We start from the raw sequence: 53,259 nt of genomic DNA, 5'->3' as shown, positions 1-53,259 counted from the left end.
ATCATCCGACAACACCAACTCGGCCTTCGGCCGACCCGTCCGCGCCACAAGCCAAGTCTACAGATATGAACAAAACTCCTGACTCAGAAGACTAGAAGGGCCTGAACATGTCCTCGGGCCAGCCCTCCGGGAGCTTGTTCGCGAAGACCGCGTAGAGCGGGCCGTACTCGCTCTGGGTCACGAGGAGTTCCCACTGGTCCAAGTCGTGGCACAGGTAGCGCCGGAGCATGCTGAGGAACTGACGGAACTCCTCGTCCGACAGGCGGCCAGTGGGTTCCTGGCTCGGGTCCATGCCGGCAGCGTATCCGTGCGATGACCGGCACGTCAGGGTTTCCTCCTTGTCCTCGTAGTCCTTGAACTCCACGACGGTGGGCGGCAACCATGCCTGGCAGGCGCGGTCCGCCCGCCACGCCTCCTCCACTTTGGCCTTGGCTGCTGGGTGCTCGCACTCAGGTGTGTGTGCGGGGATCACCATGTCGTCCGGCATGGGTTCGAGTCCGCTGACCCGAACTGCGATCAGGGCGACGGGGTGGACCGAGTGTCGAGCGGGCAGTGTCACCAATCGCCACCGGTAGCGCCGCGGTACTTCCTTGGCCCGCACGGGGGCTGTCGAGAGGTTCACCCATCGGTCGTAGTTGGTGCGCATCGTGCGCACCTCCATGCCGCACTTTGGGCATCCCTCGGGCTCGATCCACTCGACGTCGTCCGGATCCGGTTCGGGCGACGGGGCCGCTGTGGCGTCGTCTATCTCCGCCAGCTCGTTGGCCAACCGGTTCCAACACCGCTGGCATAGAACGACGTCGAGCGGCATGGTCCCCCGCCCGCATGCCGGCCGGTCTGGGTCGCGGCACTCCTCGCACACAAGGTCCTGGTTGGTGCGGTCTCTCCCCATACGTTCGAGTGTGTGTGCCCGTGAGCGGAGAGTAATAGGGCGAGATTGAGCCCACGTTGCCAGCCGTCCACCTGGGGAGGATCAGCGCCGGCGGTGAAGTTCCCGCCAGGCGTCGGTGAAAGAGAGCGTGATCGCACCGAGCCAGCTTGAGTCGTGGGGCTCGTCCCAGGTCGCTGGATCCTCAAGAACTGAGGGAATCTCGGCGCGAGGGATCGGTGGGCCGTAGTCGGCTCCTCTGCGCCCGTCCGGTGCAGTCCAGGGTTCGATGCGGTGCACATGCACCCACCCGCGATCGACCAGGCTGAGTACACCGCTCACTAGGTCGACTGGCTCGTAGTCCTCGCCATCATCTATGTCGGCCTCGACGTAAGCGAGAATGCCGGACGCCTCTTGCGCGCAGATCAACAGCGCATGCTCTACCGGGGTAACTGTCTCCCACACATCGTTCATGCGGAGAGACTGACAGGACGCAGTGCGATGCGCTGCACCGGCCCTAGCCTGGCCTTTCTCCCATCCCGTCTGCCGTCGGCCCGCACGTATGTGGAGCGGGCGTGGCTCAGGGCGTCAAGGTGGAGCGCCCTGCTGGACGAACGACCTTGACGCCCTGGGCCGCGACTGCTCGGCTTGCCCAGGTCGATGGCAGGTGGGATGGGAGCACCCCCACTCACCACGATGAACCTGCAGACGCCGGCGAGTTGGGGCCACCTCGGAGCCGGAGCGCCCCCGCCGGAGGCATCGTCTTGGCCTCGGCTGTGCGGGATCACCTCGTGCCGCCGGCCTCCCCCTCGCGGGCGCGCGCGGCGCGGGCCGTGCCGAGCGGGGCGGAGACAGGAGCGACGGCGCGGCCGAGCGCCGGACGCGCGCCCGGCGGAGCGATAGCGGTGTAGGTGCCGGATATTGCATCCGTGCTGGCACAGCCCTGGTGTCCGGGGTCAGCGGTGCCCGGTGGCAGTTGAGTGTCCGATGCAGGGAAGGCTGCCCGTGGAGCCGACTCAGCCGGCTGCGAGGATGCTCGACTGTGGTGCTGCGACTGCCGTACGTCACCCTGTCGACCGCCGTCAGCTTCATACGACTGCTGCCAATGAGCAGCCGCGAGAAAGACCTCGAGATCCTGGTCCTGCGCCACCAACTGGTGGTACTGCAGCGCCAGATAGGCAAGCCCCAACTCACCTGGTCCGACAGGGCACTCCTCGCGGCCCTGCTCCACCGCCTTTCCAGGGAGCGGCTTCGTCGCCTACATCTGATCGTCTCCCCGGACACCCTGCCTCGCTGACACCGCGAGTTGCTCCGACGCCGCCACGCGAAAGCCTCCCGCCCCAAGCACCCGGGCCGGCCCCGCACTGTGCGATCCATCCGCGTCCTGGTCCTGCGCCTCGTGCGAGAGAACCCCAGCTGGGGCTACAGGCGCATACACGGCGAGCTCGGCGCACTCGGCATCAAGGTAGCCGCCTCCACCGTGTGGACCATCCTCAAAGAACACGGCATCCCACCCGCACCCGACCGGCAGCACACCACCTGGGCAGCCTTCCTCCGCTCCCAAACCGAAGCCGTCCTCGCGGCCGACTTCTTCGAGACCAAGACCCTCACCGGCGCGACCCTGACCGTCCTTGCGGTGATCGAACACGCCACCCGACGCGTCCGCATCCTTGGCGTCACTACGCAGTCGACCGCCGCCTGGGTCACTCAGCTTGCACGCAACCTGGCCATGGACATCCAAGACTCCGGAGCGCGGATCACCTACCTGGTCCGCGACCGCGACGTGCGCTACCCGGCCCTCTTCGACACCGTGGTCGCCGATCAGGGTGTCGAGGTCGTCAAGACCGGGGTGAGAATGCCCCGAGTGAACGCGCTCATGGAACGCTGGATCCGCTCCTGCCGAGTCGAACTGCTCGACCGCACCCTCATCTGGGGCCAAACCCACCTCACGCACGCCCTGCGCGAGTACGAGCAGTTCCACAACGAACACAGACCCCACCGGACCCTCGCGGGGGCCGCCCCCCTACGCCCTCTCCCGGAACTCCTCACATCCGACCGGATCAACCACCTCGACGTCCGCAGACACGACCGCCTCAACGGCATCATCCACGAGTACCATCACGCCGCTTGACCTGCACGGACAGTATTCTCGGCACCTACAACCACGACCTGGACCTCATCGACCTCACCGTCGAAACAGCACCCGGCCACGCCACGATCTTGCACACCACGGCACAACATCCCTTCTGGGACGATACGTCCCACGCATGGGTGCTCGCCGGCCAACTGATCCCCGGCCATGCCCTCGAAACCGTGCACAACACCCACGTGCGCGTCACCGCAGTCCGAATCGCCCCGGGCGAAGCGGACATGTACAACCTCACCGTCGACCAGCTCCACACGTACTATGTACTGGCAGGCGAGACGCCAATACTCGTCCACAACGCCGCTGCTGGTGAGTGCTTCCGTGGCGGCCAGGCCGGGGGTGCCGCCGACTTTCGTTCCGAGGCCCAACGACTATAAGACTGACGCTGAAACTGGGTTCGTGCGTGAAACGCATGGAGTTTCAGTATTTGATAACTCTGAGAGCGTGTCATCGAAGGGGTTCATTCCGCATCAGATCGATGAGTCGAGTTTCCCGAGTACGCTCCGCGTGATTCAGCGCGGGAAAGACCCCTCGACATTTCGAAATCGTTCCAGCTCCAGGGGCGAATCTCACTCCTGGAGAATATGCGAAGGAACTGGCGAAAATAGAAACACGGTGAGGTAAAGAGGGGTGGGTGATGTGGCGTGTATGACCTGCAGTTTCCCGCTTATCTTTCGGGGTATGAAGCTGAGTCGGAAGCGAAAGGGTACCTTGTAGGTGTGAAGGTGGTACTGCCTGGGGCTACCTACGAACTGACCGTCTATGACGTTGCACGCTTGGCGCAAGAGGTTGTCGAGGAAGTGCAGTCTGGATTCTTTGCTGTAGCCAATCTGCTAGTCGTTCCTCGAGTAACTCGTGTTGATATCGCTCAAGCCGTAGAGCGAATGTCTCGAAGCGATTTCGAGGAACTCGTACCTCGAACGGAGTCGTAGCTCAGTCGCGGCTCTGGTCCGCGACGACCTACTTTGGTAGGGTGTCGTACTAAAGAAGCCCAGTCAGAATCAGGATCCATGCCAGAAGCCCCGCTGAAGGGACATCAGCGGGGCTTCTGGCGTCCTGACGGCAGTAGTTGACGGCAACGTCGCCGTCGCTGAGCGCAGGCTCCAGGCGAATCTGTCCCAGGACGACTTCGTCCTGGCCGGACTTGCTCCTGTCGATAACCCCATCCGCCCTGGTGGGAGGGTGTGTGAGAGATGCGGCATGTCCGGGTAGGGCGGCCGCTCGAAGGCCCTGGCCCGCACGGTGATGACAGGGAATGATGATCAACTGTGCTGCTTCGACTGGCCTACCTGACCGTGACGAACGCATTCGCGATGCTGCGTCTGCTCCCCATGAGCGATCGTGAACGGGATACGGAGATCGTCGTGCTGCGACATCAGATCATGGCGCTTGAGCGCCAACTCGGAGACGAGCGAGTCCGGTTCACACCGAGCGACCGCGCGTTCCTGGCAGCCCTGCTGCACCGGTTGCCACGGGACGTGCTGCGCGGACTGCGGCTGCTGATACGCCCGGACACGCTCCTGCGCTGGCACCGCGACCTTGTCGCACGCCGCCACGCTGCCATGTCCCGGCCGAAGCGTCCCGGACGACCACGAACCGTGCGCTCCATCCGGATCCTGGTGCTGCGGCTCGCCCGAGAGAACCCCAACTGGGGATACCGTCGCATCCACGGCGAACTCCTCGTCTGGACGTGAAAGTCGCCGCATCCACCGTCTGGGAGATCCTCAAGGACGCCGGCATCGACCCCGCACCCGAACGGCCCTCCAGCACATGGGCAGACCCTCTGCGCTCCCAGGCCGACGCCCTACTGGCCTGCGACTTCTTCGAGACTGTCACCTTGTCCGGGGCGCGACTATATGTCTTCGCGGTGATCGAGCACGCCAGCCGCCGGATCCGGATCCTCGGCACCACCGCCCACCCCACCGCGGTATGGGTGACACAAGCAGCGAAGAACCTCGCCATGGACCTCCAGGACGCCGACTGCCAGGCGAGGTTCCTGATCCGCGACCGGGACGGGAAGTTCCCCGCTCTTTTCGACACCATCCTGAACGACGCGGGGATCCAGGTCGTACTCAGCGGCGTCCGGATGCCGCGCATGAACGCGCTCATGGAGCGGTGGGTGCAGACCTGCCGACGCGAACTCCTCGACCGCACCCTGGTCTGGAACCAGCACCACCTGCTCCACACCCTGCGGGAGTTCGAGGACCACTACAACGCCCACCGACCGCACCAGGGCATCGCGAACGCCCGTCCCCACCAACCATCGCCGATACCGGCCGCGAATACGAGGCAGATCAACCACCTCGACATCCGACGACGCAACCGACTCGGCGGCATCCTCCACGAATACCAACATGCCGCCTGACCTGACGGATGACATTTTCGGCGGGAGCAGCGTGAAAGACGTCGACCTGACCAACTGGATCTGGACCGTGCGCCGGCAGACCACCCGTACTGCTTCAAAATCCCTTCACAACTGCTGACCTGGTCTGATGCTCCCAACCGGACGACCATCCGGCATCATCGCAACGTGCTCGTACAGATGGTCTACCTACTCGCCACCCGGATCTTCGCCTGTCTTGTCCTGCTGTGCCGATCCTCCGCCGCCAAGAACGCCGAGATACTGGTCCTTCGACACGAGGTTGCAGTGCTGCGCCGGCAAGTCGACGCCCCGAAGCCGACCTGGCCCGACCGCGCACTGATCGCCGCTCTGTCCCGGCTACTGCCGCGGATCCTGCGCGGCCACCGGATCGTCTCTCCGCGTACCCTGCTGGCCTGGCACCAGCACCTGGTCAAACAGAAGTGGACCCAGCCCCGATCGCCAGGACGGCCACCGGTATCCGACGAGCTGCACAACCTGATCATCCGGCTCGGCGTCGAGAATCCCCGCTGGGGCGCCCGCCGCGTCCACGGCGAACTGCACCGCCTCGGCCACAAGGTCAGCGCATCCACCGTCCGCCGCATCCTGCGTCAAGCCGGCCTCGGACCCGCACCACGACACCAGCCGGCCCGAGGCGAGTGGGCGGTGTTCCTGAAAGCCCAGGCCAGCGGCCTGCTCGCCACGGACTTCTTTCACGCGGACACCATCGCAGTGCAGCGTCTGTACGCCTTGTTCGTCATGGAGGTCCGCACCCGCACCGTTCACATCCTCGGCGTGACCGCCCACCCCAGTGCCGCCTGGGCGACCCAGCAAGCCCGGCAACTCCTGTGGCACCTCGGCGACAGGGCTGCCGATTTCACCCACCTCATCCGTGACCGCGACACCAAGTTCACCGCCGCGTTCGATGCTGTCTTCGCCAGCGAAAACATCACCGTGACCAAGATTCCCCCGAGAAGCCCGAACTGCAAGGGGAGCCGCATGCTGCTGTCGCGGTCGTCGGGCCTGCCCTGTTCCGCGGTGGGTGATGGTGTCAGGTCGCGCCGAGGCCGTTCAGGAGGGTGGCGGCGACAAGATCGGCGGCCTGCGGGGGTTCCAGGTCGGGGAACCGGTGGGCGACGGTGTCGACGAGTTCGTCCAGGATTGTCCGTGCCCAGGCCGCGTCGACGCCGGCTCGCAGGTAGCCCTCGTCCAGCGCGCGGCGGATGAAGGCGTCGAGGCGCGCACTCTGCTCCTCCCGGCGGCCCCGGGCGGCGGGGTCTTTCTGCATCATCAGGCGCATGTCGACCGGCCATTCGCGACTGACGGGGATGATCCCCTCCAGGTAGCGGTGGAGGGCGACCGGCAGGGGGGACTCGAGCAGGCGGGCTTCGTCCAGAACGCGTTCGGCGGAGTCGAGCTTGGCCTGGAAAACGGCGCTGAGCAGGGCTTCACGGTTTGCGAAGCGGCGGTGGATGGTCGTCCGGTCCACTCCGGCGGCGCCGGCGATGGCCGCCATGGAGGTGCCCGGATCCTCCGCCAGGAGTCGAGCTCCGGCATGGAGGACGGCAGTCAGGTTACGCGCGGCGTCAGCTCTCATGATGCCGCCATTCTACGCATGGGCTCCACTTAGCTGACTAACATCCTCACATGAGATGTGGCACCAGAATTTAATGCATCATCGATGTTGCAATTAGGCAGATTTTGTCTACAGTGGAGTTGCTGTCCCGTTCGGGGCGGTGAAGCAGGTGACGAAACGAGGCACGCGTCATGGCACGGACCTGGCTGATCACGGGGGGCTCGCAGGGCCTGGGCAGGGCCCTGGTGCTCGCGGCCCTGGGGGCCGGCGACAACGTTGTGGTGACCTCCCGCAAGCCTGAGGCGCTGGCTTCCCTGAGGGCCGAGCACCCGGACCAGCTGGAGGCGGTTGCGCTGGACGTCACCTCGGCGTTCCAGTCCCGGGGCGTGGTGGCCGCGGCGGTGGAGCGGTTCGGATCGGTTGACGTCGTCGTCAACAACGCCGGCTACGCCACCAGCGGCTCGATCGAGGACTTCCCCGAGGACGAGTTCCGCGCGCAGGTCGATACCAACCTGTACGGCGTGGTCAACATGACCCGGGCGGTCCTTCCCGTCATGCGCCGCCAGCGGTCCGGGCACATCGTGCAGATCTCCTCAATCGGCGGACGTGTGGGTGGTACGCCTGGCCTGAGCGCCTACCAGACCGCGAAGTTCGCCGTCGAGGGGTTCTCCGAGGCATTGGCGAACGAGGTGGCACCGTTCGGTGTCCACGTCACCATCGTCGAGCCGGGCGGCATCCGCACCGGCTGGGCTGCGGGTGCGGCGGAGCCTTCCGGTCCCATAACCCCCGACTACGAGGAGACTGTGGGCCTGTGGCTGGCCCGGTTCGCGGACTACGCCGGCAACGAGCCCGGCGACCCGGACCGCATGGCCCGCGCGATCATCGGCGCCGTGGATGCCGAGGAGCCCCCGCGTCGGCTGCTGCTCGGCAGCGACGCCCTGGGGATCGCGATCAGCTCGGAGGAAGGCCGTCTGGCCGAGGCCAACAAGTGGGCCGAGGTCAGCCGTTCCACGGACTACCCCACCACCTGACGGCAGTGTGCGGGCGCGGCAGCGAGCCGGTCGAAGCACCGGATCCCCGGGCCGCCCGCGCCGACCGACCGCCCCGCCCCGCCGGCCACCGATTCCAGGAGGAGCGAGAAACAATGACCAAGACCTTTCTGATAGCCGGTGCCGCTGGGGGCCTGGGCGGCCGTGTCGTCACGGTGGCGCTCGCCGCCGGCCACAACGTGGTGGCGACCGACCTGGTGCCCGACGCGGTGCCCGTCCCCCAGGAGCACCGTGACCGGCTGCGCGTACGCGCCTTGGACGTGACCGACCCGGCCTCCGCGCGTGACGCGGTCGCCCACGCGGTCGCCGAGTTCGGAGCCGTCGACGTGCTCGTGAACAGCGCCGGCGCCCGAAGTGTCGGCTCGATCGAGGACATGCCCGAGGACGAGTTCCACCGCGATGTGAACGTCAATTTTTTCGGCGCGGTCAACACGGTCCGCGCCGTGCTTCCGGTGATGCGCCCGCGTCGTTCGGGCAGCATCATCAACCTCTCCACCATCGGAGGCCGGCGCAACCAGCCCGGTCTGGGCGCCTACCAGTCGTCGAAGTGGGCGCTGGGCGGGTTCACCGAGATCCTCGCGCGTGAGGTCGGCCCCATCGGGATCCGCGTCACGCTGGTGGAGCCGGGCGGCATCCGCACCCCCTGGGCAGCCGCCCCGATGCCGGTACCGGACATCCACGACGAGTACGAGGAAACAGTCGGGGCCTTCGCTCGAACCTACAACAACAACCCCGACGTGCAGCGTGGTGACCCGACCAAGATGGCCGCCGTGATCCTGCGTCTCACCGAGGAGCCGGCCCCGCCGACGCGGCTTCTTCTGGCTCCGACGCGGCCTGGCTCGCCCCGCAGATCGCCCGGGCACGCGCTGTGGAGGACGCGGAGTGGCATGAGCTCAGCGTGTCCACCGACCGCGACGGACTCGGTGATTTCGCCGACTCCGCGGTCGCCCAGATGGTCCGCCCGCCCAAGAAGGGCTGACCGGGAGCGATCCGCCTGCCAGCCCGATTCTGGGCCGCGTCAGCCCCTGCCCGGCTGCCAGCGACATCACCACGACGAACTTCCGCGAGCTGCCGGGCGCACGCCCCAGAGCGTGCGGCCACGGCCGACGGCAGCGTATTCCCCGGCCGCACCCGCAGCTCGTCTGCCGGCGCAGCACCGATCGGGGCGCGCACCTGCGGTTGCGCGCCTCCCCATCTCCCTCCCCCTTCCTCACCCGACACTGAACTTGAAGGAATGACAGACATGACTGTGCGTGACCGTCTGTATATCGGCGGTTCCTGGGTTGCTCCCAGCGCCCCGGAGCTGACGCTCGACATCTTCTCCCCGCATGACCAGTCGGTGCTCGGCCGCGTGGCGCAGGCCGCGCCGACCGACGTGGACAAGGCCGTCGCCGCGGCCCGCGCCGCCTTCGACCACGGTCCGTGGCCACACACCACGCCGGCAGAACGTCAGGAAGTCGTGCGCCGTTACGACGCGCTGCGTACCGCCCGCGCCGACGAGATCGCCGCGGCGATCTCCGCGGAGAACGGTTCAGCCGGCTGGTTCACCAAGGTCGGCCAGCCCTTCCTGACCCGCCAGGTGAACGCCTACCTCAAAGCGGCCGAGGAGTTCGGCTGGGAAGAGGTCGTCGCGCCGTCCGACCCGTCGGTGGCCTTCGACACCATCGTGCGCCGTGAGGCGATCGGTGTGGTCGCCGCGGTCATACCCTGGAACTCGCCGTTTTCCGCCGCCACCGCCAAGCTGGTCCCGGCCCTGCTGGCCGGTAACACCGTCGTGCTGAAGGTCTCCCCGGAGAACTCGCTGAGCATGGCCCTGCTGGCGGAGCTCTGGCACGAGGCCGGCCTGCCCGAGGGCGTGCTCAGCGTCATTCCGGCGGACCGTCGGACCAGCGAGTACCTCGTCTCGCATGCCGGGGTGGACAAGATCTCCTTCACCGGTTCGACGCGGGCCGGCCGCCGTATCGCCTCCATCGCCGGCGAGCAGCTGAAGCGGGTGGGCCTGGAGCTGGGCGGCAAGTCCGCCGCACTCATCCTGGACGACGCGGACCTTACGGCCGCGATGCAAGGTCTGCGGTTCGGCTCCCTGGGCAACAACGGCGAGGCGTGCATCCTGCAGACCCGCATCCTGGCACCCCGCAGCCGTTACGAGGAGGTCGTGGCCGCGGTGAAGGAGATGGTCGAGTCACTGAAGGTCGGCGACCCCTCCGCTCCCGACACCTTCATCGGCCCGATGATCCGCCGCGACCAGCAGCAGCGCGTCATCGACTACATCAACATCGGTATCGAGGACGGCGCGCGCCTGGTGACCGGCGGCCGGCACGTCCCCGAAGGCCTGGAGAAGGGCAACTACGTCACCCCCACCGTGTTCGCCGACGTCGACAACAGCATGCGCATCGCGCAGGAGGAGATCTTCGGCCCGGTCCTGGTCGTCATCGCCTACGACGACGATGACGACGCCGTCCGCATCGCCAACGACTCCCAGTACGGCCTGTCCGGCGGTATCTGGACCTCTGATCCCGACCGTGCCCTGGCCACCGCCCGACGGCTGCGCACCGGCACAGTCACGCTGAACGGATCGCCGATCAGCTTCGACGGCCCCTTCGGCGGCTACAAGGCCAGCGGCCTCGGCCGTGAGTACGGCAAGGCCGGTCTGACCGGCTACGTCGAGCACAAGTCCATCACCCGCACCCGGTAGTCACACCCCAGCGGGACGGACTGCCGGAGAACGAAGGGCCCGTCCCGCACGGCTCCCGATCCGCCCACGATCCAGGGGCCGCTCGAAGACCATGGGGGGATCCCCGCCGTCGCAGTCCGGACTGGACATTCGATCCACGCCCTGTAGCCCGGACGGTTCACCCGACCGAGCAGACCGATTGCACACGGTGCGAGCATGGAAATCAGCCTCGTGCGACGAACAGCCGTCCCGCCGCCCCGGCGAGCAGCAACCCCAGCGAGTGGGGAACCACCCTGACCCGCAGCCGAACCCTGAACGGCGCGTGGTGGCCAGGACCGCCGGCCCACCACCCCGCACCACCGACCGACAAGGAGCAGAGATGAGTACCGACGACGTCTACGAGCAGGCGCTGGACACCGCAAGCGAACTCCTGGGACAGCGCCTGGAACTCCCGATGAGCCCCGGTGAACCGGCCTCCGGAGCCGACTTCCGCAAGGTCGCGACGGTGCACACGTTCGGGGACTCATGGACCCGTACCGCACTGTCGACGCACGACCGATCCCTGGTCTCCGTCGCCATCGCCGCGACGCTGGGCGCCTTCGAACCGCTGCGCGGGCAGCTGCGCATCGCGCTCAACAACAACGTCACTCAAGACGAGATCGTCGACCTCTTCATCCACCTCGGCGTCTACGCAGGAGCGGCCCGCGCCTTCGAGACATACCAGGTCGCCTTGTCCGTCTTCGCCGAGAACGCTTCGTCCAACCCCGTCTGATTCTCCAGCATCCAGGCCTGTGCGGGCAGGAGCTGGTCCCAGCCGAGCCGTTGTGCTTGGACCCATGCGCCGAGGCCTTCGCCTTGGAGGGTGGCCTGGCCGGGTGGGGACGGGTGCGCCGACGGTGATCAGAGCGCGGCACCGGCAGTAGCAGCGCTGCCAGGCGACGGGCCAGGCGGGACACCACGACGGGTCGATGGCCTCCAGAGCGTCCCTGCGCTGTTCGGTGAGCGCACCCGTGGTGGAGCCGACCGGCAGGCCGACGTCGCGCCCCCGGATCCACCCACGACGCCCGCCTGCGCCTGATCACCCAAGCCTCCCACCAGAATACGCCGCACGCCTCATGGCAGCCCTGCTGCACCGACTGCCGACGGACGCGCTGGGGTGGCATGCCGCGCATCAGGCAACAGCGCCGAGGGGGCGTCCGCCCCAGCGGATGCCTTTCTCGCTGCGGCCACCGCCGACGGTCACCGCGTACTTGTCGAGGGCACGCAGGCCCGGTGCCGTCTTGCGGGTGTCCAGAATGCGGGTCCTGGTCGCGGCCACGGCCTTGACGTAGCGGTCGGTCAGTGTCGCGATGCCGCACAGGCGCTGCAGGAAGTTCAGCGCCGTGCGCTCGCCGGTGATCAGGCTGCGCGCCGGACCGGACAGGCGCAACAGGACGTCGCCGCCGGTCAGCCGGGCGCCATCGGCGACGCTCGCCTCGATCTCGACCTCGGGATCGACCTGCGCGAAGACCTCGGCGACCGTGGGGAGGCCGGCGGCAATGCCGCTCTGCCGGGTGCGGACTTCGGCCGTGGCCGCCAGGTCTTCGGGAACGCTCCACGCGGTGGTGATGTCGTTCCCCGAGGCGTCCTCGGCCAGGGCAGCGGCGACGGCGGTTCGTCCCCCAGCCGAGGGAAACTGTGTCGTAGTCATCTGGTCTCCAACTCCGAGTGGGCGTTGAGCCTGGCGGTCACCACCACTGACGCAGTTGCAGCGCAGGTAGTGCTCCCAGGCGGTGATCGTGGGGTTACGCAGCGCACGGTGCGGTGCGACACGGGTGGGCGGTTGCCACGACGGCCCCCTTCGTTTCGTTTTCCGAAGCGATCGCCGATGGTAGCGTTTCGGAATCCGAAGCATCAACCTTGGAGGCTGGACTCCACGCCATGCCAACCCCAAAACCCCGCAGGCCAGTTCGCGGTTCGACCACCGGTCGCCCCCTCATGGCCGCACTCGACCTGTTCGGACGGCGGTGGAGCCTGCGCATCCTTTGGGAGCTGCGCGGGGGCCCCCTTGGGTTCCGCCCACTGCAGAAGCAGTGCGACGACATGTCCTCCAGCGTGATGCGGCAGCGCCTGACCGAACTGCTGGATGCCCACGTAATTCACCAACTACCCGACAGCCGGTACGAGCTCACTCCACTGGGGCGGGATGCCTGCCTCGCACTCGGCCCCCTCGCCCAGTGGTCGGAGCGCTGGGCGGAGATGCTCGACCCGCAACCGGCGCACCGCAACAGCGAGCGGCCTGCCGACGGCACCTCGCGTCCCGACGCCGTGGGCGACGGGACGCCCGAGAGGGGTTCCGCCGGGTGACGCCCAGGCGGTCTGGGTTGACGGCACACTCGGAACCTCCGCCGGCAGTAGGTCCTCGCCGAGCTGGGCAAGGTGATGGGCGTCGCCGTGCAGAGTGAGCACGCGGGCGCCAGTCCGCTCGCCCAGCCGGGTACTGAGCACGCTCGATGACGTGCGTTCACAACGGCGCTGCAACTTTTCGAAACCTGCCGGGGCTTGGTTCCCACAGGATGCGCAGCGCCCAGCGCCGCCCGAGCGGCTCGAGTGCAGCCATGACCGGGCGCCCTGAATCGGACCTCGTGCCGGTGAACCCGGCCGAGGCGTTCTGGCTTCCACGCCCACTCCTTGCGCTTCGGGTTTCGAAGCACCATAGTGATTCGAAAACCGAAGCAGGAGGTGCCCATGCCGCGCATCGAACCGCTCACCCCGCCATATCCCACGCCCATCGACCAGGCACTGCGCCGATGGATGCCTCCCGGCGTGACACACGAGCCGCTCACGCTGTTCCGGGTACTGCACCACAACCCGGAACTGGCCTCACGCATGTTCGCCCTGGGGGCTGGCCTACTGAGCCGCGGTCTTCTTCCCGCCACCGACCGCGAGATCATCATCGCCCGAGTAACCGCACGCACCGGCTGCGCCTACGAATGGGGGGCACACGCCGCGACCCTCGCCCAGCAGGCCGGACTGAGCCAGGAACAGCTCCAGGCCACCACCGACATCGACGGCGCAGCCCACACCGCGTGGCTGCCTCGTCATGCGGCACTGTTCAACGCCGTCGACGAACTGCACGACACAGCACAACTCTCACAACCGGCCTGGGATTCCCTGAGCGCCCACTACGAAGACGCCCAACTCCTGGAGTTCCTCGTGCTGGCCGGCTGGTACCGAACCATCAGCTACCTGGCCAACGGGCTCCTCCTGGAGGAAGAGCCCTGGGGCGCCCCGTTCCCGGCGCAGTGAGCCCTTTCCCAACTTCACGCCGAGCTGGCCAGATGTAGAGCGAGGACGGCTTGAGCGGGACATCGTTCACGACTTCATCCAGACAAGGATGCCTGGTGAACTGAGCGATTGGTACGAGTTGTAGGCAGGGCTCCATCGCCAACTGAGACATCGTCCTATCTCGACCGCACACCACAATCAGCCAGTCCCTTGCGAACCTGTGGGGCTCAAAAGCACGAATCGCGCCTGGTTCTGTAGCCCGCCACCGTGAAGAACCCGGAGCCCAGGTCCCTCAGCTGCGACTCTTGCTCGCCTGGGACCATGCTTCGTGATCACGTCAACGGTGTACGCCGTAACCCGTCGTCTGCTCTCCCTGCCCGCGTTGCTGCTGCGGCGTGACATCTCCAAAGAGGCGGAGCTACTGGTGCTGCGGCACGAGAACGCGGTCCTGCGCCGACAAATCCCGCGCGTGCGCTACAAACCAGCCGATCGACTGTGGTTCGCCGCGCTCGCGCACCTGATATCGCGCCGCCGCTGGGCCCAGGCCTTCCCGATCACCCCCTCCACACTGCTCGCCTGGCACCGCAAACTCGTAGCCAAGAAATGGGGCTACAGCCGGCAACGCCCACCCGGACGCTCGCCCACGGCCACCGCCGTCAAAACCCTGATCCTGCGCATGGCTGCCGACAACCCAGGATGGGGCCACCAGCGCATCCACGGCGAACGAGCGCGTTCCCACCCCCTGGGGCGACGGAGGGCCGCTGTGACCGAAGCCCGCATCGACCTCGAACCCCGGCGTGCCGCCCAGGACCTGGCGTCCCTGGTCCTGACCGTGGTCGAGCTCCTGCGTCAGCTCATGGAACGCCAGGCGATCCGCCGGATCGACCAGGGCACCCTCACGGACGATCAGGAGGAGCGCATCGGTACCGCCCTCATGCTGCTCGACAGCCGCATGGACGAGCTCTGCGCCGCGCACGGCCTGCGCCGCGAGGACCTCCGACTGCACCTCGGTCCCCTCGGCCCACTCCTGTCGGAAGACGCCTGGTGACGACGGGGTCAATCTGGCCGCCGAACCTCACGCAAAGCGGCACTGACGTCCGCGCCCCCGCCGCTCACTCCTTGGGCTGGGCACCCGCGAGCACGACCTTGCCGAGGCCGCCACCTCCGATTGGGGCATCGGCCTCGGGCCGGGCGGCGGCAACGCGGGCGGGCGCGTCGTCGCGGCGGGCCCGCCGGCCAAGGTGGCGAAGGGCTGCCGCAGCGCCGCCGCGCCCTATCGCGCGGCCCGGTTCGCCCGCTCCTGACGACGGCGCGAGGAGCCGGGTACCGGGCAGGCAGTGGCAACGCAAGGGATCTGGCGGTCTCCTCGCCGGCCGGACAGCGTTTGCGGGCCAGGTGAGGCGTGGGGGTCGACGTGGTATACCGCTACCGTGATGGCTGAGGGTCGGCGGGCGCCGTGGCGGTGAGCCGGGGCAGGATGTCGTTCCTGTAGAAGTCGAAGAACTGCCGCTGGTCCGGGCCGATCTGGCCGACGTACACCTCGTCGAATCCGGCCCGGGTGTAGGCGGTGACCGCCTCGATGTGTTCGTCGGCGTTGTCACCGCAGACGACCGCCTCGGCGATCATGTCCTCGGTGACGAGGGCGTTCGCCTGCTGGAAGTGTTCCGGCGTCGGCAGGATCTGCGGCAGTTCGCCGGGGAGCTGCTCGTTCGGCCAGAGCCGGTGCACGGTCGTGACCGCGCGGTGCCGGTCGGTGTCCCAGCAGACCTTGAGGCCGCCGACGACCGGTTTCCCGGCGCCACCCGCTTTTCGGAAGGTTTCCACCAGGGAGGCGTCGGGCTGCATCGTCACGAACCCGTCGCCGATCCGCCCGGCCAGTTCCGCCGCGCGCGGGCCGAATCCGGAGATGTACAGCGGCGCCGGCTGGTCGGGGAGGGTGTAGAGGCGCGCGTTCCGCACCGCGTAGTGGGTGCCGCGGTGCGTGACCCGCTCACCGGTGGACAGCTTCCTGATCACCTCCACCGCTTCCTCCAGCATCTCCAGACGCACGTCGGCGTCGGGCCAGTCGTCATCGAGGATGTGTTCGTTCAGCGCCTCGCCGCTGCCCAGCCCGAAGCGGAAGCCTCCACCGGTGAGCACGGCGGCGGTGGCCGCGGCCTGCGCGTTGACCGCCGGGTGGATGCGGATCGTGGGGCAGGTCACCAGCGTGGTGATCGGCAGCGACGTCACCTGGGACAGGGCGCCGATCATCGACCAGACGAAGGCGCTCTCCCCCTGTTCGTCGTTCCACGGGTGGAAATGGTCCGAGATGGCGAGCCCCTGAAAACCGGCCTCCTGCGCCATGCGGGCCTGGTCGAGAAGCTCACCCGGGGTGAACTCCTCGGAGGAGAGAAAATATCCGTAGCGGGTCACGGCGGTACCTTTCCTTGCGCTGAAGGCGTTCAGGCCCTGTCCGGAGGGGCGGCGAGGACACTGTCGTCGAGGCGGGTGAGCAGTTCGGCCGGGGAGTCGTAGACGGTTTCCATCCCGGACTCGTGAAGCTCCTGCCGGGTCCAGCCGCCGGTGAGCACGCCCAGGCAGCGGACCCCTGCCCTGCGCGCGGCCTGCCCGTCCCAGGCGGCATCCCCGACGAAGACCGCGTGCTCGGCCGGAACACCGGCCTTGTCCAGCGCCTGCTCGACCAGGTCGGGGGCCGGCTTGCTGGACGAGACGTCGGAGGCGGTGGTGACCGCGGCGATCGCGTCGCCGGCGTCGAGCGCGCGGATCATCACCTCGGCCTCGTTCTTCTTGGCGGACGAGGCCAGCACGACCCGCCAGCCGCGGGCGGCACAAGCCCGCAGCAGGTCGTGCGCCCCGGGCAGCGGGGCCAGCCGGGACCAGTACTGCGCGTAAAGGGTGTCGTGGGCGGCGCTGAGCGCCGCGTCCCCGCCGTGGTCACGCTCCTCACCCAGGAGCGCGTCGAGCAGGTGGTCGCTGCCCATGCCGATGCTCCGGTGGATACGCGCCATGGCGACCTGCGCGCCCTGCTGTCTCAGCGCCTCGGACCAGGCAACCGTATGCAGGTAGACGGTGTCCATCAGCGTACCGTCGACGTCGAAGAGCACCGCTCCGACGGCGTCGGATGACGCCGGTCCGGCCGCGTCGTCGCCGGGTGACTCGGGCATGGTCATGCCTCATCCTCTCCGCGCTTCCGGGGGGTCGCGCCCCGCCAGGGCCGAACGGGTCCAAGTGCTTCTGACAGGTCGCCGCCAGGGGCCGCGGGCAGCGTCACTGCGGCCAGTTCCCCGTCACGCGTTGCACGGCGTGCGCACCGACGCGTTCCACCGTCGCCTTCACCACGGCGAAGATGGCGCCCTGGACAGCGGCCGCGAGCAGGATCTCCTGCCAGCCGCGGTCCTTGTCGGTGGCGTCCGGCGCGTCCTCCTGGTGGGTCACCAGCTTCCAGGACTGCCGGAACACCGCCCCTGCCACGGCCCCGTTGACCGCGCCGAGCAGCAGCCCGACCGGCTTGTACGCGAGCGCCGCGGCCTTCATTCCCGACCCCCGCGTGGCGTCGTCATGTATTCGGTGGACATGGAGCAGATCCTCGCGATCGTCTCGGCGGCATCTGGCTGTCCGCGTGCCCCGCGAACGCCACACCACCCGCCCGGCAGCGGCGTACGGCTGTGCGGGGGAATCCGCGGCGGGGCGCGGGTGGCGCCCGCGGGAAAGGGAACGCGCAGGGCATGCCGAACAACGGAGCACTGCCCGGGGCCGCCGAGTCGTACTGGATGAGCAGCACCGACTCCACGCGTTTCGCGCCACTGACCGCCGACGTCACCGTGGACGTGGCGGTGGTCGGTGGCGGTATCGCAGGCCTGAGCGCGGCGTGGGAGGCGGCAGAGTCGGGGCGCTCGGTCGCCGTCGTGGAGGCCGACCGGATCGCCGCCGGCGTCAGCGGATACACCACGGCGAAACTGACGGCCCAACACGGCCTGATCTACGAACGGCTGCTGCGCACCCGCGGGCCGCAGGGGGCCCGCACCAACGCCGCCCGGTCCGCCTTGGGCGGCCGCGTCACCCGAACCACTATCAGCGCCGCTCAACGCCTCCTGGCCCGGCACTCACCAACCGGCGCCTGATCCCCTGCCGACTGCGCGAGCGGCAGGCGCAGCCCCGGGGTGCTCCGGTGGCCGATCCGCGGTTGCAGGGTTCAACCCGCCGCTATCTGATGAGAAGGATCGGCGTCGCCCGCTCTCGCGCAAGGGGTCGACGCGCAGGGTGAATCGTCGGCCACCGAACGACTCAGGTGGACTCGGAATGCGGGTGCGCCAGGAGGGTGAACGATGGCGGAGGACGGTCCGGAGCGCGGCGACGCCGCTCACGAAGCCGCGCATCGTGCGGAGACTGCCCCCGCGAAGCCGTCGAATCTGCCGCAGGGGGCCTCGCGCGGGATCCTGCGTCGCACGGTCAAGGAATACAAGGCTGACAACCTGGCCGACTTGGCCGCGGCACTCACCTACTACGCAGTGCTGGCGATCTTTCCGGCGATACTGGCGCTGGTGTCGATCGTGGGCCTGCTGGGCCCATCCGCGGTCAGGTCGCTGACCGACAACATCACCACCCTCGCGCCGGGGCCGGTACGCACCGTACTGACCAGCATCGTGAAACAGGTGCAGAACAACCAGGGGTCGGCGGTGATCGCCCTGGTCGTCGGCATCGTCGTCGCCCTGTGGTCCGCTTCCGGCTACGTGGCGGCCTTCATGCGAGCCGGCAACGCGGTCTACGACATCGGCGAGGGCCGCCCGGTCTGGAAGACCCTCCCGACCCGCCTGGCCATCACCGTCTTCATCGTCGTCATGCTGGCCGCCATCTCGGTGGGCATCGTCTTCACCGGAAAGCTAGCCAGCAGGACCGGAAGCGTCCTGGGCCTGGGCGACACCGCGGTCACCGTCTGGAACTACGCCAAGTGGCCCGTGATGGTTGTCCTGTTCGCACTCGTGGTCGCGGTCCTGCACTGGGCAGCGCCGAACGTCCGGCACGGCTTCAGATGGGTGACGCGCGGCAGCCTGCTGAGCGTCGGCCTCTGGCTCGTCGCCTCCGCCGCCTTCGCGGTCTACGTCGCCCACTTCAGCAGTTACAACAAGACCTACGGCACCTTCGCGGCCATCATCATCTTCCTCATCTGGCTCTGGATCTCCAATATCGCCCTTCTCCTGGGACTTGAATTCAATGCGGAGACCGAACGTGCGCGGGCTATCGCGGGCGGCCACCCCTCCAAGGAGGAGCCGTACGTCGAGCCGCGTGACAACCGTGAATTCTGAGGTTTGGCCACGTCTGCTTGATGTCAGTGACGACCTCGCCGCACTGGCCACCCCGATACGTCGACACCGTCCTCACAGCCGCCCACGCCCGCAGTCGAAGCGGGATGCCGCCAGCGGGCCGGGCGGGCCTGCGCGACGGCCCGCAATCTGCACCTGCCCTTGAGGCGTGCACCGCCACCCGGAGAGGAAGCCCTTGGCACGACGTAGTGAGTACGACACGGGCAAGGCCGCCGGACCTCTCAAGGTCCCGGTCGCAGCCACCCCCTGGGCACACCACGCCGGGCTGGTGCTGGCGCCGGACGCCTCCCCGGGACGGTGGAGTCGGCGGGCGGTCGAGGCGATGGACGTGGCCGCGATCCTGTCCGGTTCGGAAACTCATCGCTGCTGATGGTAGGCGTCTGGCGCGGCATCAGGGTCTGCTGGAACCCTGTCCGGGTGATCGTCTCACTGATGTATCGGGTGGTACGCAAGCTCCTCACGGTCCCGGCGGTGCTGATGCGTCGTGACATGGCCAAGGACGCGGAATTGCTGGTGTTGCGCCACGAGAACTCGGTGCTGCGCAGGCAACTCACCGGTCCTGTGCGGTACAAGCCGGCGGATCGGCTATGGCTCGCGGCACTGTCCTCGCTGATCCCGCGGCGTCGGTGGGCGCAGGTGTTCCCGGTGACGCCCGCGACGCTGTTGGCGTGGCACCGCAGACTGACCACTCGGGAGTGGGACTGCAGCAAGCGCCGGACCAGGTCCGGCAGACCCATGATGGCGGGGGCGGTAAAGGCTCTGGTGGTGCGGCTGGCCAAGGAGAATCCGAGGTGGGGCTGCCGTCGGATCCAGGGCGAACCGGCTCGGCCCGGGCATCCGGTCGGCTCGACGACGGTCTGGGAGATCCTGACGGCGGCCGGCAAAGATCCGACCCCCAGACGCAGCGGGCCGACGTGGCGTGAGTTCCTGACCGCGCAGGCCAAAGGCATCGTCGCCTGCGACTTCCTACACATCGGCCTGGTCGACCTGCGCCAGGTGTACGCGCTGGTGTTCCTCGAGCACGGGACACGCAAGCTGCACATCGCCGGCGTAACCGCCCACCCCACGGGGGCGTGGACGACACAGCAGGCAAGAAATCTTGCCGTCGAACTGGGTGCGCGGGAGTAATTGTCAAGACCTGTGGATGGCCCGCTCGATGGTTGTCCCGATGACTGCGGACGTGACCTCCGCGACCTGACGGGTTGTGACTCTTTGCGGCCGCTTCAGCGGTTGCGCTGCGGTGATCGAAATTGGATCGTCTGCGGCTCGTAGTCAGCCGTAGGGTGCGGCAATGGACTGGAATGGCTGGCATGACAAGTACGACGTAGCGGACTCCTGGATGGCACGGAGGCTGCGGACCGTTCAATCGCAGACCCGGGCTGCCCTGGACGATGCCCCGGCCGGGCCGCTGAAAGTGATCAGCCTGTGCGCCGGGGACGGTCGTGACCTCCTCCAAGTCCTGTCCGATCATCCGCGCCGCCACGAGGTGCGGACGAGGCTTGTCGAGTTGGACGCCCGCAACACTGCCGCGGCTTCGGAGACGGCCCGCCTGGCAAAGCTGGACCAGGTCGAGGTGGTGACGGGTGACGCCTCCCTCATCGACCAGTACCGGGACATGACCCCCGCGGACCTCGTTCTGATCTGCGGGGTCTTCGGAAACATCACCGACAGCGACATCGAGCACACCATCGGCGCTTGCAGCCAGTTGTGCAAGACCGGTGGCACCGTCATCTGGACCCGCAACCGTGCCACCCCGGACCGAGTGCCCATGATCTGCGATTGGTTCTCTGCGCAGGGTTTCGAACTGAAGTGGCTGTCGGAACCGGATGCCGGCTTCGGGGTCGGTGTGCACCGGTTCACCGGCACGCCTCGACCCCTGCGCACCGGCACCCGGCTGTTCGAGTTCGTGGGCTACGACCTGCTCCGTCAGCGCGAGGCTGCACAATCCGGCTGACCTCTGTCGTGGCAGCCAGACTCTTGTCTGAGTGTTTGCCTATCCTGGACAGCCGCCACAAGATCAGGCAGCGACCTGCGAACGTTCGACCAGGATGCCGTTCTCGAACCGGGTGCCCGCACGGACCAGGGGGACAAGGTGTGCTCTGGTGATTGCGCGCCAGCGGTCCTGGGCTGACTCGACGAGCTTGAACACCATGGCGAGGGCGGCGGCCGGGCTGCCGGCCCCGCGAGTGACCTTGGTGCGGAGCTTGACCGTGGAGAATGTCGACTCGATCGGGTTCGTGGTCCTCAGGTGGATCCAGTGCTCGGCCGGGAAGTCGTAGAACGCCAGCAGCTCATCGCGGTCATCGGTGATCTTTGCGACAGCCTTCGGCCACTTCGTGCCATAGGTCCTCGCGAACGCCTCGATCGCCTTGTCTGCGTGGGCGCGGTCCTCGGCGTTGTAGATCTCCTGCAGGGCCTTCGTTGCGCCTGGCTGTGCGGACTTTGGCAAGGCGTTCGTGACGTTTCGGGCTTTGTGGACCCAGCACCTCTGGTGCCGGGCAGCGGAGAAGACCTCGGCCAGGGCCATCCACAGGCCCATCGCGCCGTCGCCGACGACCAGCTCGGGGTCGCGCATACCGCGACGGCGACAGTCGCGCAGCAGGTCGGCCCACGACTCGGTCGACTCCCGCAGTCCCTCCGCGAGCGCGATCAGCTCCTTGGTGCCGTCCAATCGCACGCCGAGCAGGACCAGTACGCACGAGTGCGCCTGGCCGAGTCTCACCTTGGGGTGCACGCCGTCGGCCCACACGTAGACGAAGTCCCGGTCAGACAGGTCGCGGTCCTGGAAGGCGGTGTGGTCGTCCTGCCACTGCTTCGTCAGCCGGGTCACGGTCGCCGGCGACAGTCCGGCCGCCGAGCCGAGGAACTGCTCCAGCGCGGGAACGAAGTCACCGGAGGAAAGTCCGTACAGGTAGAGCAGCGGCAGAACCTCGGAGACCTTCGGCGACTTGCGGCACCACGGGGCCAGGATCTTGGAGGAGAACCTCTTGCGTTCGCCGGTGGCCTCATCGACGCGGCGGTCGTTGACGCGTGGCGCGATGACCTCAACCGCGCCGGCCGCCGTGGTAACGGTTCGCGGCTGGTGGTGGCCGTTGCGGACCACCAGGCGGTGCCCGCGCTCGTCCCGTTCGGCGGTCAACTCAGCTATGTACTGGTTGACTTCCGCCTCCAGAGCGGCGGCCAGCATCCGGCGGGCGCCTTCGCGGACGATCTCGTCGATCAGGGCGCCGGACTCGGTGGTGCCGTCGGCGGTGACTACGCTGAGCACGGGCGTGCCTTCCCGACCCGCGCGCCAACGCGGGCCTACTCGGTGACCATCACAGGATCATTCGGGAAGGTACGCCATCCACGTCCCACCCGGAGCTGATCCACAGGTCTTGAGCATTGCTCGGTGCGCGGGTCGAGTCGCTGCGCTTCATGCTCCGCGACCGGGACGCGAAATACACCAAGCCCTTTGACGCGGTCTTCGCAGCCGACAGCATCGAGGTCATGCAGACCGCGCCTCGGGCTCCCCGGATGAACGCGCACTGTGAACCTGTCATCGGCACCCTGCACCGCGAGGCCCTCGACCACATGCTGATACGGAACGAGTCCCACGCCCGGCAAGTCCTCAATACCTACGCCCGGCACTACAACGGTCATCGCCCACACCAGGCCAGGGGCCAACTCTCCCCGCTCGCCCGAGAACACACAGCGCCCACGACCGCTCCAACCCCTCACCGGCTCCTACGCACACGACTGCTCGGTGGCGTGATCAACGAGTACGGATACGCGGCCTGACCAGCAGCGACGAGTTTCCGAACGGCACACCCTGGCCCCAGTCTCGCGACCGTGTCCGCGAGCGTCCCGGGACCGCGCGAGTTGCTGAGCACGACCTGGTGGCCGGCCTCGACGGCGAACCGCGCGATGGTGCTGCCGATGGCTCCGCTTCCGATGAGTCCCACGGTCGTCATGTTCGCGGCGTCCTTCCAGAAGAGCCTTGTCCTGGTACGAGCCTCGTCGTCAGAGCCTCGTCCTTGCCATGTGCCGGTTCCGTCGCGATCCGGGTCCCCTGCCGTCAGCCGGCGGGGAGGTAGTGGCCGTTGTCCAGATCGGCGAGCAGGCGGGGCTGAGCCGGCTCCCAGCCCAGGGTCCGGCGGGTGATGAGGTTGGACGTCGGGTAGCTCTGCGTGACGACGTTCGTAAGGAACCCGAAATGTGCCGGCAGGATCAGCTCGTCCAGGGGAACGCTCATGGCGGGCAGGCCCAGGCGGCTGCCGATGGCCTCGGCGATCTCGCGGAACGGGACGCCCCCGTCCTCGACCGCGTGCCAGTAGCTGCCGGCCGGGCCCTTCTCCAGCGCCAGACGGAACAGGGATGCGGCATCGCGGGCGTGCACGGCGTTCCACCGGTTCGCGCCGTCTCCGGGGTAGCCGGCGAAGCCCTTCTCCTTCGCGAGCGCGATCAGCATGGGGAGAAAGCCACGGTCGGTCGCGCTGTGCATGATGTTGGCGATCCGCACGACCGAGGACCGTACGTTCTGCTCGGCGAGTCCGATGACGGCGGACTCCACGACATTACGGGCACGCAGGGTGCCCTTGTGCTCGTCGCCGACGGGCAGGGCCGGGTCTTCCTCGGTACCCGGCCGGCCCAGGTACGTCCCGGTCCCGGGCGAGCCGATACTTCCCGCCGCGACCAGCGGCTTACCGGTCCCCGCGAGGGCCTCGCCGTACGCGAGCATGACCGGGAGCTCTGCGGCGGCCACGGCGGCCATCCCGCCGGAGGGAAGCAGGTCCTGCCGGTGCGCGACGTGGATGACGCCGTCGGAGTCCACGGCCGCCTCCTTGAGCCCGTCGAGGTCCTGGAGGTCGCCGCGGCGCTTCTTCGCGCCGAGCGCGGACAGTGCCGTGGCGGCCCTGTCCGACCGGACGAGGCCGGTGACCTCGTGTCCTGCCGCGATGAGTTCGGGGATGATGTACGAACCGGAATGGCCGGTCCCGCCAGTGACGAGGACTCGCAACGTACTGCTCCTTGTCGGTGATGTGGTGCGCGAAGTGGTGGTGCCGGGTGGTGGTGCGGGTGTGCTCAGCCGCGGAGGTCGACGCCGAGGGCGACGTCGAAGGTCCCCGCGCCGTTCCGGGCCAGGCCCATCAGCAGCGGCCCGATCCCTTCCAGCCAGCGGGCCATCTCCAGGCCGCCGACGTCGAGGGGACGCAGTCCGAGACTCCCGATGAACGCCGACACGTCGGCCTTGGCCCGTGCGTCGTCTCCGGCGAAAAGCACGTCCAACCGACGCTCCTGGACCAGGACATGGCCGAACACTGTGTTGAACGCCTTCACGACGTGCGCGCCCGCCGGAGCCGCCTTGGCGATCTCCTGCGCACCGGACGTGCCCTCGGGAGTGACCACCCCGGTGGCGTCGGCGTCGAACGTGTTGGAGATGTCGATGATGACCTTGCCGGCCAAGGCATCCCCGTACTGGGCGACGACCGGCACGGCGCTGGTGTAGGGCACGGCGAGGACAACGATGTCGCCCACAGGGACGGCGCCGAAGGCCCCCACCGTGGCCCCGGCGCCGAGCTCGGCAGCCAGGCCCTTGGCCTTGGCGGCGTCGCGGCCGATCAGCTCGACGGAGTTACCGCCCGCTACCGCACGTGAGGCGATGGCGTGGGTCATGCCGCCCAGACCGATGAAACTGATGCTGCTCATGGTGAGTTCTCTCTTCCTCTGGTTTCCTCGGTGGTCGCTTCTTAGGTGTCACAACCGGCCGGTACGCTCGATCACCTGGCCGGCGAAGTCGAGCAACTGGTCAAGGCCGGCGAACATCGTGAAGGCATCGAAGTACGCCTCATCGACACCGGATTCGGCGTACCGCTTCAGGTGGTCCGCGACCGAGTCGACGGACGTGCCCGGCTCGAGGTTGATCCGCATGGCCGTCTTGAGTGCGTCGGGATCGCGGCCGGCCTCCTCCACCGCTCAACGCGCGATCGACCACAAGCGGCCGGCGCCCTCGTCCTGACTACTGGCCGGCGCAGCGGGCGCCGGCCCTTCGGCCCCGAGCCAGCCGACCCCGCTGCGGCCGACCCGGCGCATCGCGGCCTCACTGGCACCCCCGATCTAGATGGGCGGCCCACCCGCCTGGACCGGACGGAGGTCGGCATGGACCGGTGGCATGGTGAAGAACCCGCTGTCCCAGGACACGGGACTGGTCGTCCACCACGCCCGCAGGAACGCCAGCGTGTCATCGAGCATCTTGCCGCGCCGGCCCCAGTCCGCGCTGCGGGCGATGTCGTACTCCTGCTTCATCCACCCCACCCCCACACCCACGCCGAGGGGCCGCCGCTGAGCACGTCGAGCGTGGTCAACTGCCGGGCCAGGTGCTGCGGCTCGTAGTAGATCGTGCTGAGGGTGCTGCTTTGTTCAGGCGCACCCGGTCGGTCGCCGCCGCAGCGACGGTCAACAGCAGCATCGGATCGAAGGAGCGGGCCATCTGCGGCCCCCGGTCCAGATAGCCGTTGCCCAGATCAACCGGCATGACCAGGCGATCGCCGACCCACAGGGTGTCGTAGCCGAGGTCCTCGAGTCCGCGGACGAAAGCGCTCAGGGCGGGGGCGTCGCTGACCGCGGGCCCAACAAGGGGGATCACGAAACCGAGCTGCATTGCGTTGCGCCTCCTCGGGCGAACTCTTTCGCCACTATTGATATCTGACATCTGGCATCGACGAGTCGGTGGTTCCGTCAATCAGCCGGAGCGCACGGCGCCCTATTCGTCGACTGTTTGGTCAGCCCTGGGGGTCAGCCCGTAAACTCGTTGACGCCCAGGGCGAAGTTCACGTGGCCGATTCCGTTGCCGGCGAGGCCTACCGTGAGCACGCCCGCTCCTTCGAGCCAGTGCGCCATCTTCAGTCCGCCGACGTCCAGCGGGCGCAGTCCGAGGCTCTTGATGAATGCCGCCACGTCCGCCTTGGCCTGCGGGTCGTCACCGGCGAAGAAGACGTCGGGCTGGCCGTTCTGCAGGACGCCACGGAAGATGGTGTTGAAGGCCTTGACCACGTTGGCGTCGGCCGGGGCCACCTTGGCGACTTCCTGCGCGATCGAGGTCTCCTCGCTGTGGGCCAGGCCGTCGCCCGTGGTGTTGAAGGGGTTGCTGATATCGACGATGGTCTTGCCCGCGAGGGCGTCCCCGTACTGGGCGACGGTCGGAACGACCCCGTCGTACAACATGGCCGTGATGACGATGTCCCCGGCCGGGACGGCGCCCCACTCACCCGTCGTCGTACCGCCGCCCAGAGCCTTGGCCAGGGCCTCGGCCTTGGAGTGATCGCGTGCCATGATCTCGACGGGGTTGCCGCCCGCTACCGCGAGTGCGCCGATCGTGCGGGCCATGTTCCCCGCACCGATGAAGGTGATGCTGCTCATGAGCTGTGCTCTCTTCCTGTTCTCGGGGACGCCTGTTCTTGGGGCGCCGCTCTGTCTCGTTCGCGCGTGGCCCGGCCGCGTTCGTGCATGACCCGGTCTCGTTCGTGTGTGGTTCAGATAGCGGTGGTGCCGCCGTCGGCGACAAGCTCCAGACCGTTGACGTAGCTGGAGTCGTCGGAGGCCAGGAACAGGGCGATCGTGGCGATCTCCTCGGGGCGGCCCATCTTTCCGCGGGGGATCAGGGTCTCGAAGGCAGTCCTGGTCGTCTCGTCGAACAGCTCTTCCTGCTTGGCCGTGCCGACCTGGCCGGGGGTCAGGACATTCACCCGGATCTTGCGGTCGCGCAGCTCGTTGAGCCAGACACGGGCGAAGGCTTGCTGGACCGCCTTGCTTCCCGCGTAGAGGCTCCAGCCGGGGAAGGCGCCGAGGGAGGCGTTGGATCCGGTCATCAAGATCGAGCCGTGGTCGTTGATCAGCGGCAGTGCCTTCTGCACGGTGAACAGGGTGCCGCGGGCGTTAAGCGAGAAGGAGCGGTGGAACTGTTCCTCGGTGATCTCGCCGAGCATGGCGGGCTCACCCATCCCGGCACTGGCCCACAGTACGTCGATCGAGCCCTTCTCCCTCTTGACGGTGTCGTACAAGCGGTCCAGGTCGTCCAGGTCGGACGCGTCACCCTGGACCGCGGTGACGTTGCGGCCGACCAGGGCGACGGCCTCGTCCAGTGCTTCCTGCCGCCGGGCCTGGATGAATACATGCGCTCCTTCCTCGACGAAAAGCTTGGCCCCGGCCAGTGCCAATCCGGTGGATCCCCCCGTAATCACCGCTACCTTGCCGTCGAGCTTTCCCACGATCACTCCATTGAATTGATGAGTAGCAATTACCGATCCCGAATCCTTGTACCGAATTCTCTCGGCCCCATGAACGATGCCATTGGCCCGAGCGGGTGTCCAAGACCCGTTTTAGCCGTGGTGATAACCTCAAGGCATTGCCGGACCGGGAGGGGCTCCATGGATCTGGATCTGCGCAAGTTGCGCTACTTCGTTGCCGTCGCCGACAGGCTGCACTTCGGCCGCGCCGCCGAGGACCTGCACATCGCGCAGCCGGCGCTCAGCCGGCAGATCCGCGCACTGGAACAGGATCTGGGCGCCCCCCTGTTCACCAGGGACAGACACGGCGTCACGCTGACGGACGCGGGCCGACAACTCCTGGACGACGCCGGTCCCTTGCTCGCCTCCGCGCAAGCGGTCAGGCGCCGGGTGACCGCGGCTGCCCGTGGCGGCCGGCGGCTGGTGGTCGGTTTTCGGGCGGGGATCCCGGTCATCCCCGCGGCGCGAGAGTTCGGTGGCCGCCATCCGGACGTGGTCGTGGACGTGCAGCGCATGGAATGGGACGACCAGGTCCCTATGCTGCTCGACGGCCGCGTCGACGTCGGCTTTGTGCGGCTGCCTGTCGACGAGACCGGCCTGCGCCTGACCCCGCTCTACACCGAGCCGCTCATGGTGGCGCTGCCCGCGGACCATCCGCTGGCCGGCAAGGAGGAGGTCACCGAGGCGGATCTGGCCGGTGAACCGCTGATCTGGCATGCCGACCCGAGCACGCAGCCCACGAGGCGTCCGCTCCCCGACTCCGGGCTCCGGGTGCGCGGGGTGGAGGAGAAGCTCGAGCACGTCGCGGCCGGCCGTGGCATCTCGTTCGTGGGGCGCTCGGAGACCGTGTTCTACTCGCGGCCGGACATCAGGTACGTACCCGTCCCGGACCTGGCGCCCGACCAGGTATTCATCGCGATGGCAGCGTCGCGCACCTCGCCGCTGGCCGACGACTTCTTCGCCGCGGCTCAGACGACGGCTGAGATCACGGCGGAATGCGGGAACTATGAGATGTGGCAGCTGGTGACCGATGCCGCTGCAGAGCGCGGTTGAGTAGTTCGGCTGGCAACAGCCGAACCCGACCTGACGCTCACCCCGTTCGGCGTTGTCCTTGCCGATTACCTCATCCGCCCTGGTCAGCGCTGATATGCGTGGCAGCCGGGCTGCTCGGTCCGGAGGGTTGCTCGGGGCTCTGGAGGGGGGACGATGATCCCGACATGGTGATCGTTTGTGCTGTGGAAACTCGCTTACCTGGGCGTGACGAACGCCTTCGCGATGCTGCGCCTGCTGCCGATGACCGACCGGGACAAGGACACGGAGATTCTGGCCCTACGCCATCAGATCGCGGTACTGGAGCGACAGCTGAACTGGCAACGAGTCGCCTTCGCAGCGGGCGATCGAGCATTCCTGGCAGCGCTCCTGCACGGCCTCCCAAAGGACGTACTTCGACGTATGCGGCTGCTGGTGCGCCCTGACACGGTCCTGCGCTGGCACCGTGACCTGGTAGCCCGCCGGCACTGCGCGTGCCGATAAATCATCCGCCCAGGTCACGGCCTTGATCGCTGGTCTGCTACTGGCCTGCTCCCAGCACTCGATGTCTGCACCTGCGCACGGCAATCGAGGCATCATGATCTATCGTGCTCCTGCGCCTGGCCTATCTCGCCGCGACCAACGCCTTCGCCTTCCTTCGCCTGCTACCGGTGTGCGATCGCGACAAGGACATCGAGATCCTCGCCCTCCGGCACCAACTGCTGGTTCTCCAACGCCAGGTCGGCAAGCCCACCTTCACCGACACCGACCGGGTGATCCTCTCCGGCCTGCTCCATCACCTCCCGACGGACAAGCTCCGGAACTTCCTGCTGCTGGTACGTCCCGACACGATCATGCGATGGCACCGCGACCTACTCAAACGGCGCCACGCCGCGACCTGTGCACCCAAGCGGCGCGGACGACCACCCACTGTCCGCTCCATCCGCTCCCTCATCCTCCGTCTGGCTCGCGAGAGCTCCTCGTGGAGGTATCGGCGCATACACGGCGAGCTCGCCGCCCTGGGTATCAGGGTCGCCGCGTCCACCGTCTGGGAGATCCTCAAGGACCACGGCATCCCACCGGTTCCGGAACGCCAGAACACCACCTGGGCCGACTTCCTGCGCGGCCAGGCCAGCGCCCTGCTCGCCTGCGACTTCTTCGAGACCCGCACCCTGACCGGGGCACGCCTGTACGTCTTCGCCGTCATCGAGCACTCCACCCGCCGCATCCGGATCCTGGGCGCCACCGCACACCCCACCGCTCAGTGGGTGGTACAGCTCGGACGCAACCTCCTCATGGACCTCGAAGACGCAGGCAGCACAGCCAGGTTCCTCATCCGCGACCGCGACTCCAAGTTCACCGCCTCCTTCGACGCACTGCTCACCGACACCGGACTCCAGATCGTCAAAAGCGGTGTCCGCATGCCGCGAATGAACTCCATCATGGAGCGCTGGATATAGACCTGCCGGCACGAACTCCTCAACGGAACCCTGATCTGGAACCAGAGCCACCTCCTCCACGCGCTCAGGGAGTTCGACACCTTCTACAACGGGCACAGACCCCACCGTGCCCTGAACCAAGCCGCTCCACTCCGACCACTCCCCCACCCGCTCAACGAACCAGCACAGATCAGACGCCTCGAAGTCCATCGACGAGACCAACTCGGCGGGACACTCAACCAGTACCAACATGCCGCGTGACCAGGCCGGATGATTTATCGGCACCCGCAGGATCGCGGGTGCCGGTGTGCTCAGGCGGACGTGTCGACGCCGAGGGTGAAGTTGAAGTTCCCTGCGCCGTAGCGGCCCAGGCCCATCATCACCAGGCCTGTCCCCTCCAGCCAGTGCGCCATTTCCAGGGAGCCGGTGTCCAGCGGCCGCAGCCCGAGGCTCTTGATGAATGCCCCCACCGTTGCCTTGGCCTGGGCGTCGTCGCCGGCGATGAGCACGTCCAGCGGGCGGCCCTGGGCCAGGACGTGGCCGAAGACGGTGTTGAACGCCTTCACGACGTGCGCGCCGGCGGGGGCGACCTTGGCGATCTCCTGCGCGATGGAGGTGCCGACAGCGGTGGTCAGCCCGGTGGCGTCGGAGTTGAAGGCATTGGTGATGTCGATGATGACCTTGCCGGCCAGCACGTGCCCGTACTGGGCGACGACCGGCGCCGCGTTGTCGTGCGGCACGGCGAGTATGACGATGTCGCCGGCCGGTGCGGTGCCGAACGTCCCGGCCGTGATGCCACTGCCGAGGGCTTCGGCCAGGTTCTTGGCCCTGGCCGCGTCGCGGCCGATGACCTCGACGGCGTTGCCTCCTGCGACCGCCCGGGCGGCGATGGTGCGGGCCATGTTTCCCAGGCCGATGATGCTGATGTTGCTCATGATGTATCTCGTTTCACAGTGGTGACAGATGTGGTGGACGCGACCTACTTGTCGCTCCTTCGTCAGTCCCGCTCGCGCCGGGGGGTCAGGCCCAGCGCGCTCCGCCGTCGACGTGGAGGGTCTCGCCGGTGATGAAAGGGTTGGTCAGCAGCGCGCGGGTGGCGGCCGAGACGTCGGAGGGCTCCCCGACACGGCGCGCCGGCACGGAGGCCGCGACGCGCTGGAACAGTTCGTTCTTGTCGGGTACCGCGGTGTTCCAGGCGCTGGTGGTGATCACTCCGGGCGAGATGGCGTTGACGCGCGTGGGCGCCAGTTCAACCGCGAGGGCGGATGCGAGCGCGCTGACGCTGCCGTTGGTGGCTGCCATCGCGACGCCTCCCGGTGACGGCCGCCACGCGCCCAGGCCGGAGAAGAACAGCAGCGATCCCCCCTCGGCGATCATCGGGGCGAAGTGCTTGGCCAGCAGGATGGGTCCGAGGACCTTGGCGTCGAAGGCCGCAAGCAGCGCGCGGCGCTCGAGGGAGGCGACAGGCCCGCTGGCCCGTTCCGCGGCGACGCTGACAAGGTGGTCGAGCCCGCCGGCGGCCCTGACCTGATCCGCGGCCGCCTGGACCGATCCCTCGTCCGACAGGTCGAGGGCGACAGGCCGGACCGCGTCCCCGATGGCCTTCGCCGCGACGGCCGTCTTCTCGATGTCCCGGCCCGCGAGGGTGACCCGCGCACCCTCGCGCAGGAGATCGGTGGCCAGGGCAGCAGCGATGTCTGAGCTGCCCCCCACGATCAGAACGTGCTTGTCCTTCAGCGAATACGCCATCGAATGCTCCTCGAAGTTGCACAGGACGAGCGGTGAGCCGCCCTCTGTCTGCCGTGCAACTGCCAACAGGAAGCCGTCCTTCCCGTCTTACCATCGATAGAAAGACGGGTTGCGATAGATATTGCTCATATCTGCGGATGGAATGCGTGCCTGACCCCCGCGCTCGACACCGTCTCCATATCCGCCAACCGGCGATCTCGCATCAGTTCTGAGGACGAAGCCGTGACCGCGCTACTGGCCTGCGGACCGCCGCCGTGCGCGCCTGATTGCCACCGGCCGTGCGGAGCTGCCCAGTCGCGCCGAGTCGTGGGACGGCGATGCCATACGGCTCGTCTGCGTCGTCGGGCAGGGCGCCGATGCGCCCTCCGGGCGGTCGCCGCAGCAACGCCGGCCCGTGCGGGCGTCGATGCTTCCAGGTCCGGCCTTCGCAGAATCGATGGGCGCTGACGCCGCCCCCGCTGTCGGCCCGCCGGCGAACGACCTGGTCGCCTACCGCCTCGGCGGGGCGATCCTCAGGAGGACGGTCTCGCCTTCGCGGGAGTCGAGTTGACCCCTCCGAGTTGAGTTCGCACGTCGCGGGGCACGTGCACGCCGTGCCTGCGCATGTCGGCGATCAACCGCGCGGCGAGCGGGTCGAGTGTGGTGGAGGTGACCGCCACCAGTTGCCTGACCCAGTGTGGTGAGAACGATCGAACCGCGCCCGGGAAACCGGCGCTGATCGCGCTCACCGGGCATACCGCGACCCCCAGGCCGGCGGCCGCGAGTTGCGGGGCTGCGACAGTCACCGATGTCCTCATCACAGGCTCCGGGCGGACCCCGGCCTTGGTGAGGGACCGGTCAAGCCACGTGCTGAGGCCGTTGTCCGGAGCGAAGTGGACAAGGCGCACTCCGTCAAGATCCTTTACGCGGACGACGGGCTGCCGCGCGATGGGATGGTCCGTTGGCGCCGCCAGCACAATTTCCTCCTCAGCGACCACGGTGGCCGTGAAGCGGTCGGGCACCGGAGCGGGCATCAACACCACGTCCGCTTCGTCGGCGTCGACGAAGCCGTGAAGCTCTTCTGCCGACGTGGACTCACGCAATGTGATCGTCACCTTGGGGTGACGGCGGTGCCACTCGCGAACGACCGGGGCGAGCACGGAGACGAGGCTCTGCGCGCAGGCCAACCGCAGCGATCCCCCGGTCGCCTCGCCGACAGCGCGGGCCGACTGGACCGCGGAGGCAGCCGCCTCGACCGCTCGTCTGGCATCCGCGACGGCGGCGCGCCCAGCAGGAGTGAGCTTGACTCCCCTGGGTTCGCGGCGGAGCAGCACCGTTCCTACCTCGCGTTCCAGCGCCGCGAGCTGATGAGAGACCGCCGGCTGCGACGAATGAAGCAGCCGTGCCGCTTGTGTGACCGACCCGGAGTCCGCGACCGCGACAAGGCACTCCAGCGCCCGAAGAGAAGGCATACGAAAATTTTATCGCATGCCGTCCAACTATGAATCTTTTCGAGGGAATGGCTCGTGGCTTGAGACCGCTTCACCCCGTGAGTCCTTCTCGCCTCGAAGCAGGCGAGGAGGCCGGTCTCGACGGAGGAGAGTTTCATGGCACGAGCATTCGTCACGGGTGGCTCGGGGTTCATCGGCAAGGTACTGGTACGCAGGCTGCTCGAGGAGGGGCACTCGGTGGGTGTCCTGGTCCGTAGTGAGGCATCGGCCGCGAAGGTGTCGGCACTGGGCGCCGAGCCTTTGCGGGGCGAGTTGACCGACCCGACCACGTGGCGCGACAGTGTGACGGGCAGCGATGTGGTGTTCCACCTCGCTGCGGAGACGGACATCACCGCTGATCGTGAGCGCCACGAGCTTGTGACGGTCCGCGGTACCCAGGCAGCCGTCGATGCGGCCCGCCACGCGCAGGTTCCCCGGTTCGTCCACTGCGGGAGCGAAGCCGCGCTCCTCGCCGGTGACCCGCTCGTGGACGTCGACGAGACCGCGCCGCTGCGACCCGACTCGGAAGCCGCTTACTGTGCGGTGAAGGCCGTGGCCGAGAAGATCGTGCTTGACGCGAACACCGCGGACTTCGCCACGGTGTCGATTCGCCCGAGGTTCGTCTGGGGTCCCGACAGCTTCCTCGTCGAAGGCTTGGTGGCGGCGGCGAGGTCCGGGCAGTTCGCCTGGATCGGCGGAGGCCGACACACAACTGACGTCACGTTCGTCGATAACGCCGTCGAGGGGCTCATGCTCGGATGGCGGCGCGGCCGGCCAGGTCAGGCGTACTTCGTCACCGACCGGCACCGTGTCACGCTTCGCGAGTTCCTGGAGACCCAGTTCGAGATCCATGGCGTCGGTGTCCCGATCCCCGACCTGGACGCCGAGACCGCCGCCCGCGAAGTCCCCGTTCCCGCTCGGTGGTTCCTCGGGCAGCAGTGCACCCTGCGGACGGACAGGGCCGTGGCCGAACTCGGATACGAGCCCGTTGTCTCGCACGCCACCGGTCTGGAGGCTGTCAGGAACTCGGTGGCCGTCAGCCGAGCGTGAAGCGCCGGCCACGTTCAACCGGCATACGTCAAGAGTCAACCGGAGACTTCTGTGTTTGAAGCGATTAATTGGCCGGAGGCCCTGGCCCCCAGTCGCTCCCCGATCCACTTCACCAACGAGCTCGAGGTCGAAGCTTCTCCTGAAACGATCTGGTCCCTGCTCGTGGACCCCCGAACCTGGCCCAGCTTCTACCCGGGCGTCGAACATGTCCAGCTGCTTGACGGCCATGAATCGCTGCACCTCGGAACCCGATTCGAAGCCAACCTGGCCGGCCGGGACGTTTTCGCATCCGTACAGGAGTTTCAACCTGTGACGCGTATCGCCTGGGGCGGTTACCCCAAGGCGTCGGAGGCATCCAAGGCCTACCACGCTTGGATCATCACACCCACGCCGAGGGGGAGCCACCTCTGGACCGAGGAGACGATGCAGGGCCCGCTCTGGATCGAATTGGCGAAGCAGGATCCTGAGGTCTTCTGGCGCACACACGAGAACCTTCTCGCGGCGCTCGCCGAGGTAGCGGCCGAGCGTGACAACCGCGCCGGCTGACTCGCGGGAACAGCGGACTACCGAAGGCGGGAGTCAGTACGCGGTACCAGCGGGATGCGGTCTTCCCGCGACAGCTCCAGAGGCGCCCCCGCCGCGGACCGCCCACAGCCTCACGTCGAACCACAGCGGCCAACTTCTCGAGGCGACTTGAGCTCTGCCGGGTGAACGGATTGTCCGTCCAAACACCTCAGACAGCAGGTGGCGCATTGAAGCATTCTCTCCAACACGTTCAGACAGGAACAGCGGATGTACGACAAGGTGAACTGGCCCCAACGGTATGACCCGAGAACGTCGGCGCTCTACGCGCTCAACGATATCGACGTGAAGGCGCCGCCTGAAGTGGTATGGAAGCTGCTCGTCGATGCCGAGAACTGGTCGAGCTACTTTCCTCCCGAAGATCAGGTCAAGATCCTGGGCGATGAGACGGTACTGGAGCTCGGAACCACTTACAGCCGGGTGACGGTGGGATTTCCCATGACTCTCAACGTGACGGAGTATCAGCCCTTCACCAGGCTCTCGTGGGAGACGACGGTCGACGGCGACGAAACCGGTTCAAGCGCGTACCACGGCTGGGTGATCACGCCCACGAAAAATGGTTGTCACGTGCTGACCGAGGAAACGCAACAGGGCCCCTTCTTCCTCGATGAACTCGGCCACAAGCATCCCGGTGCGCTCTACCGCTATCACCAGGACTGGGTCGAACGTCTCGCCCGTGCCGCAGAAGCTGAGGTCGCGAAACCCGCGGCCTGACACGCATACATACGCGGGCGTGGGCGACGCCCTGACCTCGGGCATTCAAGGAGGGGGCTGCCTGACGGGTGATCAGGCAAGCGAAAAGTGCCTCTGACCGGCAAGAATGAGGACTGTCGAAGTCCTTCTTCCTGCCACCGTCGGAGGCACTTCCCAGGTCGAGCCAACGTCGTAGCGGATGTCGGGGCCTGGTGACAGGAGTCATGCGGTGTGCGCATGGGGGCGGTCTGACGCCCGGGGAGCGGGAGAAGCGGGAACGGCTTCGGCTGGACGCAGCCGGGCGGTTCGCACGCGGGGACAGGACCGAGGACATCGCGTGGGAGCTGCGGGTGACCGCGCGGTCAGCGCACCAGGGGGAGGAAGATCGTGTCGACGATCTCTTCGAGGACGTGGTCGGGCACGGGGGCGAAGGTCGTGAGAAATTCGTGGCGCAGCAGGTCGAAGGGGAGTGACTTGATGCGTTCGGTGAGGAGTTCCGGATTGATCTCGCCCCGGTCGACAGCTCGGCCGAAGAGTACGTCGACGGCTTCCTTGCGCCCTGTCGTGGTGGGGTCGACCAGGTCGCCGGGGCTGGTTCCGGTCTTCTGGTAGTAGCTGGCCAGATTCACGCTCATGACGGTGACGAGCTGGAGGCCGGTGGCGCTGATCTCCCGCATGAGGGTGAGGACGTCCTCCCGCAGGCAGCCGGTGTCGGGAACGTCGTGGATGTGTTTGCGCAGGACGTGGGGGATGGTCGCCCGGACGAGTGCGTCGCGGTCGGACCATCGGCGGTAGAGGACTGGAGGGCTGGTACCTGCGCGCTTGACGACGGCGTCCATGGTGAACCGGGCATAGCCGTTGTCAATGAGTTCTTCCCAGGCCGCGTCGAGCAGCGCCGTCTCCAGTGCCGCTCCGCGGCGTCGCTGGGCCATCCGAGCTTCTCACATCCGTTAGATAGATTTGCCTATCCCATCGTAGCGGTCTAGCCTCACCTCGTAAGATAGAGCTGCCTACCCTAGAGATGTCCGTGAACGCCAAGGGCGCCAAGCCGCCGTCCGTCGCCGCAGACGCCGACCAGATCGACCCGGCCCTGCGAGGTCTGACCTACACCTTGATCATCGGTGCGCTCGCCGTCATCTTTGACACCACGATCATGAGCGTCGCCATCGACGGCCTCGCCGGGCAGCTCCACACATCGCTCAGTACCACCCAGTGGGTGACCACCGCCTACCTCCTGGCCCTGTCCGCCACGATGCCGGCCGTCGGATGGGCTCAGTCGGTGCTGGGCGGCCAACGCCTGTGGATCGGCGGCCTGGGCATGTTGCCTCATCGGCTCGCTGCTGTGCGCCGGCGCGTGGAACGTCCAGAGCCTGATCGCCTTCCGGGCGGTCCAGGGCGTTGGGGGCGGCACCTTGATGGTGCTGATGTTCACCCTGGTCATGCAGGCCGCCAGGGGCCGCAACATCGGCAAGGTCATGTCCCTGATCACCGTGCCGACCGCTCTGGGCCCGATCATCGGCCCGGTCATCGGCAGTGCCATCCTGCACTTGGGCGACTGGCGCTGGATCTTCCTCTTCAACGTGCCCTTCTGCGCCGTCGGCGGCTACCTCGCCTGGCGCAACCTTGCCGAAGACAGACCGCGGCCCGGCACCCGCCCCCGCCTGGACACCATAGGCATGCTGCTGCTCTCACCCGGTATCGCCGCCGTCATCTACGGCCTGACACAGCTCTCCGGGTCCAACGGCCCGGCCGGCCTCAGGATGCTCCTGCCCCTGACCGCCGGGGTGGCGCTGCTCGCCGGATACGTCTTCTGGGCGCTGCGGCGCGGACCGGACGCCCTGCTCGACATCCGGCTGCTGCGCCACCGCGCACTGGCCTCATCCTCGATGCTGGTGTTCCTGACCGGCGCCGCCCTGTACGGGACCATGCTCCTGCTGCCGCTGTACTGGCAGCAAGTACGCGGCCAATCCGCTCTGGGCGCCGCACTGCTGCTCATCCCGACGGGTGTGGGCGCCCTCCTCTCCCGCGCGCTGGCAGGCCGGTCCATGGACCGCTTCGGCTCGCGCTCCGTCGCCATCGCCGCCTTCGCCCTCACCTGCGCGGCCACGGTGCCGTTCGGCTTCGTCACCGCCTCCACGAGCAACGTCGCACTGATGAGCGTGCCTTTCGTGCGGGGACTCGGGCTGGGAGGGGCCATGATCGCAATCATGGGCGCAGCCTTCGTCGGACTGGAACGCGAGGAGATCCCGGCGGCCTCCAGCATCAGCCGAGTCGCCCAGCAGGTCGGCGGTTCCGTGGGCCTGGCGGTCTTGGTCGTGATCCTGCAACGTGTGACAGCCGGCGCGTACCCGCCCGCCGCCCTGGCCTCTGGGTTCGGTGAGGCCTTCTGGTGGTCCACCGCCTTCACCGCAGCCGCCGTTCCGCTGTGCCTCCTGCTGCCGGGCCGACCCAGCCCGGAGTCGGAGGTCCAGCACAATGTGCCTGGCGGAGTACGCACCGAAGCCTGAAGGATCGTGGTTTTCCTGGTCGAAGCGCTCTGCTTCACCCTGCTGCTGCGACAGCCAGGTGCCGGGAGTCTCTCACGCCCGTCCGGAAACGAAGCCCCTCATGGCGCACCCCGATTCCCCCAGTGGCCTCTGATCCAGGTGGCGAGTTCGGTGCAGGTGGTGTCGAAGACGCTCAGGCTGGTAATCAGGTAAACCCGTTCGATGGTCAGCTTCCCGGTGCTCAAGTCGCGCTGCCACCACACCGCTTGGACGGCCTGGCGGGCGCCGGGGTAGTCCAGGTCGCTGAACGCGGCGGCCTTGAGCTGGCGGATCTCGTCGCGGTGGCGGGCGTGGTCACGGCTGCGGTGCCCGAGCGGGATGTCCCGCCAGGGCAGGTTCCTGACCTGGGTATACAGGCCGGGATGGTTCTTCTTCACGACAGCCACGTAGTGGGCGCCACTGCCGGTCAGATGGGCCCCGTGATCGTGCTGGGTGTGCAAGGCATCGGGGTCACCACCGCGTTCTGTAGATCCAGGCCGTTCCGCAGGGTGCGAAGGAGGGGATCTCGTTGCTCTTGGAGGCGACCTGCCGCTGGGCCAGGACCACGCCGTGGTGGTCCATCGCCGCCAGCAGCTGAATCGCCGGGGCGGTCGTGGTCCGCGAACCGCGTACGACCTTGCCGCCGACCGCGATCACCCGCCGCACCGGCCCCGCCTTCGTCTTCGACTCGTCCGGGACCGGCGTTCTGGCTGGAGAAGCGCGGTGATCGCTGCATCCAGGGCGTCCCCGTATCCAATGCTGGCCATGAGCCCGACCACGAGCAGTTGGGGATCCGCGTTGAGACGGCTCCCGGCCAATAGAGTTGTGGGGCGGGCGACACGTTCGATCGCGCTGACGATCTCCGCGCCCGGCTTCAAACGTGGCAGCGACCCCGACTGTGACTCCGAGGCCAATGCCGAACACGGCCTCGTGTCACGACTCCAGCACAATCCCAGGCGCGGAGGGATTGTTGAGGCTCGTCGATATTGTGGGTGAGTGCTCTCGTTGATTTAGTGCAGCGGGGGCCCGACATGCTCGGTATCGTACTTGACCGCAAGCGCCTCGATGCGCGAGTCATTGTCATTGATGGCCCCGCCATTTTCCTGAGCGAGTGCGGCGATTTCGTAGAACAGCCCGTCCGGGCCTGCGGGCGCGAACATGACCAGGAACCTGGCCCGCTCGCGTCCGACCACCCGTGGCGCGTGGACCGTTCCGCGCGGCACCATGACGAGCGTCCCAGGCGTGGCGCTTACCCGCTGGTCGCCGATCTGGAAGTCCATCTGGCCCTGGAGGACATAGAAAAGCTCCTCGCTGCTGTGATGGATATGAAGAGGGGGTCCGAAGCCGGGCTCCGCCGTCCCCTCCATCACGGCGATGGAGCCTGAGCCCTGGTCGGCGGTGACCTTGCCAACCAGGTTGGGGATCAGCAGGCCGTCGCCGGGGATCGGCAGGCCGTCGCCGGCCGGTAGGACGATCGCCCCATTTGGCAGGTAGCTCACGAGGTTCCCTTCTGAACGGAAGCGGACTTTACGTGCACCGCAAACGGACTATCTCCCGCTTGCTTGCGTCTCCGCAAGGTGGTGTTTTGGCTGAGCAGTTGACCATTGTCCTTCTTGGCCGGGTCTTTCCGCAGCCGCTTCGGGTGGCTGCGGAAAGACTTAATTCCGGTTCAGTATCAGGGTTCACTTAGTGTCTCGTGATCCAGTTTGAGGACGTTCACGCTGGGGAAAGTGCCACGGCGGATGGAGAAGGTGCGTATGGTCAGTCGCGGACGGTGAGGCCGATGGAGAAGCTGCTGCTGTGGACGGCCTTGCCGAACATGGCGCGCATCAACAGCACGCTCGTTCCTTCGAGCCAAGGAGCGCTCTTCAGGTCGCCGACGTCGAGCGGGCGCAGCGCGAGGCTCTCGACGAACAACGACACGCGCGCCTTGGCCTCGGCGTCGTCGCCAGCGATGAACACGTCCAGCGGGCGGGGATCCTCGGGCGTGTAGGCGGCCAGGACGTGGCTGAAGACGGTGTTGAACGCCTTGACGACGTGCGCTCCCGTGGGAGCGCGCTTGGCGATCTCCTGCGCGGCGGAACTGCCCTCTGGTGTGACCAGTCCCGTGAGGTCGGGATTGAACGGGTTGGTGATGTCGACGATCACCTTGCCCGACAGGGCGTTGCCGAACTGGCGCAGGACCGGTGCGGCGTGGGCGTAGGGCACGGCGAGGATGACGATGTCGCCGGCCGGCGCCGCGCCGATCGTCCCCGCCGTGGCGCCGCCGATCACCGTGGCCAGAGCGTCGGCCTTGGAAGCGTCACGGCTGAGGACCTCGACCGCGTTGCCGCCCGCGAGTGCGCGGCTGCCCAGAGCGCGGGCCATGTTCCCCGTCCCGATGATGCTGATCCTGCTCATGGTGTGCGCTTTCCTTCTTCTCGATCTTTCGGTTTTCCTCGCTGGCGCCGGGTCAGGTGCACGGTCGAGGGCATGGGCCGCGTTCAGTTCACGCGGTGAAGTGCAGGTCGAGTTTGATGACGGCCGGGCCCTTCATCATGCCGAGAGGGTTTTTGAGCCCGAACTGCGCCGGATCGATCGTGACGGCGCCGCGCAGCACGACCGCATCGGCGCCCTGCTTCTTGAAACTCACCGGGTAACTCCGCCTCCTGCTGGTCCCGCGAACGGTGAGCTTGCCCTCGACGTCGGCCGTACTCGAGCCTGTGGGCGTGATGCGTTCGGTGTCGAAGGTGATCTTCGGGAACGACTCGGCGTCGAGCATTTCCTTGCTGCGCAGGTGGTTATCCCGCTTCGTGTGCTTCGAGTCGAGGGAGGCGACCTCGATGACGAGGCCGCCCCCGGCGGTGCCGTCCGCATCGACGGTGCCCCTGCCCTGTACCGAGCCGAAGACGCCGTTGACGGCCGTCAGGCCCCAGAACGTCCTTCGCTGGAAGCCGACCGTGCTGCGTACCGGGTCGAGTGTGTAGTGGCCGGATGTGATCTGGGTGGTGGACATCTGGATTCCGTTCGGTCGGGCGCCACAGTCCCACGCCGCGCTTGGGTGTTTGTCTTCTGATTCCGCGATCGCCGCCACGCTTGACGGCTGGTAAGGGCGAGCGGGTCGAGAGCTCAATCAAGGTCGGGGTGGAGCTGGGTACCGAGGTCCATGAGGCCGTCAAGGGCGAGGTTGACGCCGACGAGGGCGTTGCGCTCGATCGCGGTCAACTCGGCTTCCACAGTTCGGCGAGGGATCCGCCTCAGGCACGCGAGCGGTCTCCGTCCTTGTGCGGGGTCCCTGTGCCGTCGGCTCGGTTCAGGTGGTGGCGATGCCGGTGCCAACCTTGTCGGCTTCCTCGAGAGCCCTGGTGCGCAGCTCGTCGGCCAGATCGCGCAGGCTTTCCATTCCGGGGGTGGTTGCCGCGAGGGTGAGTTCGCGCTCGATGACGGTCAGGTCGGCCTCCCAGACGTCGGCGAGGATGCGCCTGAGGTAGGGGGTGGAGTGGTCCCAGCCCTCGCGCGGGGTGCCCGGGCCGTAACCGCCGCCGCGCACGGTGACCAGCACTGTCGGCTTGCCCTTCAGGACGGGCGTGGTCGGTCCGGCGGCGGCGATCACCAGGTCGACCCACGTCTTGAAGTGCTGGGAGACGCCGAAGTTGTAAAACGGCACGGCCAGGATGACGACATCGGCCGACGCCAGCTCCTCGACGAGGTCCCTGGCGTTCGCGAGCGCCTCACGCTGGGCGGGGGTGCGCTCCGATTCGGGCGTGAAGCCGGCGACGGTGGTGCTCGCCCAGATGTGCGCTGGCAGCGGGTCGGTGCCCAGGTGGCGGCGCACCACCTTCTCGCCGGGATGCGCTGCCGTCCACTTCGCCTCGACCACGTCGGCGATCTCCGCGCTGGCGGAGGCCGCGGGCAGGATGCTGGCATCGAGTCGGAACAGGGTCATGGTTGAACTCCTTGGTCGGTCTTGCCTGCGCATGGGGCGGCGCAGGTCCCGAAGCGGGCTTGGCGCCCGCACCATCACAAGCGGACTTTACCCCAAACGGACTTCACCCCGGATAATATTCCGCTCGGGTAGGGTGTGTGACCGTGAACGCCTTCCGCCTGCCCATCGGTCCTCCGAGTGCCGAGCGTGCCGACGCCGCCCGCAACCGCGAACACCTGCTGAAGGTCGCCCGCGAGATGATCTCCGAAAGCGGCGTGAGACGGCTCACCATGGACGCACTGGCCGAGCGGGCCCAACTGGGCAAGGGAACTGTCTTCCGGCGTTTCGGCAGCCGAGCCGGGATCTTCGCCGCGTTGCTCGACGACGCCGACCGCACATTCCAACAGCAGGTGCTCTACGGGCCGCCGCCACTGGGTCCCGGCGCCGACGTGACCGACAGGCTGGTCGCCTACGGCCGCGCGCGCATCGAATTCCTGCTCGAGCATCATGCGATCGAGCGCGCCGCACTTGATCGCAACCAGCAGGTGACCATCGCCGCGGGCGGGATGTCGACCACCCACATCCGGATGCTCCTCGGGCAAGCCCGGCGCGAAGGCCTCCTGCACACCGCCGATATCGACAGCCTGGCAATGCAGCTCGCCGCGGCCCTCGAGGGCCCCTTCGTGATGTACCTGGCGCCCGAGGAGAACGCCGCCGCAGATTCGGCTCGCCGAGCAGTCGCGCTGGCCGACAGCTGGGAGTCACTTGTCGAACAAGTCTTGAAGGTTCAATGAGCGGCTCAGGGAACTTGCAAGGGCTCGCCGAGCGCGGTACCTCGGCGGCGCCGGTCGCGTCCTGAGTTCCCTGACCTGCAAGGTTGTCCAGCAGCTGGCCGCCCACATTGCGGACTTCGCCCATCTCCTGAAGCCTCGCGAAGGGAGGGCCTGGACCGCGACGCCGTAACCGCCGCGCTCACGCTTCCGTACAGCAACGGCCCGACCGAAGGCGTCAATCCGAAGACCAGGCGGATCGCGCGCCAGATGCACGGACGGGCGGGCTTCGCCCTTCTTCGCCACCGCGTCCCTCCTCGGATAGCGGCACGTTCCGTCACCACCGAACGTGAGACAGGGCCGTTGACTGGACACACCCCTACTAGGGGATGAGCACGATCTTGCCGAGGGTGTGGCGCTGCTCCAAGGCGGTGAAGGCGTTGCGGACGCGGTGGAGGGGGTAGGTGGCGGCGATGGGGATCTCGATGCGGCCGCTCGCGGCGTGGGCGGCCATCTCGGTGAGAACCTCGCGGGTGGAGCCGTCTGCACTGCCGGAGTTCTTGGTGCCGTACTGGGCGGCCTTCCCGAAGGAGATGATCGTTTCGATACGGTCGGGCGGGATGCCTAGGTCGACGGCGAGTTGGACGTACTGGGGTCCGAATAGGTCGATGAAGGCGTCGATGCCGTGTGGGGCGGCGGTGGCCAGGTTCGCGGCGAGGTGGTCGCCGTAGGGGATCGGCACGGCACCGTGGGCTGTCAGCCAGGGTGCGCGGCCGGGCGAGGCGATGGCCAGGACGCGGACGCCGCGCAGGGCGAGGAGTTGGACGACGATGCTGCCGACTTCGCCGGCGGCGGCGGAGACGGCGACTGCCTCGCCCGGCCTGGGGTCGACCGCGTCGACGGCCGCCCAGGCGGTGCAGGCAGCGACGTAGAGGCTGCCGGCGACGGGCTAGCTGAGCTCCCCGGGCTTGCGGATCAGCTGGGCGGCCGGAACCACGGCGTGGGTGGCATGGCTGGAGCGCTGCCAGGAGTAGCCGAGGACCTCGTCGCCGGGCGCGAATTCACTGACATCTCTGCCTGTTTCGAGGACCGTGCCTGCTAGGTCACTGCCCTGCCCCGAGGGGAAGGCGGCGGGGAACCGCTCGTGCAGGGCGCCGCTGCGGATGGCGGTCTCGCCCGGGTTGATGCCCGCGACCCTGACCTCGACCAGGACTTCGTCGGGGGCGGGGCGAGGGACGGGGATGTCGGCGATGTAGAGGACGTTGCGATCCCCTTAGCGGTCGAAGCGGACGGCGCGGGCGTGTCCGGGTGCGGCAGTCATGAGTGTTCCTCCTCGGGTCAGGGGTTGCGCATGGTGTCGGCCCGGTGGGGCGTGGCGGTACGCAGTGCGGTGAGCGCCGTTGCCAGGTGGCCCAGTCGCGCCGCGGTGAGCGGGGCCGCGATGCGGCCGGCGAGTTCCTCGTCGAATATCCGGCCGGCGTCACGGGTCAGCGTGCTGCCGGCTTCCGTGAGCCGGATGATCGACGAGCGGCGGTCGACAGGGTTGGGCCGGCGTGCGCACAGGCCGGTCTTCTCCAGCCGGTCGACCGCCTGGCTTGCGCCGCCGATCGTGATCGACAGGGCCGCGGCGATCTCGTTGACCCGGCAGTTGTCGGTGCGCTCGACGACGAGCATCACATTGAAGCTGCCCAGTGAGAGGTCTGCCTCGCGGCGGAGCCGGGCGTCGATCTCGTTCCACAGGTCGGTCTCGAAGCGCACCAGGTCGTCGAACACCTGTCGCAGATCCATGTTGCCTCCAGTTGCCATATGCATTAGCTCTGATTAGATTAGCACTAATGCACTTTACGCCGCGGCCCCCTCGCGGCCGTTCCGGAAGGCAACACCCTTGAGCCAGCAGCAGCGCGATACCGTCGCCCAGATCCTGCGCAACGCCCCCGTCGACCTCGGCGGCGAGGTGACCGAACAGCGGGAGCTGTTCGCCAAGATGGTCGCCGCGAACCCCGTCCCGGACGGAGTCCGCATCGAATCCCTCTCCCTGGACGGCATACCCGCCCTGAGCATCGAACCCCACGCCACCACGCCGGACAGCACCGTCCTGTACTTTCACGGCGGCTGCTTCGTGGTCGGCTCGGCGCGGGCCTCGGCGGGCCTGGCGGCCAACCTGGCCCGCAAGACCGGAACCCGGGTGATCTCCGTCGACTACCGCCTCGCCCCCGAGCACCCCTACCCCGCGGCCCTGGATGACGCCCTGACCGCTTACCGCGCGCTCATCGATGGTGAACACGGCACCGCGCCCATCGCGGTGGCCGGCGAGTCGGCCGGCGCCAACCTGGCCGTCGCCCTGATGCTCGCCGCCCGCGGCCTGGGCGACCTGCCCCAGCCCGCCTGCGCGGTCCTCCTGTCCCCCTGGGCCGACCTCACCGTGCCCCACCTCCCCCAGGACGCCGGACTCGACCCCGTGATCAACGCCGGCGCGCTGCGCACCCGTGCGGCCGACTACCTCGCCGGCGCCGACCCCCGCGACGGCCTGCTCAGTCCCGTCCACGCCGATCTGACCGGCCTTCCCCCGATACTCATCCAGGCGGGCTCGGAGGAGTACCTCCTCGACGAGGCGGTCCGGCTCGCCGCCCGCGCTGCCGCAGACCACGTCCCCGTCACCCTCGACGTCACCCCCCGTGTCCTCCACGTCTTCCAGGCGTTCGCCGCGCTTCTCGAGGAAGGCGAGGACGCCCTCGTCCGCGCGGCCGCATTCCTGCGCGCCCACATCCGCTGACCACCGACAAGGATCCCCCTCGCATGGACCTCACCGACACAGTCGTCCTGGTCACCGGCGCCTCCTCGGGCATCGGCGCCGCCACCGCCCGCGCCGCCGCCGACGCCGGCGCCCGCGTCGTGCTGGCCGCCCGGCGTACCGAACGGATCAACGCCCTCGCCCGCGACCTGCCCCACGCCCTCGCCGTCACCTGCGACGTGACCGGCCCCGGCCAGATCCGTGCCGCAGTCCGTGCGGGGGTGGACCACTTCGGCCGCCTCGACGCCCTGGTCAACAACGCCGGCCAGGGCCTGCACCTGCCCCTGGAGGACGTCGACCCCGACGACTTCCGCGCCGTCCTGGACCTCAACGTGATCGCACCACTGGTGGCGATGCAGGCGGTGCTGCCTGTCATGCGCGCGCAAGGAGGAGGCACCATCGTCAACGTCAGCTCCGCCACCACCCGGATGGTCCTGCCAGGACTCGGCGCATACGCGGCCGGCAAGGCCGCCCTGAACCAGCTCTCCGCCACCGCGCGCACGGAACTGGCCGCAGACGGCATTACGGTCTCCACCGTCCTCCCCTTCGTCACCGCCACCGAGTTCCACCGGACCCTGCGCGCCGGAGCCGTCGTCACCGCCGCCGCCGACTTCCCCGTACACACCGCGGAACAGGTCGCCGCCGCGATCCTCGACCTCATCCGCACCGGACAGGCGGAAACCAGCCTCCTACCACCCGGCATCGGCAACCCGGAGAGCCCCTGACCGATCGCCCACGGTGCGGGGACGGGCGGGGAGGGGCGACGCCGAATCATGGGCGTCGCACGAGGTGCTCCGGTACGGTAGTCGTGCTTGATGCGCTGGCGGAGTTCGAGCAGCCGGACCAGATTGGCGCCGTCTCCGGGGGAGCCGGCGAGGCCCTTCTCCTTCGCAAGCGCGATCAGGGTGGGGAGGAAGCCGGCACGATCGGTCGTGCTGTGCACGATGTTGGCGATCTGCACGACCCAAGACCGCACTCCCTGCTCGGCGAGGCCGTGACGACGGTTTCCACGACGTTGCGAACCCGCAGGGTCCTTTGTACTCGCCGCCGGCGGGAAGGGCCGGGTCCCCCTCGGTGGCCGGTCGGCCCAGGTTCCCCGGCAAGCCTATGCTCCCGCTGCGACCAGCGGCTTTCCGGTTCCCGCCAGTGCCTCGCCGTACGCGAGCATGACCGCGAGCTGCGCGGCGGCCACGGCGTCGATCCCGCCGGAGGGAAGCAGGTCCGGCCTGGGCGCGACGTGGATGACGCCGTCTGAGTCCCCGGCTGCCTCCTTGAGTCCGTCGAGATCTCGGAGGTCGCCGCGGCGCACCTTCGCGCCGAGCATGGACAGCGCCGCCGCGGCCGTGGCCGATCGGGCCAGGCCCGTTCCCTCCAGCAGCGCGCCAGTCCCAGGGGGCCGGTGTCCATCGGCCGCAGCCCGAGGCTCTTGTCATCGGCCTGGGTGGCTGTCCAGCACGCGGTCCGCCGCCGGTTGACCGTGGCCGCGCGCGGCAGCTGCCGGCGGCTGATGGTCGGCTTCCGGGCAGGCATTGCGGTCACCCCGGCGGTACGGCTATTCGGCACCCGGCACCCGGCACCCGGCACCCGGCACCCGAGCGTGATCGTGGACGTGCAGCGAATCGAATGGGACGACCAGACCACGATGCTGCTCGACAGCCGCATCGACGTCGGCTATGTGCGGCTGCCCATCGACGAGGCCGGCCTGCGCGTCACCCCGCTGTACACCGAGCCGCGGGTGGTGCTACCCGCCGGCCACCGGTTGGCCGGCAAGGAGGAGGTCACCGAGGCCGACCTGGCCGGCGAACCGCTGGTTCGGCATGCCGACCCGAGCACGCAGCCCACCCGGCGCCCGCACCCCAACGCCGGGTACCTGGTGCGCGGGGTGGACGAGACACTCGAGCATGTCGCGGCCGGCCGGGGCATCTCGTTCCTGGCCCGTTCGGCAACAGCGTTCTACTCGCATCCGGACGTCAGGTATGTGCCCAACTCGGATCTGGCGCCCGACAAGGTGTGACTCGCGGTGGCGGCATCGCGCACCTCGCCGGTGGGCGACGACTTCTTCACCGCCGCTCAGGCGACGGCCGAGATCACGGCAGAATTCGGGAACTACGAAATGTGGCAGCTCGGAAGCGATTCCGTGTCAAAACACGGTCGAGCAGTCCGACTGCCACCAACAGCGCCAACAGGGGGCGCACGGCTACAGCAATGGCGAAGGCATTGAGGTCGGGGACGGCGGGAGGTGACCCTCCGCGCAGCGGGCGGGCAGGGTCCTGAGCGGCGGCGCCCGGGAACCGCGGTCGACGAGGTGCTCACGGCGGTTCCTGTCGCCGTCCGGTCAGGTCGCAGGGGTGGTGTGCCAGTCGGGATGGCCCGGCATCGGTGGGGTGGCCGGGGAGTAGAGCCAGCCGCCGAGGAAGCCGGAGAGATCACGGCCGGCCACCTGCGAGGCGAGGCGGACGAACTCGGCTGTGGTGGCCGAACCGTCCCGGTGCTTGAGCACCCAGTCGTGTTCGACACGCTGGAACGCGCGGTCGCCGATCTCTTCGCGCAGCGCGTAGAGGACCAACGCTCCCCCGTCGTAGATGTTGGGGCGGAAGAGGCTGAGCCCCACGCCGGGGGTCGGCGCCTTGGGCGCTGCCGGTGGGCCGTCCGCGGCCCGTACCGCGTCCGAGTCCTGGTAGGCGGCCAGCATGCGATGGTCCAGCGTGGGGCCGCCCTGCTGCTCGCCGTAGAGGGTCTCGTACCAGGTGGCGTGGCCCTCGTTGAGCCACACGTCCGCCCAGCGGTTCGGGGAGACGCTGTCGCCGAACCACTGGTGGGAGAGTTCGTGGACCATCAGCGACTGGACGTACCATGCGGGCACGTCGGTTCGGGTGAAGAGGTTCTTTTCGAAGATCGGCAGGGTCTGGGTCTCCAGTTCCGCGCCGATGTGGGTGTCGGTGACCAGCAGCCCGTAGGTCTCGAAGGGGAAGCTGACGCCGAGTTGTTTCTCCATCCAGCTGATCTGGCCAGGCGTCATCTCCATCCAGGGTTCGAGCGCCGCGGCCTCCGATGCCGGCACGACGTCGCGCATCGGCAGGCCGTGCGGTCCCTGCCGGTGCAGGATCGACGAGTCGCCGAGGGAGATCTGCATGAGGTCGGTGGCCATGGGGTGTTCGCCTCGGTACACCGATGTGGTGGTCGCGCCGTGCCGGGCCTGGGAAATGAGTACACCGTTGGCGGCCGCGGTGACATCGGCGGCCGCGGTGATCCGGTAGGTGAAGTAGGCCTTGTCCGACGGATGATCGTTGCTGGGGATCACCCGGTGCGCGGCATCGGGTTCGTTGAGTAGTTCGAGCCCGTCCGGGTTGGGGATCCAGCCACCCGTCATGCTGTTGCCTGTCGGGTCGTTCGAGTGGCTGATGCTGATCTGCAGATGCTGGCCGGCCCGTACGCGGTGGGCGGGGGTGAGCACCAGGTCCTCGCCGACCGTTGCGAAGGGCACCCGGCGGCCGTTGACCTCCACCCAGTGAACCGTGCCGTGGGTGTAGTCGAGGTTGATGGTGCTCAGCCGGGAGGTCGCCGTCGCGTCGATCCTCGTGACGGTGTCGAGGGGGCTGGTGTTGTCCCCACTGTAGGTGAGGGAGATGTCGTAGGAGTGGACGTCGTAGCCGACGTTGCCCAGCTTGGGGAAGAGAGGGTCGCCGATTCCGGAGGCCGGGGGAGAGACGGGCAGACCCGCGGCTATGAGCGCGATGGAAGCGGCTGCGAGCAGACCAAGTCGCCCACCACGCAATATGTTTCGCATGGTTGCAGTGTGACAGATGTGTCGCCGCCGAGCTTGTCCGCCCAGAATCGCTCGTCAGCCTCCTGGCAACCAGAGCAATTTGCCGAGATGACCGGGCGCGAATACGTCCGTGGTTCCGCCCGTGACGAACTGGGCCACCGGGCCTCTGCTTTCGCAGGAGGATCTCGGTCGATCCCCTGGACAGCAGAGGCCCCCCATGCGCGGGCGCTTGCCCGCCGCATCGACCTGCTGGTGTTGTGGGCCGGTCAGCCGCAGAGGGTCAGGTCGACCTTGTCGCCGCTGTGGAGGACCGTCGGGCTGAGCGGGGAGACCGCGATGACCGAACCCGGCTTGCAGTTGTCGACCACCCCGTGGGTGACCTTGCCGACCTTGAGGCCGGCCTGCGCCAGTGCCGCCTTGGCCAGGTACAGGTCCATGCCCTTCAGGTCGAACGGCTTGATGTACGGCACCGTGGTGACGTCCCCCTTGACCGTGGTCGTGGTCGTGGTGGCGCGGGGGGAGGTCGGCGGCGCGTCATGCGTACCGGTGCCGACGGTGGCCAATGCGGTGCCGCCGCCGGCCAGGATGAGGGCCGCGGAGATACCCGCGATGAAACCGGCGCGCCTGCGGCGGGTACGGGTCTTGATGCCGGTGGCGTCGAAGTGCGGCGCAGGGGAGGTGTTGGCGAAGTCGTTCAAGGCGATTACCAGTTCCTTTTCGAAGAATTCGAGGTGCGTGTCACCGCCGCGCCCGCCCGGGGGTGGTGATGCGTAGCCGGTCATCCGGTTCGGGTTCCTTTCCGGGGCTGCGGTGACGAAGGTTCGGAGTGTGCGGGTATCTGGGCCCGGAGCTTTTCGAGTCCCCGGGTGAGCTGGGACCGTACGGCGCTCGGTGAGATCCGCAGATCCTCGGCGATTTCGGCATCAGAAAGGTCGTGGAAGTAGCGCAACACCACGACGGTGCGCATGCCTATCGGCAGACGTTGCAAGGCGCGGACCAACTGGTCCCTGCTGTCGACACGCCCGTATTCGTCCCCGGGGGCGGGCCGGTCGTCACCGGTGTCCTGCTGGGGTACGACACGACGGAATCGCCGCCACCGGTCGTTGGCCAAATTCACCATGATGCGCCGCACATAAGCGTCCGGCGCGTCCTGGGCGACGATGGTGCGCCAACGGCGGCAGGTGCGTTCCAGTGTTTCCTGGACCAGATCCTCAGCGGCCTCACGGCTTCCCGTCAGGACCAGGGCCCCTCGGAACAATGCCCCCGAGCGGGCCGCGACGAAGGAGGAAAAACCCTCCCCCGGGTCCATTCCTGCCGACGCCGGATCGGACCGGCCACCCCGGCCGGACCATCCGGACCATCCGGACCGACTGGTTCGACTCGCCTCGGAGAGCCGTGAATTCCATTTGGCTGCCAGAGCCACACCGCTCCTCCCTTCCTGTCCCCCAAATGACGGTGAAGCGCCCCTGTCTGCTGCACCGCTTCTTTGAGACCTGTGTCACACAACGGGAAAGGCGGGTGGGCCAGTTGGAGCCTGTGGGGCTCGTAAAGTCATCGCTGCAGGTGACAGCTCTGCAGTGGCCTGGGCTGGGACCATGTCCGCGTGATCGTCTCACTGCTGTACAAGGCAACTCGCAAGCTGTTGACCATGCCTGGGGTGCTGCTGCGCCGAGACACCGCCAAGGACGCGGAGCTGCTTGTCCTCCGGCATGAGAACGCGGCACTACGCCGTCAGATCGCCAGCCCGGTCCGCTACGAGCCCGCGGACCGGTTCTGGCTGGCCACCCTCTCCAGCCTGATACCCCGCTACCGCTGGCCCGAGATCTTCCCGGTCACGCCCGGCACGCTCCTGGCCTGGCATCGCAGGTTCATCGCGATCACATGGGACTACAGCGCCCAGCGCACCCGCACAGGACGGCCGCCGACCAAGGCAGCGCTCAAGAAGCTCATCCTGCAACTCGCCCGCGAGAACGCACAGTGAGGCCACAGACGGATCCAGCGCGAGCTGGCCCGCCTCGGCCATCCGATCGCCTCGTCCACGGTCTGGGAGATCCTGCACACGGCGGGCATCGACCCGGCACCGCGACGCACCGGCCCATCCTGGAAGGAGTTCCTCACCAACCAGGCCCAGGGCATCATCGCCGCCGCCTTCTTCCACCTCGACACCGCCCTCAGACACAGGCTGTACGCACTGGCGTTCCTCGAACACGGCACCCGGCGCCTCCACATCACCGGCGTCACCACCAATCCCACACGCGAGTGGGCGGTACAACAGGCACGAAACCTCACCGCTGACCTCGGCACGCGAACGGAGCCCCTGCGCATCCTCCTCCGCGACCGCGACGGCAAATACGGGCAGTCCTTCGACGCCGTCTTCGAGGCCGAGGAGATGGGGATCCTCAAGAGCGCACCGCAGGCACCACGGATGAACGCCCACTGCGAACGAGCGATCGGCACCATCCGGCGCGAGGTACTCGATCACGTCCTCAAAGAGTGTTTTGTCCCGTCAGGAGTGTTTCCTGGTATTTCGGGTAGCGGACCGTCTTGGGTCGGCTGAGACAGTGGAAGTCCGTTGTGATGGGTGGGGCGATTGATGGATTTCGAGGGTCCGTTTCAACCCCTTCGCTCCCGTCTGATCCCAACACGCCCCCGGTCACGCCTGTTTGCGCCCTGTGGCGGGCCAGCGGGCATCGGAACTACGGAAACATGCCTCGTAGACATCGACCGTATCCGAGCGACCTGTCCGATGCCCGTTGGGAACTGCTGGAACCGACTCTGACAGCCTGGCGGGCCGAGCGAAGAGGGAAAGGCCTGGACATCGGCCGGCCTCCCGAACACGACCTGCGCCGAATCATAGACGCCATCCTCTACGTCGACCGGACCGGAATCCCCTGGCGGTACCTGCCGCACGACTTCGCCCCGTGGGAAACCGTCTACGGCTACTTCGGCGCCTGGCAGAAGGACGGCGTATTCGACGAGCTTAGCGGCCTCCTGCGACGCCTGGTCAGGGAAGCCGAAGGCCGCGACGCCGAACCCAGCGCCTGCATCCTTGACGCCCAGAGCATCAAGACCTCCGCCAACGTGCCCGCGGCCGGTCAGGGCATCGGCGCAGGCAAGAAGATCGCCGGCCGCAAACGTCACATCGGCGTTGACACCCTCGGCCTCCTCCTGGCCGTGCTGGTCACCGCCGCCAGCGTGTCCGACAACGCCGGAGGCATCCACCTACTCTCACGCATCGCCGACAACCACCCACGCATCACCAAAGCCTGGGCCGACTCCGGCTACCGCACCAAAGTCATCGACCACGGAGCCACCCTTGGCATCGACGTCGAAGTCACCCGCCGCGACCCTGCCCGCAAGGGATTCAAGGTGATTCCGCGGCGATGGGTCGTCGAGCGGACCTTCGGCTGGCTCATGCACCACCGCCGCCTCGCCCGCGACTACGAGACCCACCCCCACCGCTCCGAAGCCATGATCAAGCTGGCGATGGTCGACCTCATGAGCCGCAGGCTGACCAGGGAATCCACTCCGAACTGGCGGGATGCCTGAACTCCGAGTGCGTCAGTGGAGCGAGTGGGAGCGCTGACTCGGACTGGGAGGGTCGAAGCTCACCCCGTTCTCATCGAGTGCGTTGAATACAGTCACGCGACCCGTCTCGAAGGCGAAGCTGATGCCGGCGTTGCCCTGAGCGACGTCCCCGCCCGTCCATTCGAGCAGCTCGGGAATACCGGCGTTGCCCTGAGCGACGTCCCTGTCCGTCCATTCGAGCAGTTCGGCCGCCTTGAGCGGCAGCCCCCGCAGAGCTTGCAGCCCGGGAAAAGGTTCAGGGCACCACTGCAGGTCGAAGCCGGGCCAACGAACTGGAAAGGTGGGGTCGATCGTGTTCCACGTCAGGGAGAGATCGTTCAGCCTGTGATGGTTGATCTCGACCTGCTTGCCGTCGAAGTCGAACAGCACCGGGCAGTCGC

General features: G+C 67.7%; 56 protein-coding genes and 8 pseudogenes (1 of these 64 cut by a window edge). 30 read left to right on the top strand and 34 right to left on the bottom strand.

The window, feature by feature from the left end; translation table 11 throughout:
• Window positions 1–91: 91 nt before the first annotated feature.
• Window positions 92–769, bottom strand: a complete 678-nt coding sequence (locus ACGFMP_RS32110; protein WP_393676901.1) for a hypothetical protein — start codon at window positions 767–769, stop codon at window positions 92–94.
• A 204-nt stretch (window positions 770–973) separates the two neighbouring features.
• Window positions 974–1,342 carry a hypothetical protein gene (locus ACGFMP_RS32105; protein ID WP_393672762.1) on the bottom strand — a complete coding sequence of 123 codons (369 nt, stop codon included), beginning with the start codon at window positions 1,340–1,342 and terminating at the stop codon, window positions 974–976.
• Between the two features lie 568 nt (window positions 1,343–1,910).
• On the opposite strand from ACGFMP_RS32105, the pseudogene ACGFMP_RS32100 reads away from it, so the two are divergent.
• From ACGFMP_RS32100 to ACGFMP_RS32085, 4 genes and pseudogenes are all read left to right on the top strand, one after another.
• Window positions 1,911–2,999 (top strand): annotated as a pseudogene (locus tag ACGFMP_RS32100) (integrase core domain-containing protein).
• Window positions 2,996–3,391 (top strand): polymorphic toxin-type HINT domain-containing protein, encoded by a 396-nt coding sequence (locus tag ACGFMP_RS32095; protein WP_393676899.1) that lies wholly within the window; start codon window positions 2,996–2,998, stop codon window positions 3,389–3,391. The pseudogene ACGFMP_RS32100 and the gene ACGFMP_RS32095 overlap by 4 nt, the downstream one beginning before the upstream one ends.
• An 891-nt stretch (window positions 3,392–4,282) precedes the next feature.
• Window positions 4,283–5,379: pseudogene (locus tag ACGFMP_RS32090) on the top strand (integrase core domain-containing protein).
• 177 nt (window positions 5,380–5,556) lie between these two features.
• Window positions 5,557–5,952 (top strand): annotated as a pseudogene (locus ACGFMP_RS32085) (transposase); the annotation flags it as partial.
• A 472-nt stretch (window positions 5,953–6,424) separates the two neighbouring features.
• On the opposite strand, the gene ACGFMP_RS32080 reads toward ACGFMP_RS32085, so the two are convergent.
• Entirely contained in the window at window positions 6,425–6,970 is a 546-nt protein-coding gene (locus tag ACGFMP_RS32080; RefSeq protein WP_393676897.1) for a TetR/AcrR family transcriptional regulator, read from the bottom strand.
• A 170-nt stretch (window positions 6,971–7,140) separates the two neighbouring features.
• Between ACGFMP_RS32080 and ACGFMP_RS32075 the strand changes: the two genes are divergently transcribed.
• From ACGFMP_RS32075 to ACGFMP_RS32060, 4 genes are all read left to right on the top strand, one after another.
• Complete coding sequence (locus ACGFMP_RS32075) at window positions 7,141–7,980, top strand: oxidoreductase (RefSeq protein WP_393676896.1); 840 nt, start codon at window positions 7,141–7,143, stop codon at window positions 7,978–7,980.
• A gap of 113 nt (window positions 7,981–8,093) precedes the next feature.
• Entirely contained in the window at window positions 8,094–9,236 is a 1,143-nt protein-coding gene (locus ACGFMP_RS32070; protein ID WP_393676894.1) for an SDR family NAD(P)-dependent oxidoreductase, read from the top strand.
• Between the two features lie 5 nt (window positions 9,237–9,241).
• Window positions 9,242–10,693 carry an aldehyde dehydrogenase gene (locus ACGFMP_RS32065; RefSeq protein ID WP_393676892.1) on the top strand — a complete coding sequence of 484 codons (1,452 nt, stop codon included), beginning with the start codon at window positions 9,242–9,244 and terminating at the stop codon, window positions 10,691–10,693.
• A 358-nt stretch (window positions 10,694–11,051) separates the two neighbouring features.
• Window positions 11,052–11,444, top strand: coding sequence for a carboxymuconolactone decarboxylase family protein (locus ACGFMP_RS32060; protein ID WP_393676890.1), 393 nt, complete (start codon window positions 11,052–11,054; stop codon window positions 11,442–11,444).
• Between the two features lie 399 nt (window positions 11,445–11,843).
• Here ACGFMP_RS32060 and ACGFMP_RS32055 read toward each other — a convergent pair whose 3' ends face one another.
• Window positions 11,844–12,362, bottom strand: a complete 519-nt coding sequence (locus ACGFMP_RS32055) for a nicotinate-nucleotide diphosphorylase (protein WP_393676888.1) — start codon at window positions 12,360–12,362, stop codon at window positions 11,844–11,846.
• 230 nt (window positions 12,363–12,592) lie between these two features.
• On the opposite strand from ACGFMP_RS32055, the gene ACGFMP_RS32050 reads away from it, so the two are divergent.
• The 3 genes from ACGFMP_RS32050 to ACGFMP_RS32040 all read left to right on the top strand — a co-directional run bounded on the left by ACGFMP_RS32050 (window position 12,593) and on the right by ACGFMP_RS32040 (window position 14,987).
• Window positions 12,593–13,018, top strand: a complete 426-nt coding sequence (locus tag ACGFMP_RS32050; protein WP_393676887.1) for a winged helix-turn-helix transcriptional regulator — start codon at window positions 12,593–12,595, stop codon at window positions 13,016–13,018.
• A gap of 381 nt (window positions 13,019–13,399) precedes the next feature.
• Window positions 13,400–13,960: a carboxymuconolactone decarboxylase family protein gene (locus ACGFMP_RS32045; protein ID WP_393676886.1), complete on the top strand. Its 561-nt coding sequence runs from the start codon at window positions 13,400–13,402 to the stop codon at window positions 13,958–13,960.
• A gap of 742 nt (window positions 13,961–14,702) precedes the next feature.
• Window positions 14,703–14,987: a gas vesicle protein K gene (locus ACGFMP_RS32040; RefSeq protein WP_393676911.1), complete on the top strand. Its 285-nt coding sequence runs from the start codon at window positions 14,703–14,705 to the stop codon at window positions 14,985–14,987.
• A gap of 377 nt (window positions 14,988–15,364) precedes the next feature.
• Here ACGFMP_RS32040 and ACGFMP_RS32035 read toward each other — a convergent pair whose 3' ends face one another.
• The 3 genes from ACGFMP_RS32035 to ACGFMP_RS32025 all read right to left on the bottom strand — a co-directional run bounded on the left by ACGFMP_RS32035 (window position 15,365) and on the right by ACGFMP_RS32025 (window position 17,473).
• Window positions 15,365–16,351, bottom strand: coding sequence for a TIGR03557 family F420-dependent LLM class oxidoreductase (locus tag ACGFMP_RS32035; RefSeq protein ID WP_393676885.1), 987 nt, complete (start codon window positions 16,349–16,351; stop codon window positions 15,365–15,367).
• Between the two features lie 29 nt (window positions 16,352–16,380).
• Window positions 16,381–17,103 (bottom strand): HAD family hydrolase, encoded by a 723-nt coding sequence (locus tag ACGFMP_RS32030; protein ID WP_393676910.1) that lies wholly within the window; start codon window positions 17,101–17,103, stop codon window positions 16,381–16,383.
• Between the two features lie 103 nt (window positions 17,104–17,206).
• The gene (locus tag ACGFMP_RS32025) at window positions 17,207–17,473 is read right to left on the bottom strand and encodes a DUF4235 domain-containing protein (protein WP_393676883.1); all 267 of its coding nucleotides are present in this window, start codon (window positions 17,471–17,473) and stop codon (window positions 17,207–17,209) included.
• Between the two features lie 191 nt (window positions 17,474–17,664).
• On the opposite strand from ACGFMP_RS32025, the gene ACGFMP_RS32020 reads away from it, so the two are divergent.
• From ACGFMP_RS32020 to ACGFMP_RS32000, 5 genes and pseudogenes are all read left to right on the top strand, one after another.
• Window positions 17,665–18,060 (top strand): FAD-dependent oxidoreductase, encoded by a 396-nt coding sequence (locus ACGFMP_RS32020; RefSeq protein WP_393676881.1) that lies wholly within the window; start codon window positions 17,665–17,667, stop codon window positions 18,058–18,060.
• Between the two features lie 204 nt (window positions 18,061–18,264).
• Complete coding sequence (locus tag ACGFMP_RS32015) at window positions 18,265–19,242, top strand: YihY/virulence factor BrkB family protein (protein WP_393676879.1); 978 nt, start codon at window positions 18,265–18,267, stop codon at window positions 19,240–19,242.
• Between the two features lie 193 nt (window positions 19,243–19,435).
• Entirely contained in the window at window positions 19,436–19,630 is a 195-nt protein-coding gene (locus tag ACGFMP_RS32010; RefSeq protein ID WP_393676877.1) for a hypothetical protein, read from the top strand.
• Between the two features lie 47 nt (window positions 19,631–19,677).
• A pseudogene (locus ACGFMP_RS32005) lies at window positions 19,678–20,382 on the top strand (integrase); the annotation flags it as partial.
• A gap of 169 nt (window positions 20,383–20,551) precedes the next feature.
• Window positions 20,552–21,214 (top strand): class I SAM-dependent methyltransferase, encoded by a 663-nt coding sequence (locus ACGFMP_RS32000; protein WP_393676876.1) that lies wholly within the window; start codon window positions 20,552–20,554, stop codon window positions 21,212–21,214.
• A gap of 63 nt (window positions 21,215–21,277) precedes the next feature.
• Here ACGFMP_RS32000 and ACGFMP_RS31995 read toward each other — a convergent pair whose 3' ends face one another.
• Window positions 21,278–22,528 (bottom strand): IS256 family transposase, encoded by a 1,251-nt coding sequence (locus ACGFMP_RS31995; RefSeq protein ID WP_393676874.1) that lies wholly within the window; start codon window positions 22,526–22,528, stop codon window positions 21,278–21,280.
• Window positions 22,529–22,647: 119 nt separating this feature from the next.
• On the opposite strand from ACGFMP_RS31995, the pseudogene ACGFMP_RS31990 reads away from it, so the two are divergent.
• Window positions 22,648–23,040, top strand: a pseudogene (locus ACGFMP_RS31990) (integrase core domain-containing protein); the annotation flags it as partial.
• On the opposite strand, the gene ACGFMP_RS31985 reads toward ACGFMP_RS31990, so the two are convergent.
• The 8 genes from ACGFMP_RS31985 to ACGFMP_RS31950 all read right to left on the bottom strand — a co-directional run bounded on the left by ACGFMP_RS31985 (window position 22,977) and on the right by ACGFMP_RS31950 (window position 27,506).
• A complete protein-coding gene (locus ACGFMP_RS31985; RefSeq protein WP_393676873.1) occupies window positions 22,977–23,213 on the bottom strand; it encodes an NAD(P)-binding domain-containing protein in 237 nt (78 codons plus the stop codon). The pseudogene ACGFMP_RS31990 and the gene ACGFMP_RS31985 sit on opposite strands and share 64 nt — an antisense overlap.
• Window positions 23,214–23,317: 104 nt before the next feature.
• Window positions 23,318–24,259: an SDR family oxidoreductase gene (locus ACGFMP_RS31980; RefSeq protein ID WP_393676871.1), complete on the bottom strand. Its 942-nt coding sequence runs from the start codon at window positions 24,257–24,259 to the stop codon at window positions 23,318–23,320.
• Window positions 24,260–24,324: 65 nt separating this feature from the next.
• Window positions 24,325–24,948 (bottom strand): NADPH-dependent F420 reductase, encoded by a 624-nt coding sequence (locus ACGFMP_RS31975; RefSeq protein WP_393676869.1) that lies wholly within the window; start codon window positions 24,946–24,948, stop codon window positions 24,325–24,327.
• Window positions 24,949–24,996: 48 nt separating this feature from the next.
• Window positions 24,997–25,212: a hypothetical protein gene (locus ACGFMP_RS31970; protein ID WP_393676867.1), complete on the bottom strand. Its 216-nt coding sequence runs from the start codon at window positions 25,210–25,212 to the stop codon at window positions 24,997–24,999.
• A gap of 144 nt (window positions 25,213–25,356) precedes the next feature.
• Window positions 25,357–25,545 (bottom strand): hypothetical protein, encoded by a 189-nt coding sequence (locus ACGFMP_RS31965; protein ID WP_393676865.1) that lies wholly within the window; start codon window positions 25,543–25,545, stop codon window positions 25,357–25,359.
• A 55-nt stretch (window positions 25,546–25,600) separates the two neighbouring features.
• Complete coding sequence (locus tag ACGFMP_RS31960) at window positions 25,601–25,900, bottom strand: LLM class flavin-dependent oxidoreductase (protein WP_393676864.1); 300 nt, start codon at window positions 25,898–25,900, stop codon at window positions 25,601–25,603.
• 134 nt (window positions 25,901–26,034) lie between these two features.
• A complete protein-coding gene (locus ACGFMP_RS31955; RefSeq protein ID WP_393676862.1) occupies window positions 26,035–26,658 on the bottom strand; it encodes an NADPH-dependent F420 reductase in 624 nt (207 codons plus the stop codon).
• Window positions 26,659–26,771: 113 nt separating this feature from the next.
• Window positions 26,772–27,506 (bottom strand): SDR family NAD(P)-dependent oxidoreductase, encoded by a 735-nt coding sequence (locus ACGFMP_RS31950; RefSeq protein WP_393676860.1) that lies wholly within the window; start codon window positions 27,504–27,506, stop codon window positions 26,772–26,774.
• 159 nt (window positions 27,507–27,665) lie between these two features.
• Between ACGFMP_RS31950 and ACGFMP_RS31945 the strand changes: the two genes are divergently transcribed.
• The 3 genes and pseudogenes from ACGFMP_RS31945 (at window position 27,666) to ACGFMP_RS31935 (ending at window position 30,253) form a co-directional block, all read left to right on the top strand.
• Window positions 27,666–28,577, top strand: coding sequence for a LysR family transcriptional regulator (locus tag ACGFMP_RS31945; protein WP_393676859.1), 912 nt, complete (start codon window positions 27,666–27,668; stop codon window positions 28,575–28,577).
• Window positions 28,578–28,754: 177 nt separating this feature from the next.
• Window positions 28,755–29,057, top strand: coding sequence for a hypothetical protein (locus tag ACGFMP_RS31940; RefSeq protein WP_393676857.1), 303 nt, complete (start codon window positions 28,755–28,757; stop codon window positions 29,055–29,057).
• Between the two features lie 104 nt (window positions 29,058–29,161).
• Window positions 29,162–30,253: pseudogene (locus tag ACGFMP_RS31935) on the top strand (integrase core domain-containing protein).
• Between the two features lie 50 nt (window positions 30,254–30,303).
• Here the strand turns inward: ACGFMP_RS31935 and ACGFMP_RS31930 are convergent.
• From ACGFMP_RS31930 to ACGFMP_RS31920, 3 genes are all read right to left on the bottom strand, one after another.
• Complete coding sequence (locus ACGFMP_RS31930) at window positions 30,304–30,927, bottom strand: NADPH-dependent F420 reductase (RefSeq protein WP_393676855.1); 624 nt, start codon at window positions 30,925–30,927, stop codon at window positions 30,304–30,306.
• A gap of 85 nt (window positions 30,928–31,012) precedes the next feature.
• Complete coding sequence (locus ACGFMP_RS31925) at window positions 31,013–31,741, bottom strand: SDR family oxidoreductase (RefSeq protein WP_393676853.1); 729 nt, start codon at window positions 31,739–31,741, stop codon at window positions 31,013–31,015.
• A 512-nt stretch (window positions 31,742–32,253) separates the two neighbouring features.
• Window positions 32,254–33,192, bottom strand: a complete 939-nt coding sequence (locus tag ACGFMP_RS31920) for a LysR family transcriptional regulator (protein WP_393676852.1) — start codon at window positions 33,190–33,192, stop codon at window positions 32,254–32,256.
• Between the two features lie 135 nt (window positions 33,193–33,327).
• Between ACGFMP_RS31920 and ACGFMP_RS31915 the strand changes: the two genes are divergently transcribed.
• The 3 genes from ACGFMP_RS31915 (at window position 33,328) to ACGFMP_RS31905 (ending at window position 35,556) form a co-directional block, all read left to right on the top strand.
• Window positions 33,328–34,260: an NAD-dependent epimerase/dehydratase family protein gene (locus ACGFMP_RS31915; RefSeq protein WP_393676850.1), complete on the top strand. Its 933-nt coding sequence runs from the start codon at window positions 33,328–33,330 to the stop codon at window positions 34,258–34,260.
• Window positions 34,261–34,311: 51 nt separating this feature from the next.
• Window positions 34,312–34,806, top strand: coding sequence for an SRPBCC domain-containing protein (locus ACGFMP_RS31910; RefSeq protein ID WP_393676848.1), 495 nt, complete (start codon window positions 34,312–34,314; stop codon window positions 34,804–34,806).
• 246 nt (window positions 34,807–35,052) lie between these two features.
• The gene (locus ACGFMP_RS31905) at window positions 35,053–35,556 is read left to right on the top strand and encodes an SRPBCC domain-containing protein (RefSeq protein ID WP_393676846.1); all 504 of its coding nucleotides are present in this window, start codon (window positions 35,053–35,055) and stop codon (window positions 35,554–35,556) included.
• A 341-nt stretch (window positions 35,557–35,897) separates the two neighbouring features.
• On the opposite strand, the gene ACGFMP_RS31900 is transcribed toward ACGFMP_RS31905, so the two are convergent.
• Window positions 35,898–36,467, bottom strand: a complete 570-nt coding sequence (locus ACGFMP_RS31900; RefSeq protein WP_393676845.1) for a TetR/AcrR family transcriptional regulator — start codon at window positions 36,465–36,467, stop codon at window positions 35,898–35,900.
• Window positions 36,468–36,556: 89 nt separating this feature from the next.
• On the opposite strand from ACGFMP_RS31900, the pseudogene ACGFMP_RS31895 reads away from it, so the two are divergent.
• Window positions 36,557–38,042, top strand: a pseudogene (locus tag ACGFMP_RS31895) (MDR family MFS transporter).
• 98 nt (window positions 38,043–38,140) lie between these two features.
• Here the strand turns inward: ACGFMP_RS31895 and ACGFMP_RS31890 are convergent.
• The 6 genes from ACGFMP_RS31890 to ACGFMP_RS31865 form a co-directional block, all read right to left on the bottom strand.
• Window positions 38,141–38,458, bottom strand: coding sequence for a hypothetical protein (locus ACGFMP_RS31890; RefSeq protein WP_393676843.1), 318 nt, complete (start codon window positions 38,456–38,458; stop codon window positions 38,141–38,143).
• 73 nt (window positions 38,459–38,531) lie between these two features.
• Entirely contained in the window at window positions 38,532–38,726 is a 195-nt protein-coding gene (locus ACGFMP_RS31885; RefSeq protein ID WP_393676842.1) for a hypothetical protein, read from the bottom strand.
• A 344-nt stretch (window positions 38,727–39,070) separates the two neighbouring features.
• Window positions 39,071–39,559 (bottom strand): cupin domain-containing protein, encoded by a 489-nt coding sequence (locus tag ACGFMP_RS31880; protein WP_393676841.1) that lies wholly within the window; start codon window positions 39,557–39,559, stop codon window positions 39,071–39,073.
• A gap of 262 nt (window positions 39,560–39,821) precedes the next feature.
• Window positions 39,822–40,460 carry an NADPH-dependent F420 reductase gene (locus ACGFMP_RS31875; RefSeq protein ID WP_393676840.1) on the bottom strand — a complete coding sequence of 213 codons (639 nt, stop codon included), beginning with the start codon at window positions 40,458–40,460 and terminating at the stop codon, window positions 39,822–39,824.
• Window positions 40,461–40,548: 88 nt separating this feature from the next.
• Window positions 40,549–41,055: a YceI family protein gene (locus ACGFMP_RS31870; protein ID WP_393676838.1), complete on the bottom strand. Its 507-nt coding sequence runs from the start codon at window positions 41,053–41,055 to the stop codon at window positions 40,549–40,551.
• A gap of 297 nt (window positions 41,056–41,352) precedes the next feature.
• A complete protein-coding gene (locus ACGFMP_RS31865) occupies window positions 41,353–41,985 on the bottom strand; it encodes an FMN-dependent NADH-azoreductase (RefSeq protein ID WP_393676837.1) in 633 nt (210 codons plus the stop codon).
• Window positions 41,986–42,128: 143 nt separating this feature from the next.
• On the opposite strand from ACGFMP_RS31865, the gene ACGFMP_RS31860 reads away from it, so the two are divergent.
• Window positions 42,129–42,758 (top strand): TetR/AcrR family transcriptional regulator, encoded by a 630-nt coding sequence (locus ACGFMP_RS31860; protein ID WP_393676835.1) that lies wholly within the window; start codon window positions 42,129–42,131, stop codon window positions 42,756–42,758.
• Between the two features lie 358 nt (window positions 42,759–43,116).
• Here ACGFMP_RS31860 and ACGFMP_RS31855 read toward each other — a convergent pair whose 3' ends face one another.
• The 3 genes from ACGFMP_RS31855 to ACGFMP_RS31845 all read right to left on the bottom strand — a co-directional run bounded on the left by ACGFMP_RS31855 (window position 43,117) and on the right by ACGFMP_RS31845 (window position 44,522).
• Complete coding sequence (locus ACGFMP_RS31855) at window positions 43,117–43,476, bottom strand: zinc-binding dehydrogenase (protein ID WP_393676833.1); 360 nt, start codon at window positions 43,474–43,476, stop codon at window positions 43,117–43,119.
• A 207-nt stretch (window positions 43,477–43,683) separates the two neighbouring features.
• Window positions 43,684–43,944: an alcohol dehydrogenase catalytic domain-containing protein gene (locus ACGFMP_RS31850; protein WP_393676908.1), complete on the bottom strand. Its 261-nt coding sequence runs from the start codon at window positions 43,942–43,944 to the stop codon at window positions 43,684–43,686.
• 128 nt (window positions 43,945–44,072) lie between these two features.
• Window positions 44,073–44,522 carry a MarR family winged helix-turn-helix transcriptional regulator gene (locus ACGFMP_RS31845; RefSeq protein WP_393676832.1) on the bottom strand — a complete coding sequence of 150 codons (450 nt, stop codon included), beginning with the start codon at window positions 44,520–44,522 and terminating at the stop codon, window positions 44,073–44,075.
• Window positions 44,523–44,619: 97 nt separating this feature from the next.
• On the opposite strand from ACGFMP_RS31845, the gene ACGFMP_RS31840 reads away from it, so the two are divergent.
• Both ACGFMP_RS31840 and ACGFMP_RS31835 read left to right on the top strand, forming a co-directional pair.
• Window positions 44,620–45,507 (top strand): alpha/beta hydrolase, encoded by an 888-nt coding sequence (locus ACGFMP_RS31840; RefSeq protein ID WP_393676831.1) that lies wholly within the window; start codon window positions 44,620–44,622, stop codon window positions 45,505–45,507.
• Window positions 45,508–45,530: 23 nt separating this feature from the next.
• Window positions 45,531–46,250, top strand: a complete 720-nt coding sequence (locus ACGFMP_RS31835; protein ID WP_393676830.1) for an SDR family oxidoreductase — start codon at window positions 45,531–45,533, stop codon at window positions 46,248–46,250.
• A 380-nt stretch (window positions 46,251–46,630) separates the two neighbouring features.
• On the opposite strand, the gene ACGFMP_RS31830 is transcribed toward ACGFMP_RS31835, so the two are convergent.
• Complete coding sequence (locus ACGFMP_RS31830; RefSeq protein WP_393676828.1) at window positions 46,631–46,849, bottom strand: hypothetical protein; 219 nt, start codon at window positions 46,847–46,849, stop codon at window positions 46,631–46,633.
• 117 nt (window positions 46,850–46,966) lie between these two features.
• Between ACGFMP_RS31830 and ACGFMP_RS31825 the strand changes: the two genes are divergently transcribed.
• A complete protein-coding gene (locus tag ACGFMP_RS31825) occupies window positions 46,967–47,539 on the top strand; it encodes a LysR family substrate-binding domain-containing protein (RefSeq protein ID WP_393676826.1) in 573 nt (190 codons plus the stop codon).
• 321 nt (window positions 47,540–47,860) lie between these two features.
• Here the strand turns inward: ACGFMP_RS31825 and ACGFMP_RS31820 are convergent, their stop codons facing one another.
• From ACGFMP_RS31820 to ACGFMP_RS31810, 3 genes are all read right to left on the bottom strand, one after another.
• Complete coding sequence (locus tag ACGFMP_RS31820; protein WP_393676824.1) at window positions 47,861–49,312, bottom strand: M1 family metallopeptidase; 1,452 nt, start codon at window positions 49,310–49,312, stop codon at window positions 47,861–47,863.
• Between the two features lie 245 nt (window positions 49,313–49,557).
• Entirely contained in the window at window positions 49,558–50,073 is a 516-nt protein-coding gene (locus ACGFMP_RS31815) for a PASTA domain-containing protein (protein ID WP_393676822.1), read from the bottom strand.
• Window positions 50,070–50,600 carry a SigE family RNA polymerase sigma factor gene (locus tag ACGFMP_RS31810; protein WP_393676907.1) on the bottom strand — a complete coding sequence of 177 codons (531 nt, stop codon included), beginning with the start codon at window positions 50,598–50,600 and terminating at the stop codon, window positions 50,070–50,072. The genes ACGFMP_RS31815 and ACGFMP_RS31810 overlap by 4 nt, the downstream gene beginning before the upstream one ends.
• Window positions 50,601–50,894: 294 nt before the next feature.
• Here ACGFMP_RS31810 and ACGFMP_RS31805 point away from each other — a divergent pair.
• Both ACGFMP_RS31805 and ACGFMP_RS31800 read left to right on the top strand, forming a co-directional pair.
• Window positions 50,895–51,779: pseudogene (locus ACGFMP_RS31805) on the top strand (integrase); the annotation flags it as partial.
• Window positions 51,780–51,997: 218 nt separating this feature from the next.
• A complete protein-coding gene (locus ACGFMP_RS31800; protein ID WP_393676820.1) occupies window positions 51,998–52,840 on the top strand; it encodes an IS5 family transposase in 843 nt (280 codons plus the stop codon).
• Window positions 52,841–52,852: 12 nt separating this feature from the next.
• Here the strand turns inward: ACGFMP_RS31800 and ACGFMP_RS31795 are convergent, their stop codons facing one another.
• Window positions 52,853–53,259 carry the 3' portion of a hypothetical protein gene (locus tag ACGFMP_RS31795; protein ID WP_393676818.1) on the bottom strand. Its footprint extends 154 nt past the window's final position, so the window shows 407 of its 561 coding nt (coding positions 155–561); its start codon lies beyond the right edge, outside the window — the gene reads right to left on this strand; the stop codon is at window positions 52,853–52,855.

Origin of the sequence: Streptomyces sp. NPDC049040 (assembly GCF_043197715.1) — a bacterium.
Taxonomy (GTDB): Bacteria; Actinomycetota; Actinomycetes; order Streptomycetales; family Streptomycetaceae; genus Actinacidiphila.
This window is presented reverse-complemented; position numbering and strand designations above follow the sequence as displayed.

Excerpts from the sequence above, each read along its gene's own strand:
- ACGFMP_RS32105 (WP_393672762.1), bottom strand. The coding sequence starts at position 1,342 with ATGAACGATGTGTGGGAGACAGTTACCCCGGTAGAGCATGCGCTGTTG.
- ACGFMP_RS32080 (WP_393676897.1), bottom strand. The coding sequence starts at position 6,970 with ATGAGAGCTGACGCCGCGCGTAACCTGACTGCCGTCCTCCATGCCGGA.
- ACGFMP_RS32075 (WP_393676896.1), top strand. The coding sequence starts at position 7,141 with ATGGCACGGACCTGGCTGATCACGGGGGGCTCGCAGGGCCTGGGCAGG.
- ACGFMP_RS32070 (WP_393676894.1), top strand. The coding sequence starts at position 8,094 with ATGACCAAGACCTTTCTGATAGCCGGTGCCGCTGGGGGCCTGGGCGGC.
- ACGFMP_RS32065 (WP_393676892.1), top strand. The coding sequence starts at position 9,242 with ATGACTGTGCGTGACCGTCTGTATATCGGCGGTTCCTGGGTTGCTCCC.
- ACGFMP_RS32060 (WP_393676890.1), top strand. The coding sequence starts at position 11,052 with ATGAGTACCGACGACGTCTACGAGCAGGCGCTGGACACCGCAAGCGAA.
- ACGFMP_RS32055 (WP_393676888.1), bottom strand. The coding sequence starts at position 12,362 with ATGACTACGACACAGTTTCCCTCGGCTGGGGGACGAACCGCCGTCGCC.
- ACGFMP_RS32050 (WP_393676887.1), top strand. The coding sequence starts at position 12,593 with ATGCCAACCCCAAAACCCCGCAGGCCAGTTCGCGGTTCGACCACCGGT.
- ACGFMP_RS32045 (WP_393676886.1), top strand. The coding sequence starts at position 13,400 with ATGCCGCGCATCGAACCGCTCACCCCGCCATATCCCACGCCCATCGAC.
- ACGFMP_RS32030 (WP_393676910.1), bottom strand. The coding sequence starts at position 17,103 with ATGCCCGAGTCACCCGGCGACGACGCGGCCGGACCGGCGTCATCCGAC.
- ACGFMP_RS32025 (WP_393676883.1), bottom strand. The coding sequence starts at position 17,473 with ATGAAGGCCGCGGCGCTCGCGTACAAGCCGGTCGGGCTGCTGCTCGGC.
- ACGFMP_RS32020 (WP_393676881.1), top strand. The coding sequence starts at position 17,665 with ATGCCGAACAACGGAGCACTGCCCGGGGCCGCCGAGTCGTACTGGATG.
- ACGFMP_RS32015 (WP_393676879.1), top strand. The coding sequence starts at position 18,265 with ATGGCGGAGGACGGTCCGGAGCGCGGCGACGCCGCTCACGAAGCCGCG.
- ACGFMP_RS32000 (WP_393676876.1), top strand. The coding sequence starts at position 20,552 with ATGGACTGGAATGGCTGGCATGACAAGTACGACGTAGCGGACTCCTGG.
- ACGFMP_RS31985 (WP_393676873.1), bottom strand. The coding sequence starts at position 23,213 with ATGACGACCGTGGGACTCATCGGAAGCGGAGCCATCGGCAGCACCATC.
- ACGFMP_RS31975 (WP_393676869.1), bottom strand. The coding sequence starts at position 24,948 with ATGAGCAGCATCAGTTTCATCGGTCTGGGCGGCATGACCCACGCCATC.
- ACGFMP_RS31965 (WP_393676865.1), bottom strand. The coding sequence starts at position 25,545 with ATGAAGCAGGAGTACGACATCGCCCGCAGCGCGGACTGGGGCCGGCGC.
- ACGFMP_RS31960 (WP_393676864.1), bottom strand. The coding sequence starts at position 25,900 with ATGCAGCTCGGTTTCGTGATCCCCCTTGTTGGGCCCGCGGTCAGCGAC.
- ACGFMP_RS31955 (WP_393676862.1), bottom strand. The coding sequence starts at position 26,658 with ATGAGCAGCATCACCTTCATCGGTGCGGGGAACATGGCCCGCACGATC.
- ACGFMP_RS31945 (WP_393676859.1), top strand. The coding sequence starts at position 27,666 with ATGGATCTGGATCTGCGCAAGTTGCGCTACTTCGTTGCCGTCGCCGAC.
- ACGFMP_RS31930 (WP_393676855.1), bottom strand. The coding sequence starts at position 30,927 with ATGAGCAACATCAGCATCATCGGCCTGGGAAACATGGCCCGCACCATC.
- ACGFMP_RS31925 (WP_393676853.1), bottom strand. The coding sequence starts at position 31,741 with ATGGCGTATTCGCTGAAGGACAAGCACGTTCTGATCGTGGGGGGCAGC.
- ACGFMP_RS31920 (WP_393676852.1), bottom strand. The coding sequence starts at position 33,192 with ATGCCTTCTCTTCGGGCGCTGGAGTGCCTTGTCGCGGTCGCGGACTCC.
- ACGFMP_RS31915 (WP_393676850.1), top strand. The coding sequence starts at position 33,328 with ATGGCACGAGCATTCGTCACGGGTGGCTCGGGGTTCATCGGCAAGGTA.
- ACGFMP_RS31905 (WP_393676846.1), top strand. The coding sequence starts at position 35,053 with ATGTACGACAAGGTGAACTGGCCCCAACGGTATGACCCGAGAACGTCG.
- ACGFMP_RS31900 (WP_393676845.1), bottom strand. The coding sequence starts at position 36,467 with ATGGCCCAGCGACGCCGCGGAGCGGCACTGGAGACGGCGCTGCTCGAC.
- ACGFMP_RS31875 (WP_393676840.1), bottom strand. The coding sequence starts at position 40,460 with ATGAGCAGGATCAGCATCATCGGGACGGGGAACATGGCCCGCGCTCTG.
- ACGFMP_RS31870 (WP_393676838.1), bottom strand. The coding sequence starts at position 41,055 with ATGTCCACCACCCAGATCACATCCGGCCACTACACACTCGACCCGGTA.
- ACGFMP_RS31865 (WP_393676837.1), bottom strand. The coding sequence starts at position 41,985 with ATGACCCTGTTCCGACTCGATGCCAGCATCCTGCCCGCGGCCTCCGCC.
- ACGFMP_RS31845 (WP_393676832.1), bottom strand. The coding sequence starts at position 44,522 with ATGGATCTGCGACAGGTGTTCGACGACCTGGTGCGCTTCGAGACCGAC.
- ACGFMP_RS31835 (WP_393676830.1), top strand. The coding sequence starts at position 45,531 with ATGGACCTCACCGACACAGTCGTCCTGGTCACCGGCGCCTCCTCGGGC.
- ACGFMP_RS31830 (WP_393676828.1), bottom strand. The coding sequence starts at position 46,849 with ATGCTCGGCGCGAAGGTGCGCCGCGGCGACCTCCGAGATCTCGACGGA.
- ACGFMP_RS31820 (WP_393676824.1), bottom strand. The coding sequence starts at position 49,312 with ATGCGAAACATATTGCGTGGTGGGCGACTTGGTCTGCTCGCAGCCGCT.
- ACGFMP_RS31815 (WP_393676822.1), bottom strand. The coding sequence starts at position 50,073 with ATGACCGGCTACGCATCACCACCCCCGGGCGGGCGCGGCGGTGACACG.
- ACGFMP_RS31810 (WP_393676907.1), bottom strand. The coding sequence starts at position 50,600 with ATGGACCCGGGGGAGGGTTTTTCCTCCTTCGTCGCGGCCCGCTCGGGG.
- ACGFMP_RS31800 (WP_393676820.1), top strand. The coding sequence starts at position 51,998 with ATGCCTCGTAGACATCGACCGTATCCGAGCGACCTGTCCGATGCCCGT.